The 56337-nt window shown below is 59.6% G+C and carries 49 protein-coding genes and 1 tRNA gene; 35 read left to right on the top strand and 15 right to left on the bottom strand.

The genetic code is table 11. The features are described 5' to 3' along the window. A partial coding sequence (locus AC1VNY_RS31370) for an autotransporter-associated beta strand repeat-containing protein (RefSeq protein WP_482408063.1) occupies window positions 1-1312 on the bottom strand: 1312 nt, incomplete at its 3' end. Window positions 1313-1667: 355 nt separating this feature from the next. On the opposite strand from AC1VNY_RS31370, the gene AC1VNY_RS31365 reads away from it, so the two are divergent. After that, window positions 1668-2858, top strand: coding sequence for an adenylate/guanylate cyclase domain-containing protein (locus AC1VNY_RS31365; protein ID WP_482408062.1), 1191 nt, complete (start codon window positions 1668-1670; stop codon window positions 2856-2858). 78 nt (window positions 2859-2936) lie between these two features. Here AC1VNY_RS31365 and AC1VNY_RS31360 read toward each other — a convergent pair whose 3' ends face one another. From AC1VNY_RS31360 to AC1VNY_RS31350, 3 genes are all read right to left on the bottom strand, one after another. Then, window positions 2937-3137, bottom strand: a complete 201-nt coding sequence (locus AC1VNY_RS31360) for a hypothetical protein (RefSeq protein WP_482408061.1) — start codon at window positions 3135-3137, stop codon at window positions 2937-2939. A 341-nt stretch (window positions 3138-3478) separates the two neighbouring features. Next, window positions 3479-4792, bottom strand: coding sequence for a chloride channel protein (locus AC1VNY_RS31355; RefSeq protein WP_482408060.1), 1314 nt, complete (start codon window positions 4790-4792; stop codon window positions 3479-3481). Window positions 4793-5643: 851 nt separating this feature from the next. Then, window positions 5644-6039, bottom strand: coding sequence for an NUDIX hydrolase (locus AC1VNY_RS31350; protein ID WP_028339396.1), 396 nt, complete (start codon window positions 6037-6039; stop codon window positions 5644-5646). A gap of 339 nt (window positions 6040-6378) precedes the next feature. Between AC1VNY_RS31350 and AC1VNY_RS31345 the strand changes: the two genes are divergently transcribed. Both AC1VNY_RS31345 and AC1VNY_RS31340 read left to right on the top strand, forming a co-directional pair. Next, window positions 6379-6675, top strand: a complete 297-nt coding sequence (locus tag AC1VNY_RS31345; protein WP_482408059.1) for a hypothetical protein — start codon at window positions 6379-6381, stop codon at window positions 6673-6675. A 62-nt stretch (window positions 6676-6737) separates the two neighbouring features. Beyond that, window positions 6738-6965 (top strand): hypothetical protein, encoded by a 228-nt coding sequence (locus AC1VNY_RS31340; protein ID WP_016843397.1) that lies wholly within the window; start codon window positions 6738-6740, stop codon window positions 6963-6965. A gap of 191 nt (window positions 6966-7156) precedes the next feature. On the opposite strand, the gene AC1VNY_RS31335 is transcribed toward AC1VNY_RS31340, so the two are convergent. Beyond that, complete coding sequence (locus tag AC1VNY_RS31335) at window positions 7157-7387, bottom strand: hypothetical protein (protein WP_225160192.1); 231 nt, start codon at window positions 7385-7387, stop codon at window positions 7157-7159. Between the two features lie 345 nt (window positions 7388-7732). Between AC1VNY_RS31335 and AC1VNY_RS31330 the strand changes: the two genes are divergently transcribed. Together AC1VNY_RS31330 and AC1VNY_RS31325 are read left to right on the top strand one after the other, a co-directional pair. Next, window positions 7733-8530 carry a lytic murein transglycosylase gene (locus tag AC1VNY_RS31330; protein WP_038383190.1) on the top strand — a complete coding sequence of 266 codons (798 nt, stop codon included), beginning with the start codon at window positions 7733-7735 and terminating at the stop codon, window positions 8528-8530. Window positions 8531-8602: 72 nt separating this feature from the next. After that, on the top strand, window positions 8603-9025 hold the full coding sequence (locus AC1VNY_RS31325; RefSeq protein ID WP_018272222.1) for a hypothetical protein: 423 nt from the start codon (window positions 8603-8605) through the stop codon (window positions 9023-9025). Window positions 9026-9099: 74 nt separating this feature from the next. Here the strand turns inward: AC1VNY_RS31325 and AC1VNY_RS31320 are convergent, their stop codons facing one another. Beyond that, the gene (locus AC1VNY_RS31320; RefSeq protein ID WP_028335390.1) at window positions 9100-9486 is read right to left on the bottom strand and encodes a YciI family protein; all 387 of its coding nucleotides are present in this window, start codon (window positions 9484-9486) and stop codon (window positions 9100-9102) included. 491 nt (window positions 9487-9977) lie between these two features. Here AC1VNY_RS31320 and AC1VNY_RS31315 point away from each other — a divergent pair. Beyond that, a tRNA-Gly gene (locus AC1VNY_RS31315) sits at window positions 9978-10051 on the top strand. A 72-nt stretch (window positions 10052-10123) separates the two neighbouring features. Here AC1VNY_RS31315 and AC1VNY_RS31310 read toward each other — a convergent pair. Beyond that, window positions 10124-11368, bottom strand: a complete 1245-nt coding sequence (locus AC1VNY_RS31310; RefSeq protein ID WP_482408058.1) for a site-specific integrase — start codon at window positions 11366-11368, stop codon at window positions 10124-10126. A gap of 969 nt (window positions 11369-12337) precedes the next feature. On the opposite strand from AC1VNY_RS31310, the gene AC1VNY_RS31305 reads away from it, so the two are divergent. Beyond that, window positions 12338-12661 (top strand): DUF736 domain-containing protein, encoded by a 324-nt coding sequence (locus AC1VNY_RS31305; protein ID WP_482408057.1) that lies wholly within the window; start codon window positions 12338-12340, stop codon window positions 12659-12661. An 810-nt stretch (window positions 12662-13471) separates the two neighbouring features. Here the strand turns inward: AC1VNY_RS31305 and AC1VNY_RS31300 are convergent. The 3 genes from AC1VNY_RS31300 to AC1VNY_RS31290 all read right to left on the bottom strand — a co-directional run bounded on the left by AC1VNY_RS31300 (window position 13472) and on the right by AC1VNY_RS31290 (window position 17148). Continuing rightward, the gene (locus AC1VNY_RS31300; protein ID WP_482408056.1) at window positions 13472-14497 is read right to left on the bottom strand and encodes a GlxA family transcriptional regulator; all 1026 of its coding nucleotides are present in this window, start codon (window positions 14495-14497) and stop codon (window positions 13472-13474) included. 299 nt (window positions 14498-14796) lie between these two features. Continuing rightward, window positions 14797-15306 carry a prolyl-tRNA synthetase associated domain-containing protein gene (locus tag AC1VNY_RS31295; RefSeq protein WP_482408055.1) on the bottom strand — a complete coding sequence of 170 codons (510 nt, stop codon included), beginning with the start codon at window positions 15304-15306 and terminating at the stop codon, window positions 14797-14799. Window positions 15307-15321: 15 nt separating this feature from the next. Further along, window positions 15322-17148, bottom strand: coding sequence for a CocE/NonD family hydrolase (locus AC1VNY_RS31290; RefSeq protein ID WP_482408054.1), 1827 nt, complete (start codon window positions 17146-17148; stop codon window positions 15322-15324). A gap of 225 nt (window positions 17149-17373) precedes the next feature. Between AC1VNY_RS31290 and AC1VNY_RS31285 the strand changes: the two genes are divergently transcribed. The 10 genes from AC1VNY_RS31285 to AC1VNY_RS31240 all read left to right on the top strand — a co-directional run bounded on the left by AC1VNY_RS31285 (window position 17374) and on the right by AC1VNY_RS31240 (window position 30445). Then, window positions 17374-19032, top strand: a complete 1659-nt coding sequence (locus AC1VNY_RS31285; protein WP_482408053.1) for an amidohydrolase — start codon at window positions 17374-17376, stop codon at window positions 19030-19032. Window positions 19033-19049: 17 nt separating this feature from the next. Continuing rightward, window positions 19050-20060, top strand: coding sequence for a CobW family GTP-binding protein (locus AC1VNY_RS31280; RefSeq protein WP_482408052.1), 1011 nt, complete (start codon window positions 19050-19052; stop codon window positions 20058-20060). Between the two features lie 184 nt (window positions 20061-20244). After that, the gene (locus tag AC1VNY_RS31275) at window positions 20245-21498 is read left to right on the top strand and encodes a sarcosine oxidase subunit beta family protein (RefSeq protein WP_482408051.1); all 1254 of its coding nucleotides are present in this window, start codon (window positions 20245-20247) and stop codon (window positions 21496-21498) included. Window positions 21499-21515: 17 nt separating this feature from the next. After that, a complete protein-coding gene (locus AC1VNY_RS31270; RefSeq protein ID WP_482408050.1) occupies window positions 21516-21833 on the top strand; it encodes a sarcosine oxidase subunit delta in 318 nt (105 codons plus the stop codon). Further along, window positions 21830-24814: a sarcosine oxidase subunit alpha gene (locus tag AC1VNY_RS31265; RefSeq protein WP_482408049.1), complete on the top strand. Its 2985-nt coding sequence runs from the start codon at window positions 21830-21832 to the stop codon at window positions 24812-24814. The genes AC1VNY_RS31270 and AC1VNY_RS31265 overlap by 4 nt, the downstream gene beginning before the upstream one ends. Continuing rightward, window positions 24807-25394, top strand: coding sequence for a sarcosine oxidase subunit gamma (locus AC1VNY_RS31260; RefSeq protein ID WP_482408048.1), 588 nt, complete (start codon window positions 24807-24809; stop codon window positions 25392-25394). The genes AC1VNY_RS31265 and AC1VNY_RS31260 overlap by 8 nt, the downstream gene beginning before the upstream one ends. 13 nt (window positions 25395-25407) lie before the next feature. Further along, the gene (locus AC1VNY_RS31255; protein WP_482408047.1) at window positions 25408-26781 is read left to right on the top strand and encodes an L-serine ammonia-lyase; all 1374 of its coding nucleotides are present in this window, start codon (window positions 25408-25410) and stop codon (window positions 26779-26781) included. Window positions 26782-26791: 10 nt separating this feature from the next. Next, window positions 26792-28084 carry a serine hydroxymethyltransferase gene (glyA, locus tag AC1VNY_RS31250; protein WP_482408046.1) on the top strand — a complete coding sequence of 431 codons (1293 nt, stop codon included), beginning with the start codon at window positions 26792-26794 and terminating at the stop codon, window positions 28082-28084. Window positions 28085-28096: 12 nt separating this feature from the next. Further along, window positions 28097-28531 (top strand): dihydroneopterin aldolase, encoded by a 435-nt coding sequence (locus tag AC1VNY_RS31245; RefSeq protein ID WP_482408066.1) that lies wholly within the window; start codon window positions 28097-28099, stop codon window positions 28529-28531. Between the two features lie 45 nt (window positions 28532-28576). Continuing rightward, complete coding sequence (locus tag AC1VNY_RS31240) at window positions 28577-30445, top strand: gamma-glutamyltransferase family protein (protein ID WP_482408045.1); 1869 nt, start codon at window positions 28577-28579, stop codon at window positions 30443-30445. A gap of 29 nt (window positions 30446-30474) precedes the next feature. Here the strand turns inward: AC1VNY_RS31240 and AC1VNY_RS31235 are convergent, their stop codons facing one another. Both AC1VNY_RS31235 and AC1VNY_RS31230 read right to left on the bottom strand, forming a co-directional pair. Beyond that, on the bottom strand, window positions 30475-31113 hold the full coding sequence (locus AC1VNY_RS31235) for a LysR family substrate-binding domain-containing protein (protein WP_482408044.1): 639 nt from the start codon (window positions 31111-31113) through the stop codon (window positions 30475-30477). 126 nt (window positions 31114-31239) lie between these two features. Next, window positions 31240-31377 carry a helix-turn-helix domain-containing protein gene (locus tag AC1VNY_RS31230; protein ID WP_482408043.1) on the bottom strand — a complete coding sequence of 46 codons (138 nt, stop codon included), beginning with the start codon at window positions 31375-31377 and terminating at the stop codon, window positions 31240-31242. 135 nt (window positions 31378-31512) lie between these two features. Here AC1VNY_RS31230 and AC1VNY_RS31225 point away from each other — a divergent pair, with 135 nt between their 5' ends. After that, window positions 31513-32253: an isochorismatase family protein gene (locus AC1VNY_RS31225; protein ID WP_482408065.1), complete on the top strand. Its 741-nt coding sequence runs from the start codon at window positions 31513-31515 to the stop codon at window positions 32251-32253. 7 nt (window positions 32254-32260) lie between these two features. Here AC1VNY_RS31225 and AC1VNY_RS31220 read toward each other — a convergent pair whose 3' ends face one another. Next, the gene (locus AC1VNY_RS31220) at window positions 32261-32743 is read right to left on the bottom strand and encodes a GNAT family N-acetyltransferase (protein WP_482408064.1); all 483 of its coding nucleotides are present in this window, start codon (window positions 32741-32743) and stop codon (window positions 32261-32263) included. A gap of 356 nt (window positions 32744-33099) precedes the next feature. Between AC1VNY_RS31220 and AC1VNY_RS31215 the strand changes: the two genes are divergently transcribed. From AC1VNY_RS31215 to AC1VNY_RS31195, 5 genes are read left to right on the top strand one after another with little or no spacing between them, the layout of a single operon-like run. After that, window positions 33100-34149 carry an ABC transporter substrate-binding protein gene (locus tag AC1VNY_RS31215; protein ID WP_482408042.1) on the top strand — a complete coding sequence of 350 codons (1050 nt, stop codon included), beginning with the start codon at window positions 33100-33102 and terminating at the stop codon, window positions 34147-34149. A gap of 9 nt (window positions 34150-34158) precedes the next feature. Beyond that, window positions 34159-35079 carry an ABC transporter permease gene (locus tag AC1VNY_RS31210; protein WP_482408041.1) on the top strand — a complete coding sequence of 307 codons (921 nt, stop codon included), beginning with the start codon at window positions 34159-34161 and terminating at the stop codon, window positions 35077-35079. Further along, entirely contained in the window at window positions 35076-35894 is an 819-nt protein-coding gene (locus AC1VNY_RS31205) for an ABC transporter permease (protein ID WP_482408040.1), read from the top strand. The genes AC1VNY_RS31210 and AC1VNY_RS31205 overlap by 4 nt, the downstream gene beginning before the upstream one ends. 45 nt (window positions 35895-35939) lie before the next feature. After that, window positions 35940-37013 (top strand): ABC transporter ATP-binding protein, encoded by a 1074-nt coding sequence (locus AC1VNY_RS31200; protein ID WP_482408039.1) that lies wholly within the window; start codon window positions 35940-35942, stop codon window positions 37011-37013. Between the two features lie 57 nt (window positions 37014-37070). Next, window positions 37071-38048, top strand: coding sequence for a dipeptidase (locus AC1VNY_RS31195; protein WP_482408038.1), 978 nt, complete (start codon window positions 37071-37073; stop codon window positions 38046-38048). Between the two features lie 849 nt (window positions 38049-38897). On the opposite strand, the gene AC1VNY_RS31190 is transcribed toward AC1VNY_RS31195, so the two are convergent. Next, entirely contained in the window at window positions 38898-39386 is a 489-nt protein-coding gene (locus AC1VNY_RS31190; protein ID WP_482408037.1) for a cupin domain-containing protein, read from the bottom strand. 294 nt (window positions 39387-39680) lie between these two features. Then, a complete protein-coding gene (locus AC1VNY_RS31185) occupies window positions 39681-40301 on the bottom strand; it encodes a helix-turn-helix domain-containing protein (RefSeq protein ID WP_482408036.1) in 621 nt (206 codons plus the stop codon). A 239-nt stretch (window positions 40302-40540) separates the two neighbouring features. Here AC1VNY_RS31185 and AC1VNY_RS31180 point away from each other — a divergent pair, with 239 nt between their 5' ends. The 12 genes from AC1VNY_RS31180 (at window position 40541) to AC1VNY_RS31125 (ending at window position 55328) form a co-directional block, all read left to right on the top strand. Next, entirely contained in the window at window positions 40541-43024 is a 2484-nt protein-coding gene (locus AC1VNY_RS31180) for a GcvT family protein (RefSeq protein ID WP_482408035.1), read from the top strand. Window positions 43025-43038: 14 nt separating this feature from the next. Next, entirely contained in the window at window positions 43039-43971 is a 933-nt protein-coding gene (gene purU / locus AC1VNY_RS31175; protein WP_482408034.1) for a formyltetrahydrofolate deformylase, read from the top strand. A gap of 5 nt (window positions 43972-43976) precedes the next feature. Further along, complete coding sequence (gene folD / locus AC1VNY_RS31170; protein ID WP_482408033.1) at window positions 43977-44876, top strand: bifunctional methylenetetrahydrofolate dehydrogenase/methenyltetrahydrofolate cyclohydrolase FolD; 900 nt, start codon at window positions 43977-43979, stop codon at window positions 44874-44876. Window positions 44877-45320: 444 nt separating this feature from the next. Continuing rightward, complete coding sequence (locus tag AC1VNY_RS31165; protein ID WP_482408032.1) at window positions 45321-46496, top strand: substrate-binding domain-containing protein; 1176 nt, start codon at window positions 45321-45323, stop codon at window positions 46494-46496. A 48-nt stretch (window positions 46497-46544) separates the two neighbouring features. After that, window positions 46545-47351: an ABC transporter ATP-binding protein gene (locus AC1VNY_RS31160; RefSeq protein WP_482408031.1), complete on the top strand. Its 807-nt coding sequence runs from the start codon at window positions 46545-46547 to the stop codon at window positions 47349-47351. Next, entirely contained in the window at window positions 47348-48073 is a 726-nt protein-coding gene (locus AC1VNY_RS31155) for an ABC transporter ATP-binding protein (protein ID WP_482408030.1), read from the top strand. Before AC1VNY_RS31160 ends, AC1VNY_RS31155 begins: the two co-directional genes overlap by 4 nt. Next, window positions 48070-49053, top strand: a complete 984-nt coding sequence (locus AC1VNY_RS31150) for a branched-chain amino acid ABC transporter permease (protein WP_482408029.1) — start codon at window positions 48070-48072, stop codon at window positions 49051-49053. Before AC1VNY_RS31155 ends, AC1VNY_RS31150 begins: the two co-directional genes overlap by 4 nt. Next, a complete protein-coding gene (locus AC1VNY_RS31145) occupies window positions 49050-50204 on the top strand; it encodes a branched-chain amino acid ABC transporter permease (protein ID WP_482408028.1) in 1155 nt (384 codons plus the stop codon). The genes AC1VNY_RS31150 and AC1VNY_RS31145 overlap by 4 nt, the downstream gene beginning before the upstream one ends. Beyond that, entirely contained in the window at window positions 50201-51196 is a 996-nt protein-coding gene (locus tag AC1VNY_RS31140) for a CobW family GTP-binding protein (RefSeq protein ID WP_482408027.1), read from the top strand. The genes AC1VNY_RS31145 and AC1VNY_RS31140 overlap by 4 nt, the downstream gene beginning before the upstream one ends. Window positions 51197-51210: 14 nt before the next feature. Then, window positions 51211-52860 carry an amidohydrolase gene (locus tag AC1VNY_RS31135; protein WP_482408026.1) on the top strand — a complete coding sequence of 550 codons (1650 nt, stop codon included), beginning with the start codon at window positions 51211-51213 and terminating at the stop codon, window positions 52858-52860. Between the two features lie 113 nt (window positions 52861-52973). After that, window positions 52974-53654, top strand: a complete 681-nt coding sequence (locus AC1VNY_RS31130; protein ID WP_482408025.1) for a cysteine hydrolase family protein — start codon at window positions 52974-52976, stop codon at window positions 53652-53654. Between the two features lie 63 nt (window positions 53655-53717). Continuing rightward, entirely contained in the window at window positions 53718-55328 is a 1611-nt protein-coding gene (locus tag AC1VNY_RS31125) for a gamma-glutamyltransferase family protein (protein ID WP_482408024.1), read from the top strand. Window positions 55329-56337: the final 1009 nt, after the last annotated feature.

The following is a 56337-nucleotide window of genomic DNA, read 5'->3' as shown; positions in this document are numbered from 1 at the left end:
TGCTGAACGTGCCGTTCGCAATCACCTGGCTGGAGGCCGCGATGTCGCCGGCGCCAGTCAGCGCTAGCGTGCCGTCCGCGATCGTGGTCGCGCCGGTGTAGGCCTGGACGCCGGACAGCGCCTGTGTGCCGCCGGTGAGCTGCAATCCGCCGGTGCCGCTGATCGTTCCGGCAAAGCTGTCGTGCGCGTTGGTGAGGATCAGGTCCTTTGTGCCCAGCGCGACGGTGCCGGCGCTGCTGCCGGCAAGACTCTGGATGTGCGCGTTGGCGTCCGACATGAGCGACAGATCGAGGATTGCGTCATCGACGACGCGGTTTGAGGTGGCGAGGGCATTGCCGGAGCCGGCGGTACCAGACAGCCGAAACGTGCCTTGTTGGATCACCGTGTCGCCGGTGTAGCTGTTGCCCACGCCAGTGAAGCTGAAGATCCCGGCGCCGGTCTTGGTCAATCCGCCGACGCCGCTGAAGCCGTTCGTTTGGAGGACCGTGAACCCGTTGTTATCGATGGTCAGTCCGCCGGCAGCGATGTTGTTCTGGGCGGCCGTTCCGCTGGAGACGGTGGGGGTGTTGATGGCCGCACGGAACGTGGCGTTGTCAAAATTGACCCGGCCGCCCGCGTTGCCAACGGTGATGCCGAAGCCGTGATTCTCCAGCGTGGCGTTGCTGATGTTGAGGGTGGCCGTGCCGGTGCCGGCCGGGCTGCCGACAATGACCCTGCTTGTGACGGAGACGGTCGCGCCGTCCGTAACGTTGAGCACGCTTGTGGCGCCAGCGAACAGGGAGATCGTGCTGCCGTTCAACCGGGAGCCGGCCCCTGTCACGGTGACTGTGGCGGTACCACCTACGACATCGCCGATAAAAACGCTGCTGCCTGTCAGCGTGGCGCCGTTTTGAATGGTGAGGTTGGTCGTTCCTCCCGCCAGGTCGCGAACATTGACCGTGAAGGCCGTACCGGTCGCCCCAGGGCTCACGCCGAGGACGACGTTTGAACCGGGCACGATGTTCACCGCGCCGCCCGCAACCGGCGCCGCTCCGCCGCTCCAGTTCGAGCCCACCGTCCAGTCGTTATTGGTGGCGCCGGTCCAGGTCTGCGCCGCGGCCGAGCCGGGCATCAGCGCCGAGAGCGCGGCCACCGAGGCGCTCATCAACAGCAGGCGATGGAGGTGCGCGCGCGCGCGGAATTGCGATGCAGTCCGGCGTGGATTGAGTGGATTGTCACCAACGTGTCGTGGTTTCGTCGCAGCCCCGATGCATTCGCGCATGGCGCTCAGTCCCTTGTTCTTGCCGCTGCCCGGCAGGTTGCATTCCGGCAAACCTTCGCCGGCAGCGGATGGGCGTCACGCTATGTGACTCAGTGTGAGCTGACAAATGAAGCTTGTTGCGCCCCGGCGAAACAAGGCGCAGTGTGCCCGCGATGCAACGTCCGCGCGATCCGATTAATCGATCGCTAACCAGTTGAGTTGTGCCGGGCGCGATATCGTGCGTCAGCGGATGTGAAGACCGCGGGACGGCGCGGCGCGTCGGCGGCATGGAAGGGCGCGGGCAGCCGGCATGGCACGCCCTGGCCGCACTGCGGGCCCGATCACGTTATCGCTGGCGGCGTTGACGTTGCCGGGCGGAGGCACGACATATCGCGTGCCGATCCCACCCGCCGCTCCGGAGCAAGCTATGAACGCCCCCAACATCGAGTCCGTTACGCCGCAGTCTGGCGGCGACGTGGTGGCCTGGCTGACCAACGAGACCCGCGACGAGCGCTTCATCGACAATATCTTCGCCGAGCTGTGCGTCCGGTTGCAGCAGACGGGTATTCCCCTCAAGCGGGCGACGATGAATCTCCTGATCCAGCATCCGCAATGGCTCGGCGCCCGGATCATCTGGGGCGACGGCAAGCGCGAGGCCGAGATCACGCGGGTCGACTACGAGGTCAGGGAGCGCTCGGAATATATCGGCAGCCCGGTCTACGAAATCCACCAGGGCGCCGGCGAAGTGCGCGAGCGGCTCGAACGGGCGCCTGGCCGCACGCACGCGCTTTTTGACGAGATGCGCGCGCAAGGCCTGACCGACTATGTGGCGTGGCCGCTGCTGCATACGCTCGGCAAGCGGCATGTCGTGACGTTCGCGACCGACCGGTCCGGCGGCTTCGATGACGCTGACATCGCCGAACTGCGCAAGGTGCTGCCGGTGCTGGCGCTGGTCAGCGAAATCCGGATGAAGAACCGTCTGGCGCGGACGCTGCTCGAGACCTATGTCGGCACCCATGCCGGCGAGATGATCCTCGCGGGTGCGACGCGGCGGGGCAGCGGGACCACGGTCCGCGCCGCGATCATGATCTGCGATCTCAGGGATTTCACCCGGATCTCCGACTCCTGGCCGCGCGACGACGTCATCGATCTCCTCAACGACTATTTCGACGCGATGTCGGAGCCGATCGCGCGGCACGGCGGTGAAATCCTGAAATTCATCGGCGACGGCCTGCTTGCGATTTTCCCGCTCAGCGATCCCAGGGCCTGCGCCAACCTGCTGCACGCGGTGTCCGAGGCGCGGCAGGCGATGGCGGCGCTGAGCGAAAAGAACAGCATGATGGGCCGGGCGCCGATGAATTACGGCATCGGCGTCCATGTCGGCGACGTCATGTACGGCAATATCGGATCGCGCAGCCGGCTCGACTTCACGGTGATCGGCCCCGCGGTGAACATGGCCTCGCGGCTCGAGGCTCTGACCAAGCAATTGGGACGAAACGTGCTGCTGTCGCGCGCCTTCGCCGATCTGGTCGAGCACGATTTCGCGCTCGAGCATGTTGGCGAGCATTCGGTGCGCGGTTTCAGCGAGCCGATCGAGCTGTTTGCGTATCGCGGCTGAGGCTCGATGGCCGAAAGCAGCGTGACGTGGGGCGCACGCACCGGCTGCGACGGCCCAATGTCGAAAAGGCTCCTGGCGTTAAGGAGATTGGCCGGACAGTTTCATCGCCGGCGCGCGCAACAATTGCTGCTCGGCATAGTTTGCCAGACGATCGTACTCTTCGGCGATCTTCAGAAGGTTCGCGCGGGAGTCTTGGTATCTGAACGAATCCGCCTTGGCGCGTGTCTTGGCGGCTCGATCCCGCCAATAGGCGGGGTTGGTCATGACGTTCTCGATCATAGCGCTTCCCCCTTTTCCCGGGGACTGCCCATAGACCAACGTCGCCGCGACAAGTCCGCTCCCTGAGGAACCCGGAACTCCGTTCACGCATGAAGAGTCACTGAAACATTCCGTTTGTTTCAGGCGAAGTTTATTTAAGCTGGATTCACACGCGTTATTTTCCCGCACGCCGGATCGCGCGAATGATTCGAGCACTGGGCAGGCTTTTTCATTAAGGAAAATTTTTGAAGGCCCAGAGGGGCGGCCTGATTATCGGAGCCGGCGGTTCGGCGTCAGCATGGGAATGGGGACGGCCTCGGCAACGCGAGACGCTGAGGCCGTTTTCCCTTGGTGCCGGGAACTCAGATCGAGGTGATCTTCTGCGCCGGCGCAGCCTGCTCGACGAAGCCCTTGGCGAGGGCGTGATAGACGCCTTCCTTGCAGATCAGGCGCGAGCTCGCGTGTGCAATCAGGGCCGCGGCCATCAAGGGCACGACCATCGCGTGATTGTCGGTCATCTCGGTGACGATCACGAAAGCGGTGATCGGTGCTTGAACCACGCCGGCGAAATAGGAGACCATGCCGAGCAGCATGATGGCCGGCAGCGGCGCGCCGTGAAAAAGCGGCGCGATGTTGGAGCCGAGCCCGGCACCGACCGCGAGCGAGGGCGCGAAGATGCCGCCCGGCATGCCGCTGATCGAGGCGAACGTGGTCGCCAGGAATTTCCAGACGCTGAAGCTCGCCGGCAATAGTGCTCCGGCTTCGAGCGCGGATTTGACCTGCTGATATCCCGTGCCATAGATCGCGCCGTCGGACGCAATCCCGCAAATCGCAGCCGCAAATCCGCAGATTGCGGCAAAGCCGATCGGATAACGCTTGATCGCGCGTCCGACCGGATTGGCGAATCCGCGTGCCATTGCGATCAGGATGCGACTGAACAGGCCGCCCGCAAGACCTCCGGCAACGCCGCAGAGCGGGACCGCGAGCCAGTCGGTGCCGTTGCGCAGGGCCGTCGCGCTGGTGCCGAAATACGTATAGTTGCCCATCAGCGCGAGCGAGGTCAGGCCGGCAGCGATCACCGCGCCGATGATCAGGCTGCTGGTTCTCGTCTCGAAGGCGCGGCTCATTTCCTCGATGCCGAACACGATCCCCGCCAACGGGGTGTTGAAGGCGGCCGCGACACCTGCGGCCGCGCCGGCAAGGATCAGGCCGGGTTGGCGCCGCGGCGAGAAGCGGCCGAGCGCAAACATGATCGAGGCGCCGATCTGCACGGTCGGTCCCTCGCGCCCGACCGACGCGCCACACAACAGGCCGAACAGGGTCAGCAGAATCTTGCCGGCCGCAACACGCAGCGAAACCAGGCTTTCGCGCGCGCTCTGGTCGGTCAGATGGCGTGCAGCAATCGCCTGCGGGATCCCGCTGCCTTGCGCGTTCTGAAAGAAGCGGTTGGTCAGAAACACCGACAGCGCGAACCCGGCCGGCGTCAGCACCAGCGAGGCATAATGGAAACGGGATACCACTGCGCCAAATGCGATCTGCGCCAGATCCGCGAGTTGTGCGAGTGCGACGGCCGCCGCACCGACCGCAATGCCGCCCAGCAAGAACAGGGCCCGGCGCTGCCAGCGCGCGGAGACCAGTCTGAACAGCCGCCTCTGGCGGTTGGAGGGGAAGGTCATTCTGACGAATTCTTAGCTCATGTCGTGGTCCGATACGAAGCGGATCACGTCATTCCTAGCACGCGTCGGCGGTATACGAAGCTCAAGAAATCAGCACGGTGTGCCGGCGCAGTCGCCAAACTCCAAGGCCGAAACGCGCGATACCGGCTGTGGGCCAGCTCTTAGGTGATGTTCAGGAGGTTCGCGCGTCAGTTTTGGTGTCTGAACGACTCCGCCCTGGCGCGTCCTTTCCCGCGGTGACCCATGATTGAGGGACGCGGAAAACTGGCACAAACTGCACTTTGCGCGGCTTTCGCCGCGGCGTATTTTGACCGCCCCATTGAAGGGCGCGTGTCATGTCCGAAGTGATTGTTCGAGCGGGCATCGTCGTGTTGGGACTTTGCCCAATCGCAATGGTTGCCGTTGCTCTGTTCATTTGATGGATGCTCACCTGGCCCGACCGCGCTACCCGGGCCGGTAGATGGCCCCAGCGCCTGCCCTCCCAGGCCCCCATAGGTTGCTGGGGCCGCTCAACAAGGAGGCCGCCGGTTGGCGGCCTCATTCTGCCTGATACTGAGTTGGGGAGGACAAATTCACCGGGATTGATGCCGCCCGAATGACACGGGCACTGAATCGAAAAGGGCCGTCGCATCGGCGGCCCTTTTCTGCCGGTTACAACAGGTCTGTAAAAACTCAGTCGTGAAAAAATGCTCTGCAAAGAACGGTAACGCCGGCAGATTGGTATTACGACCGTCCTATCTTTCCAGAAATCCGGATCAGTACGGTGTTCCTGCGGTGGAACTGGCGGCCTGCGCGCGAGCCGAAAGAAAGCCCTGCGTGCACTGCGATGCGAGGCGCGGTCGATCGTGCGCCTATCTCCGGCGCCGCTGCTTTCTCGGAAACAGCCGGTCGCGGATGTAGCGGGAGGTCGGCGTCAGGCGAAGGCCCCGCGGCTTCTGCCAGGCGGCGCGGTCGATCTCCTTCTTGTCGCCGATCGCCAGTCGACCCTTGGCGTTCTTGGCGATGAAGATCGCGTCGCTCATCCTGCGGCCGGAACGCTTGTTCCTGGCCGTCACTTCCTTCCACAGGCTGAGCCTGCCGAGCTTGAGCTTCGGCAGCTCCTCCTTGATTTCGCGCTTGATGCAATCCTTCCCCGTCTCGCGCGCGCGCCTGCGCCCGCCGGGGAACATCCACAGCCCGTCAGATCGGCGTCTAACCAGAAGAACCTTGCCGCGCTTCGCGGCTACCAGCTTGGAGGACTTGGGCATTGGAGTACTTGGGCATTTGCTGCGCAATGATCGAAATAGAATCGACCCATTTTAACTTGTCTATTTGTGTAGACAAGTTCGATGCCACATTGTTCCACAGTCGTGTGTCGGCTGTTTGTCTCTGACGGCTGCGCTCCTCGTTGCGTGCGGTCGCCCGTGGCTTCCTTGATCTCGCTTGATGTCCGGTACCTCACGTTGAATTCGTGAAAGCTGTTACGGCCGGTGACCGGAACTCACCCGGTTGCGTCGTGATAACGATACCCATGACGGACGACTCCACCGCTTGACTCAATGTTCTTGTTTTGTTCTAATTGCCTCCACCGGGAATTGGAGGACGCCATGGACAACCGCATCAGCGAAATTCGCAGACAGATCAGGGCGCTGCGCGTCAGCATGCTCGAGGCCGAAGCCATCATGCGCCAGCAGATCAACCGCGATGAGGACTGCGCCTTCGTCGCCGGGGACCTCTTGAAGATGCGGCTGGTCATGAGCCGCCTGGTCGAGGAGCGGGAGGTCCTGGACGACCGCGATCCGATCATCGTGCATGCGAGCGTTGCACCGCGCCGTCGCGCCGCGACGCCAGCCTTCATTCGCCCGGCGAAGCGAGAGCTGGCCGCCGGCGAAGCGCGTGCATGACGTCGCGCTCGGAATGCGGCGGCTGCGCGCCGAACTGCAAGACGTGATGTGCCGGAGGAAAGATGAGAGAGCCGCTTCGGTATTTCCACGACAGCGATGATCACGCGCCCTGGATCAAGGCGCTGGCCGAGGTCCGGCACATGGCGACGCGGGAAGGCTGGTGCTTTCACCACGTGCAGGCGATCATCGTGGCGATCGACCAGTATGCCGAGGCCGCGCTCGGCAATCGCGAGTTCTTCCTCAACCGGCCGCAGACCGTCGGCCCGGTGAGGCGAGGCGACGTGCCTTAGAGCGTTTTCCAGCGAAGTGGATACCGGTTCGCGTCAAGAAAACGCGTCAAAACAAAAATCTAGAGCCCCGTTCCGATTCAATCGGAACGGAAAAGGCTCTAACACGCTGATCAGCAGGCATACGCGTTCGGCGTCGCGGCAGCTCAACGCGCTGTCCGCGGCGGCGAAAGGCCTTGCTCAGGAAATGCCGGCTATTTCGTGTAGCCTTGACTGCTGCAGTACCACCAGGATTCGGCCGGCGATGCGCCATGCTCGATCACGTATTTCCGGCAGGCTTCGTAGCTGACCGCATAGCGCTTTCCACACGGTACCGCAGAGATGCCGAAATTGCTGGTGGAGCATGTGGATGCGGCATGGCCCGTCGACATCGACAGGACGCCGATAAAGGGTAGGACCGCTAGAAGTGACAGGGTCTTCATCATAGCCATCGCCTCCCAAGTTGGAGGACAGCGGGGCCGCCGTCCCCGCGGAGAACTTACTACATCAAACGCTGTTCACCACCGGATTTCGCTGATCTCACGCGCGATCTGCATCGTCACGCACGCCGTGTTCGTCGTCGTGTCCGGCGCATGACGCCTTCCGGGCGCAGGGGCCAAATGTCCCGGCCTGCCTGAGGCGGCCGGGATGGCCAATCCGCTGCCGGCGACATATCGTGACGGTCCGCGGCCGAATCTGAGGCGGATCGTTCATCGCCGGGTCATGTCCATCCGGCCATCGTCAGCGCCGCGCCCGCGAGGGGCGGCGGCACATTTGCGAAGGAGTTTCGGATGATCAGGGGCTGGCAGGTTGCGACGTCGGCGCTCGCCATCGTCGTGATGGTTGCAACGCTGGGGGCTGAGGCGAACGCGGCGCAGTGCGGCAACGGGCCCGGCGGGTTCGAAGCCTGGAAGCAGCAGTTCTCGGGCGAGGCGAGCGCCAAGGGCATCGGCGCCACCGCGATCGCCGCGCTGATGCAGACCCATTATGCCAGTGCGACGATTGCTGCAGATCGCGGCCAGCGCAGCTTCGGCCTGTCGCTCGAGCAATTCATGGCCAAGCGCGGATCGGCGACCATCGTGGCGCGCGGCCGATCGCTGAAGCAGTCGCAGGCGGCGCTGTTCGCCTCGATCCAGCAGCGCTATGGCGTGCCGCCGGGACCGTTGATCGCGATTTGGGGCATGGAGAGCGGCTTTGGCAGCCAGCGCGGCAACCAGAACATGCTGTCCTCGATCGCAACGCTTGCCTATGACTGCCGCCGTCCGGAGTTCTTCACCGACCAGCTCTATGCGGCGCTGAAGCTCGTCGACCGCGGCACTTTGTCCGGGAGCACGCGCGGCTCGATGCATGGCGAGATCGGCCAGACCCAGTTCATGCCGAAGAACGTCCTCGCCTACGGCACCGGCAATCTCGACGTCGCGGCCAACGCGCTGAGCTCGACGGCGAACTTCCTGCGCGCCCATGGCTGGCGCGCCGGCGCCGGCTATCAGCCCGGGGAACCCAACTTCGCTGCGATCGAGGCGTGGAACGCGGCAGGCGTCTACCAGAAGGCGATCGCCATCATGGGACGGCAGATCGACGGCCAATGAGCGCAGGCGCGAGTTCCTTCATCGCCTGTTAACGCAACGATGCCCAGATCGTGCGCTGTGAAACGGGAGCAGATGGAAACCGGCTCCATGCTCAAGAACGGCACCTACGCGGCGTGGTTTCGAACGTCGCTTGCGGACGGCACCGGCATCGTGCACGTCGCCGATGGCAGGCTGTGGGGCAGCGACGCGGTCATGCTCTACAGCGGCACCTATGAGGTCGACGGCGAGCGCTTCTCCGCCGTGCTCACCACGCAGCGGCACTCCAGGGACGGCACGACCGTGTTCGGCACCGACGATCTCGTGGTGCGGCTCGAGGGCATCTGGACCGGTGCGATCGCGACCTGCACGGGCAGGGCGGACGCCGTGCCCGATCTTGCCTTCGAGGTGACGCTGATTCCGAGCCAGGAGGTGGCGCCCGAGCCGCCGCCGGATCTGCCGCTGCCGAAGTTCGACCCGAGCAAGCTTCCGAAGCTGCCGAAACGCTCCAGCCGCTAAGGCATGATCCGGAAAAGTGCGAAGCGGTTTTCCCGCGCGACAAACGCCAAAGGCGTTTGCGCGGGGATCATGCGCTACGCGTCGCGCGGGCCCGCGGTCTCCGGAAAGGGCGCGCCGGGGATGTAGAGCTTCAGCGCGCGGATCTCGTAGACCGCCGACGGGTTGACGCTGCGCAGGTCGCGCGCCGCGGCGATCGCCTCCGCTTCATCGGCGCAATCGATCACGTAGAAGCCGAGCAATTGCTCCTTGGTCTCGGAGAACGGCCCGTCGATCACCATGCCGTGGCCGGGCCCACGCAGCGTGCTGGCGTTGCGGGTATCGCCGAGCCGCGCAGCCGGGCCGAGCTTGCCCTTCAGTCGTTGATGGACCTCGCGCAGACCCGTCATCACGGCAGCGTCCTCCTCGGCGTTCCACGACTTGACCTCGGCTTCGACGTGATAGGCCAGGATGGCATAAAGCATCTGATGTGCTCCTATTTCTGATGCGACAGGCCCAAGGACGTCTCGCGGCGATCCGAGCCGACATTTCATCTGTAGCGGATCGGACGGTTTCTGTGCTGCGACAAGGTATCCCGGCGGCCGGCATGGCGGCGGCGAATCGCGCAGGCCAAAACAGTAAAAAGGCGCGGCGGATGAGCTTCCGCCGCGCCCCCGATTTTGATGTCTCGCTGGTCCAGGGCTGAGAGCGCCCCGATGCCAGGCTGATTGCTCAGGTCCTAGCGGGCGATCCCAGCGAGGTGACAGCGCTTGAGACAAGACACTAGATCACCTCCTTTCTTTGTTGATGGGACTTCCAATATAGGTGCCGAATCCGCCGCTGTTAAGGCCGCCTCCGGCCCGTCCGCGCCAGGAAACCGACCGGATTGCGGCGAAATGGTTTCTTTTACGGAGAATCAGAACGCACGCCGAGGCAGTTGAGGCCACCGCCCGGCCGTGTTAGATGAACGCGAGATGCGGGTGTAGCTCAATGGTAGAGCAGCAGCCTTCCAAGCTGAATACGAGGGTTCGATTCCCTTCACCCGCTCCAGTATTCTCAAGCACTTATCAGATTACTTGATTCCCATTCCGACACGACTGGGAAATCCATTCCGACAAATGTTCACTTTCTGGCCGCCTGCTTGCGCCACTTGATGCGCTTGATCTGTGCATCCTGCTTGGCCTCGTCGTCGTGATGGAGGTAATGCGCCATCGCCTTGGTCGATGACCATTGGCCCTTCTTCATCAGCTGCGTTTCTGTGAGGCCGGACGTGCTCGCTTCGGTGGTCCCGCCATGCCGGCCAAACGACGTGAAGGTCAGCTCGGGACGCAAACCAGCGGCTAGAATGATCTTCTTCGAAATGCGCTCGACTTGAGTCAGCATCTCGCCCTTGCCGCTCCAGGGCAGACTGCTGCCATCTCGCCGCAGCATCAGGCCGCCCGTCGGTCGCAATGCTTTCATCGCGTCGAGCTCGGCCATCAGAAGGGGATAGAGCGGCTTACCCTTCTTATCGAAGAGCGGCTCCCACGAGCCCGTGCTCGTCTTGTAGTTGATGACATAGACGTGGTTCGGGCGGCTTTCCGGCCGATAGTGCTCCGCCATGAACCGGATGAAGATATGGGCCTTGCGCTGCAGCCATTCCCAACCGATCAGGACACCGGTTGCCAATGACGGATAGCCCAGCTCGATCGCTTTCGCACGAAACGCCGCCAGCTCGTCAAAATTGGCATGCGGCGTTTCGCGCGAGGTCGATTGCAGGCCCATCTTCTCAAATGGATTCTTCGGCGGAAACAGGTGAGGGTGTGCCCGTGAGATCGTGTTCCATGCGCCGCGAGCAGTCTTCATCGCGTGGTTCACGGTCGTGCGGCGTTCGATCTTCTCGCCGTCGACATCCTTGTAGAGCAGCTTCTCGAACAGGTCGTCCGCAAATGCCGTATCGATGCTCGAAACGCGCCGCGTGCCCAGGCGCCTTCCATCCTTCAACAGGTATTCGCAGATCATCTTGATACCGGTTTCATGCACACGGCATTGACCAGGACTCAAAGGCTGCAACCGCTTCGCGGTCTTCTGTTTCCAGGTTCGACGATACTCGTGAAACATCCAATCGAGCGTTCCGATTACGACGCCGACGCCCGCGGGGTTCGCATCGTCGCCGCCCGTCACCCAGCTGTCGAACGCAGGCAGCAAGATCTTCTCGGCGCGCTGCACGGCCAGCTCATAATCGGCACCCAGCGGCTCGTTCTTGACCGGACAACCTTTTTTGCGTGCCCACGTTGGCACGTCAAAGAAATATGCAATTCTTCCAGTCCGAAGGCGCTTGCGCCTTATGTAGCGAGGCAACGGCAGCGCCGAGCGTCCCACTCTCATCACAGTAAGCTCCTGGACACCTCCGGGTCGTCCTCAGGATCTATTGGAATCGATCTTTCTCCCCGCATCAACACGGAAATTCTTCCGTCAGGCCAAATCTCGACCCGCGCGACTTTTCCACCGCTGTCGAGGACGCCTCTGACAGCGCGCTTAACGTCTGCTTCGGTAAATCGGACTCTCGACATCCGGGCTGGCGGGTGCGGAAATGAAAGAGCAGTTGATGGCTTATTCAAGCATAACCCTCGCGGATCGCGCTACTGAGTGTAGAAGAAGCTTGGTGCATGGTGGGGCACCTAGAGGGCTCTAGATTTGGAATAGGGCAGAGCGATCACAGAAGAGGCTAGCGATCATATTTCGTTGAGATCGTAAGAACGGCGGACCAAGGTGGGATTTTTGCCGCTGCTGTGTGGCAGAAGCTGGCTCAAACTTCCCAGCGATGGATTAGAGCCGGACGTGCCGTCGCCGAACCGGCAAGCATCATGGGCGAGCCTAACCGGTTGTCCAAGACCGCGCACATCGGAGCAACTGCCAGGCACGCCGATTTGCTTTGCTTGTATCCTCCTTGCGATGGCTTCCGATCCAGGGGACCAAGGCGATGGCGGGGATAATATTGGGACATCGCGCTCCTTGCGGATGTTTCGACGACCGTCATAGTTGATCTGCTAGACGTGCCCAGCGCGCCTATTGTCGGGAAACGCCTCCGCAGCTGGCTCTGCACTTCATCTCCGCCGAGGACGATTCCTGCTTCAGGCTTGACGACCTATGGCAGCCGTCCCGCCGTCCGAAACCCTCGCACGCTTCTTTTTTCCCCGCCGGCAAGCCGGCTCCTCGCGGCCGCTTCGCTGCAAAAAAAGAGCTCTCTCGGGTGCGCCGCTGCGCTTCGCCCCAAAAGGTTCGGCAGCGTTCCGGCCGCCATGACGGTCTCGCCATCGCAGGGGATCGGCCCAGCGACAACGAAGGAGACAGACCATGACTGCAATCGGATTCGTCACCCGCACGGACAACGGCGGCTTCAGGGGCGAGCTCAAGACCTTGTCCATCCGTGCCCACATCGACATCGTCCCCAACAGCGGTAAGTCGACTGAGGCTCAGCCAGATTTCCGCATCATCGCCCAGGGAATTGAGATCGGTGCCGGCTGGATCCGGCGCGGCGAGAGCAGCGGCAAGGACTACGTCAGCCTGTCGCTCGCGGCGCCTGAACTTGGGTCTCGCAAGCTCTACGCCAACCTTGGCCGAGCCGTCGGCTTGGGCGATGACAACGGCTTCTTCCTGATCTGGAATCCTGGCGACTAGCTAGCTCCGAGATTTTGAGCTCCCGCGCTTCACGCGGGAGCCTTTTCCTGTCTCCGGGCGGCCGGCTATCGACTGTCGTTGCCCGTAGCCTGGACGAGCTTTTCTGTTCGATGGCGCGTTCCGCGCGCGGGCAATCGGACGCGGAACAGCACTCGATCCGTGTGCTTTGGAGCGGTCGGCGGCCGCGAAAGCGAGTGCAAACTCGAGAATTTTCTCTGGCATTTTGCCTAAGGACGGGGTTTGAGGGGCGCCGCCCCTCACCCCTGCAAGAGCTTCTTTCGTCGTCCGGCGCAGCAAGTCGGTCGCACGTCGCAGCCCTGCTGCTCGGTGCAACCGCTTTGCGCGCCATCGGATTCGCGCCGCTCTGCCGGCGCCGAAACAAGCGCTTGCCCCCGAAACCCCGGCTTCGCCGACGGGCAGGCGGCATGGCGAAAGCGATGCGCTGCGCCGATTTTCAAGCGGCCCTTCGGAGTCCCAAGAGTGAGATTCTACGATGGCAAAATTGACGAAGGTCGAGGCCAAGGCACATGCAAAGGCTGTCGAACTGCTCACGAAGACACAGGGATGCGATCGCCTGGGATGCCGTTCAATGAGAATTTCGGTCGCGCAGGCCTTCTGTTGCGCTAGGCCGGGTCCCTCGCTGAAGCTTCTTCGTCAGGCTGATAGCTTCACGCATGTCGTCTGCGGCTGACGCGCGCATGGCGTGCTCAAATCAAGAGATCGACGGCCTACGCTTATGTGGCTCGCCAAAACCTTGGGCCGCGACGCTGCGTTAGGCTCCATTTCCTGGATCATATTCCCAGCCGTTCCTCACGCGTGATCGTAGACCCGGCGACCTTCCGCATTCGGCGCGATTTCGAGAATATGTCCAGGCGTCCTTCTTCGGTCTTCGGATGGGTTTGTTCCGAACGCTGCTTTGAAGGCCTTGCTCAAATGAGATCCGTCCACAAAGCCGGTTTCGGCCGCGATCGAAGCCAGGGTCATCTCGGTCTTCATCATCCAGCGCGCGTGCTTCAATCGAAGGCGCAAGTACGCGTTTTGCGGTGATTGACCGGTTTCATCCTTAAAGAGACGTTCCAGTTGCCGGGTGCTGAGGCGCACCTTGGCGGCCAGCTTCGCGATTGAAAGAGGTGACGAGAGGTTCTGCTCCATGATGAGGAGCGCTCGAGAGATACGTCCGTCGTTTCCCACGAACTCCGTGGGCGGAGCGGATTGCGCAGTTGATCCAGGCAGCATTTGATCGATCTGCATGATGTGGAGGGCCTTCTGCGCATTGGAGTGTCCCAGCCGCAACTCGACAATATAAGCGGCGAGATAAGCTGCGCCGATTCCACCGGAGCACGTGATACGTCTACCGTCCACCACATAGAGCTGGTCGGCGATAGGCAACGTGTCGCCGAACTCCTCAAGGAAATCCCGATAATGGTACCAGCTGATGCAGCACTTCTTCTGGCGTAGCAGTCCAAGCCGCCAGAGAATGAAGCTGCCTGTACAGACGCCGACGATCGAGGCGTTCGAATCGGCCGCGGCGATGAGATACCGGCCTGTGCGATCGTCGATCTGAGGCCCCTCGTGAAGGAGGCCGCCGACGACGACGATGTAATCCAGTTCGCGCGGTTCGATGAACTTGGACGTGGGGGTCACCAAGACCCCACTGCTGGATCGCACCGCCCCGCCGCTGGCTGACATGATGTGCCAGTGGCAACGGATCTGGCGGCTGTTGTCGCCATCGTCGGCCGCCAGGCGCAGCACATCCAGGAAATTCGAAAATGCAGTCAGCGTGAAGTTGTTGGATAAGATAAATCCAACGCGAAGTGGCCGAACCGCCTTTTCCATCACATCCTCCCGAGTAGCACGCCAAGGTTCGACCTCGACTTTTCTGTCGTCAAACCATAATGGAGCCAACGGCCAAGCAAAAACAAGGCCAGACTGCTGGGCGGCACTGTGGAACAACGTCGCGAGGGAGCGTTTTCAGGAAGTTAAGGGGTTGTCGTCCGAGGAATGATGCGGGTGTGCGGGGGGTCTACCGGAAGTTCAGGAATGATGATCGACAATGGCACCGCGGAAAGAGCGGAGAAGTGCCGCTAAAAAAATGGCGTGAATGTCCGTTGTGTCGCAGCTCAAGGGCGTGGCCCTCAAGCGCCCAGGTCGTCATCGTTCGTGTCCACATAGACTGCTTCGCGACCCGACAGGGCCAGGAATTTGGCGAATGCCTCCTGAGAGAGCGACGTTGTGCGTTGATTGTTAAGGGGATGGCAATTGATTGCAGTCGCGCTCGCCAATTTGTTGTCGAGAAGAAGCTTCACCCGTCCAGACTTATCGTTGACTATCGCCAGCATGGATACGGCGCCAGGGCGTATGCCCAGCATCTCCATCAGCGCGTCGGGAGAGCCGAAAGAAAGACCGCCTTTGGCGCCGATCTTCTTTGCGAGCTGCTTCAGATTGATCGCGGCATTCTCGTCGGTCACGAAGAGGAAATAGTTCTTCTTTCCGTCGCGAAGAAACAGATTCTTCGTGTGGAGGCCCGGAATATCGCCGCGGAGAGCTTTCGATTCCTCGACGGTGTGAACCGCGGGATGTTCAAACGTCTTGGCGGCGATTCCGCTCTTTTCGAGATGCGCGAGCAATTCATCACTTTCGGTCATGGCAGGGCTTCCTCGTCAGATCGGGCGCAACGGTAGAATCATGTGCGACCCATTGCCACCGCCACGCAGGACTTCGATCTGCAACGGACCCGCAGCGGGTATGCGTTGGAAATGATCGGCGTCCGCGCCCTCCAGCGAAAGCCGGATCCGGCTCTTCGCCGAAAAGGTCCATGAGATCGGCAACAGGGAAAAGCGAAAGAGGTGGGGCTGGCCGGGTGTGACGGGTCTCGCGTGACCGCGCGTGCAGGGATGGAATACCGCCGGCGTTCGGTGATGGCGTGGCGGTTCAATCTCACTCCGATGGATGGCGCGCAGGCTGCCTTCGGTCACGTACAGCGAATGGCCGTCAGGCCGTATCTCGGACAGGTATGCGTGGATCGCGAAATCCGTTGCCGGCGATGTGATCCAGAGGCTGATGAGGCCGTGCCCTGTCAATTCCGCATCTTCGGTGAGCTCTGCACTCGTGTAGTTGAGCATGCGGCTGTCGCGGCCGTGCCAATCGGTGTAGTACTCGCGGCTGTCGATTGCCGCGATCCGCTCGTACCGAGTGAACTGCCCCGTTCCGGACTCAAAATTCACGTTGTGCCGGTCCGATCCCGTTGCGCCGGCTGCATCGCCAAGGGTTCCGTCCCGCGTGAGAAACAAGGTCTTGCTGGCTTCAAAAGGAGGCCATGTGTCGGCAGCCTGCCACCCTTCGGCGTGGACGGAAAAGTAATGGACTGGCCTCTCCGACTCGATGCCGGTATCGCGCCCGTCCAGGTACTGGTCGAAGAAGCGAAGGATCTCGGCCATGATATCGAACTCGGGCGCTTCGCTGGATCGCCAGAGTGAGCAGTTGATGCGGGCACCATGATCCCACGGGCCGAGGAGGAGGAATTTTCGTGAATTGGGCAGCGTAAGAAAGCGGCTGATGGCACCATTGGCGTAGCCGGCGCCGTCCATCCATCCCGAAACCGAATAGATTGCGACGTCGTCGCGCACGCCTTCGAAATAGTGCGACGGACTTATCGAGTCGGACGAATAGTTGCTGCCTGCCGCCAGTGGTTCGCTTCTAAATTCGAGCTTGCGCATCAAATCGGGCATGCGGAAATTGCCTGCGTGCTCCTTCACGGCTGCCGCGCATTCAACCCCATCGGGATCGTCGTCCACCGGATGGGGGCCTCTGTAGGCTGGATTGGAGTAGTAGACGAAGTCCTTCAGATATTCGCGCTTGTCTTGGTCGAGGCCGGCCATCATACGGTCGTAGACGTCCGCGAGGTTGGTCAGGAGTATTCCTCCCGGAAAATAGTTATCCAGATAAGTGTCCCAGACCGAGAACAGGGGGGCAATTGCCTTGACCGCCGGATGCGCGGTCGATGCGAGAAAGTCGCTGGCCGCGCCGAGATAGGAAATACCTGTGGCACCGATGGCGCTGTTCGACCAGCTCTGAGCGACGATCCACTCAGCAATCTGGTAGGCGTCGTCTCGTTCCCTGGGGGACCGAAAGATATCTCGCGTGCCGAAGCTGGCTCCGGTGCCGCGCACGTCCACCACGACGAGCGCATAGCCGCGAGGCAGGAAGACATCACGGTATTTCGCAACGTTGGGTGAGGCTTCGACTTGCCCGGCTGCCAGGTCGACGTCAAACCGTCGATAATACGGCGTCTGCACGAGAATCGTCGACCACGGTCCATCCCTCTCTGACCAACTTGGGAGATAAAGATCGATTGCTAGCCGACAGCCGTCTTTCATCGTCAGGTAGAACGATTTCGGAGCGGACATTGCGTAAGTGGGCGGCCTCCTGCGGAGATATTCACTGGGCGCGAGAAGCCAGGCACTTCCGCTACGATCATTGTCTGCCATCGTTCCAGTCCCGTATCCTTCGGAGCGTCCGCCGCGAATTGGTGTATGGAGAGCCATGATCACGTCTCGGTGCTCGGAGACAAGGCAGGTGACTGTCGGTGTCGCCAATTTACGGAAACGATGTCGCACCATTCCAACTCGAAATGAGTCTGAAAGTGCACATTGGTACAGGGAGCGGAGCCGCTGGTCGACTTCGAACGTCCGGAATAGCCAAGAGGAGTGAAAATGGCGGATATCACGGTCTATCGGGCACGAAAGGTCATCACCATGGACCCGGGGCGCCCGTTCGCCGAGTGCGTGGCCGTGAGGGACGGCCGCATCGTTTCGACCGGAACGATAGAGACCATGCAGCCCTGGCTGAAGCGATACTCCCACGAGATCGACGACACCTTCGCCGACAAATTCATCATGCCTGGCTTCATCGATCCGCATACGCATTTTGCGTTCTCATCGAGCTACCTTACGATGCACTATGTCGGGCCGATCGACTCGCCCAGTCCGCAAGGCATCAACAAGGGCCTCAAGACACGCCAGGAGGTTCTCGCCAAATTGCAGGAGGCCGCCGACTCTGACAGCGATCCGGACGCTCCGGTTATCGTTTGGGGATTGGATCCCGCGTCCCAGGGCGGCAACCTCCATCGCGATGAGCTGGACACCATCAAGACCACGCGGCCGATGTGGGTGATCTCCTACGCGCCGCATTTCATCTATCTGAACAGTTCTGCGCTGGAGCGCGCGAAGATTCCGACGAACACGAACGTCCACGGCGTGATGCGATATCCGGACGGGCGGTTGAACGGGCAGTTTGTCGAGCTCGAGGCCGGACGCCTGGCGCTGGGCGCAATGCGCGAAGCGATCGCCGTGCGCGGCGGAGCCGATGGCATCAGACGGATGGCCGACATCGCCAAGAAGGCTGGTGTGACCACGACGGCCGAAATGATCTTCGGCAAGGGAAACTTCGAGAATGAGTGGAAGCTATATTCGGAGGTCGTTCCGGACGGAGGCTTCCCAATGCGGATGGGTCTCGTCTCACTCGAGCTGGCATTGCATGCCGACCATGGCGCGGGCGGTGCCGAATTTCTGTTGAAGTCCATGAATCGAAGCAGCGACAAGCTGTTCTTCCATGGCGTGAAGTTCCTGTCTGACGGGTCGTTTCCAGCCATGTCCCTGAGGCTCAATTTCCCGGGATATCTCGATGGCAGCAATGGCGTCCGTAACGACATCCCGTGGGAGGAGCTGCACGAGCGCATGCTTCCCTACTGGAAGGCCGGCATTCAGATTCATTGTCATGCCAACGGCGACGAGGCGGTGGACGCGTCGCTGAATGCCCTCGCCAAATTGCAGAAGCTGCAGCCCCAGTTCGACCACAGGTTTACGCTGGAGCACTATTGTATCAGCACCCCGGACCAGGCGCGCCGGCTCAAGGCGTTGGGCGGATGCGCAAGCGTCAACAACTACTTCGTCCACTATCGTAGCCAGCTTCACAGCGACCAGGGTTTCGGTCCCGATCGTTCCGAGGCGATCGCGAGACTTGGGTCACTCGAGCGGGAAGGCGTGGTCTTCGCGCTACACTCCGACTACTCCCTCGTGCTCGTTCCCCTTCACCCTCTGACCGCCGCGTGGGCGGCCGTGAACCGCGTCGCGCTCGACGGAAAGACGGTGATGGCGCCGGGAGAGCGGATCAGCGTGGAACGGGCGATGCGAGCGATCACGATCGACGCGGCCTATGTTCTTGGCGCCGAGCAGCGGCTCGGCAGTCTGGAGCCGGGCAAGTTCGCGGACTTCACGATCCTCGACGCCAATCCATTCGAAGTCGACCCCATGGCTCTCAAGGACATCGGGATCTGGGGTACCGTTCTCGGCGGAAAGCCGCAGCCGGCATGACTTCAGGCTGGAAGCGCATGGATGAGGCCGCTTCGGTGGACCCGGCTTCTGCGAAGCAGACGCTGTCGATGCTGATGGGCATCTTCGAAACAGCCCGCATCGTGCCGCGAACGTCTCCCCCGCGCGTGCTGCCGCTGACAATCATTAGCGGCTTTCTCGGTGCGGGAAAGACGACCCTGGTAAACCGCCTTCTGTCGGAGCCTGGGGGCCGACGGATCGCCGTCCTTGTCAACGACTTCGCCGCAGTCAACCTCGACGAGGAGCTGATCCGTTTTCAAAGCGGCGATACCATCGGTCTGACCAATGGCTGCGCCTGTTGCTCGATCAACGGCGATCTGGTCAATGCCATTCAACGATTGGTGGAGCGGAGCGACCCGCCGGATGCCGTCGTGCTGGAGGCCAGCGGGATCGCGGATCCGCGCGGGATAGCTCAAATCGCGCTGGCGAATCCGGCCATGAGGCTCGATGCAATCATCACCCTCCTCGATGCCGAAACCTTCGCGGAGCGGCTTCGAGACGAGCGAACGCGGTCTACCTTTATGTCGCAGCTAACGGCCGCCGATATCATCGCGATCAACAAGATCGACCTGGTTCGCGTACCAGGGACCGAAATCAGACGCACGATCGAATCGATTGCTCCCAGGCGGATTTTGCTCGAAACGAGTCACGGTAACATTCCGACGGACGTCGTTCTTGGCACGGTTCCTCGCGTGGCGTCGATGATGTCCTGCTCTCCGGCTGATCATGTTGCGGGCTTCTCGTCGACCGCTAGGGAATGGAAGGACCCGGTCGACAGGGACGCAGTCCTGGGCTGGTTGCGCGATCTTCCTGCGTACATCATCAGGGCCAAAGGCTCGTTCTCGTTCAAGGGCGAGGAGCGCGCGAGGTATGTCTACCAGCGCGTGGGCCGGCGCGAGGTTCTCGAATTGTCGCCGGATACGGCGGCCGCTTCGTCGGAATCCCGCGTGGTGCTGATTGGCTTTTCCGACAGCTGGAAAGACGCCGATATGTTGGGGCCAGCGCCGTAGCGCCCAAGCCGAACCGTGAGATGTGAGCCCCGTGTTCCGGATCCCGCGATCGCGCGGGTCCGATCGATGGCGGATTTGTACCGAGCCGCCATGTCGCTTCCATCCAACGTCGGCGGCGCTCCAATGCTGGCACGACCACAGCCGAGACGGCTATGAAATGGCTGGTATTCCTCGGTGGGCTCTTATGAAGCGATTTTCGGCTTTATCCCTAGTATGCGAAGCTCTTGGAGGGCATTCGTCCTGGTCGCGCCAGTGGCGCTCACCCGATCCGAAGCCGTCCTACGACGTCGTCATCGTAGGCGGCGGCGGGCACGGCTTGGCCACGGCATTTTACCTCGCCGATCGGTACGGCATCAGAAACGTGGCCGTCGTGGAGAAGGGCTGGATCGGTGGAGGCAACACCGGCCGCAATACGACGATCATCCGATCGAACTATCTCTTCGACGAGAGCGCGAGGCTATATGAGCACGCGTTGAAGCTCTGGGAAGGGTTGTCGCAGGAGTTGAACTACAACGTCATGTATTCGGCGCGCGGCGTCTTGATGCTCGCGCACAACATCCATGACGTGCAGAGTTTCAAGCGTCACGTTCATGCGAACAGGCTCAATGGCATCGACAACGAGTGGCTCTCTCCACAGGAGTGCAAGGAATACTGTCCCCCGCTGAATATCGACGGCGAAATGCGCTATCCAATTCTGGGAGGCGCGCTGCAGCGCCGCGGGGGAACCGCCAGGCATGATGCCGTTGCGTGGGGATACGCACGAGCCGCGGACGCGCGCGGTGTCGACATCATCGAGAATTGTGAGGTTACAGGCATCCGACGGGCGGCATCTGGCGGCGTCGAGGGCGTGGAAACGAGCAGGGGGTTCATCCGCGCGGGCAAGGTCGGCGTGGTGGCGGCAGGTAACACCAGCGTCGTCATGAACATGGCCGGCGTTCGCCTGCCGCTGGAAAGCTTCCCATTACAGGCGCTCGTATCCGAACCGGTGAAGCCCGCGTTTCCCTGCGTCGTAATGTCGAACACCATTCACGCCTACATCTCGCAGTCGGACAAGGGTGAGCTGGTTATCGGCGCGGGCACAGACGCATATACGTCATATTCGCAGCGCGGCGCCCTTCACATCGCGAACCATACGCTGGACGCGATATGCGAGCTGGCGCCGATGTTCCGCCGGCTTCGCATGCTGCGGAATTGGGGCGGCATCGTCGATGTTACGCCTGATCGTTCGCCGATCCTCGCCAAGACGCCAGTCCCGGGTCTTTACGTGAATTGCGGTTGGGGAACCGGCGGCTTCAAGGCGACGCCCGGCTCCGGCGACGTGTTCGCGCGGACCATCGCCAGGGACGAGCCCGATGCCATCAACGCGCCGTTCACCATCGAGCGCTTTCGTGAAGGTGTCATGATCGACGAGGCCGCCGCAGCGGCTGTTGCCCACTGACTCACTGGGAAGATCGCATGTTGCTCATCAAGTGTCCCTACTGCGGACCTCGTCCCGAGATCGAATTCTCATATGGGGGGCAGGCCCACATAGACCGTCCCAAGGATCCGATGGCGCTCGACGACGAGTCGTGGGCCGAATATCTCTACATCCGAAGCAACGCGAAGGGGCTGCATTCCGAGCGTTGGCGGCACACCCACGGCTGCGCGCAGTTCTTCAACGTCAAGCGTAATACGATCTCCGATGAAATCCTGACGACCTACAAGGTTGGCGAGGTGCCTGACGATGTGCCGGAAGCGGTGGATCGGTCGACCAAGGGAGGGGCCGTTCTGTGACATACAGGCTCTCCTCCGGGGGTCACGTCGACCGCAGCAAGCCGCTCAGGTTTTCCTTCGACGGAAAGCAGTATTCGGGCCTCGCCGGAGACACGCTGGCATCGGCGCTCATTGCGAACGGCATCCACCTGATTGGGCGATCGTTTAAGTATCATCGGCCGCGCGGGTTTATGTCGGCCGGATCGGACGAACCCAACGCTCTCGTCGGTATTGGCGACAGCGAGGCGCGCTACACGCCGAATCTGCGCGCGACCCAGGTCGAGCTGTACGACGGCCTCGTGGCGGAAAGCCAGAATCGCTGGCCTTCGCTAGCGATGGATCTCGGAAGCCTCAATGATCTGTTCTCCCGCTTCATCACCGCCGGATTCTATTACAAGACGTTCATGTGGCCCGCGGGCGCGTGGACCGCTCTTTATGAGCCGATCATCCGCAAGGCGGCGGGTCTCGGCAGGGCGCCGAAGGCCGCGGACGCGGATCGGTACACCCAGGTGTATCGCCATTGCGACGTCCTGATCGTGGGTGCAGGACCGGCCGGCCTAGCGGCAGCGCTTGCCGCTGGTCGCTCGGGGGCAAGCACCATCATCTGCGACGAGCAGGACCGGATGGGAGGTTCTCTGCTCTCCGAGCGCGAGGCGATCATTGACGGGATGCCGGCCGCCGATTGGCTGACGCGCGCGTTGAAGGAACTCAGCTCCCTTCCGAACGTGACCCTGCTGTCGAGAACGACCGCATTCGGATGGTATCCGCACAACTTTCTGGGTCTCTGTCAGCGTGTGACGGACCATCTGGGTAAGATCGACGCCAAATGCCCGAGAGAGCGCATGTGGCAGCTCCGGGCCAAGGAAGTCGTCCTGGCAACAGGCGCCATCGAGAGGCCCTTGGTATTTCCGGACAACGATCGTCCGGGCATCATGATGGCGGAGGCGGCCCGCACATATCTCAATCGCTATGGGGCGATTCCGGGGAAGAGGGTAGCTGTCTTCACCGCATGTGACAGCGCGTATCGCGCGGCGCTGGAATTGAAGGCGGCCGGCGTGGATATCGGGGTCATCGCCGACCTGCGGCCCTCTGCCGAGGGGCCCTGGATCGACCGCTCGCGTGCGGCCGGGATCGATGTCCGTCCCTCGACCACGGTCACGGCCACTTATGGTCGTTTGCGTGTTTGCCGCGTCGATCTCAGGAATGAAATCAGCGGCGCGACGGACTCCGTATCCTGTGATCTGTTGCTGACGTCGGGGGGCTTTACGCCCAGCGTCCATCTGTTCTCGCAGTCTCGCGGCAAGCTCGCCTACGATGAAGCTCTGAAGGCTTATGTACCAGGCGTGTCGGTCGAGCGCGAGCGGTCGGTCGGTGGCTGTCGCGGGCTATTCGATCTTGGCGCATCCATTGCAGATGGCTTCAGTGGCGGACTCGAGGCCGTGAAGCGCGCCGGCCGGAAGCCGGCTCCCGAGCAGAAATTCCCGGTGTTTGCCCAGTCGCTCGGTCAGGACGGCGTTATCGGAGTTCCGAGCAAGGCCGGCAAGTCGCGACGCAGAGCCTGGGTCGACTTCCAAAACGATGTCACCGCAAAAGACATCGAGCTCGCAACGCGAGAGGGATTCCGCTCCATCGAGCATGTGAAGCGCTACACGACGACAGGCATGGCGACGGACCAGGGTAAGACGTCGAACATGAACGCGCTCGGCATTGTCTCGCAGGCCACGGGTCTGCCCGTCTCGAAAGTGGGCCTGACGACGTTCCGGCCTCCGTTCACGCCCGTCACCTTCGGTGCGTTTGCCGGACAGTCCAAGGGCAAGCTGTTCGACCCGATCCGGCGGACGTCGATCCACGATTGGGCGGCGGAGAACGGAGCAGCGTTCGAGGATGTGAGCCTTTGGAAACGCGCTCATTATTTTCCACGCAATGGTGAGGACATGCATGCGGCCGTGCGGCGGGAATGCGCCGCGGTGAGGACGTCCGTCGGCATCTTCGACGCCACGACGCTCGGCAAGATCGAAGTCGTGGGCAAGGATGCCGCCGAATTCATGAACCGCATGTACACGAATGCCTGGACTAAGCTCGAATCAGGCCGGCTTCGATATGGTGTCATGCTTCGCGAGGACGGCTTCGTCATGGATGACGGCGTCGTCGGGAGAATGGCGCAGGATCGCTTTCATGTCACGACGACGACAGGCGGTGCCGCGCGCGTTCTTGCGCTCATGGAAGACTACCTTCAGACCGAGTGGTCCGATCTCGACGTCTGGCTGACATCGACGACCGAGCAGTGGGCCGTTATCGCGGTTCAAGGTCCAAATGCGAGAAAGGTGCTGGAGCCGCTTGTGCAGGGCGTCGATCTCTCGCCGGAAGCCATGCCGCATATGAGTGTCCGCGAGGGATGGATCTGCGGAGTACCCACCCGTCTCTTCAGGGTTTCGTTTACAGGCGAGCTTGGGTTCGAAGTGAACGTTCCGATGGGATATGGGCGCAGTGTCTGGGAGGCCATCTACGCCGCCGGACAGGCCTACGGTATCACGCCATATGGCACGGAGACGATGCATGTGCTCCGCGCGGAGAAGGGTTACATCATCGTGGGTCAGGAGACGGACGGTACCGTCACGCCGGACGATGTCGGCCTCGGTTGGGCCGTCGGCAAGGCAAAGAAGGACTTCGTCGGCAAGCGCTCGCTCGCTCGCCCCGCGATGACCAGCGCCGATCGCAAGCAACTGGTTGGCCTGTTGACCGTCGATCCAAAAGTCGTGCTGGAGGAGGGTGCGCAGATCGTTGCCGACCCGAGCGAGCCTATCCCCATGACGATGATCGGTCATGTGACCTCGTCCTACTGGAGCGCAGCCCTGGATCGCTCGATAGCGCTTGCGCTCGTGCGCGGTGGGCGCGCGCGTATCGGTACGCGCCTGCACGTGCCAATGCCAGGTGGTGACATCGAGGTGGAGGTCGTGTCGTCGGTCTTCTACGATTCAGAAGGGAAGCGTCTCGATGGCTGAGGCAGCGATCACTAGAATCAACTCGTTGGCCGGGATCGATCGCGATGATGCGACGGTGTCGGATGCGTCGCTCGCGGTTCTTCCCGATACCGCCAAGTTCGTCTTTCGCGGAAGGCTTTCGTCGTGGAGCGCGGTCGGCGACGCGTTCCGCGTGGAACTGCCCCGGACGGTCAATCGTTTCAATGGAAGCGGCGGTCGCAAGGCATACTGCCTCGGTCCGAACGAATGGTTGCTCGAAGCGGTTGGCGAGGAGCCGGCCCGATTGTATTCCGAACTGGCATCGAAGCTCGGCGGTCAGGCATGCTCGCTTGTTGACGTGAGCCATCGGTCGGACGGTCTCGCAATCTCCGGTTCGATGAGTGACTACGTGCTCAACCACGGATGTCCTCTCGACCTTTCGGAGCAACAGTTCCCCGTGGGCATGTGCACGCGCACGCTTCTTGGAAAATCACCCATAGTCTTGTCGCGAACAGCCCCCGAGACGTTTCAGATTGATGTGTGGCGATCGTTCTCGATGTATGTTTGGGCGTTCCTGGATGACGCTCGCCAGGAGTTCCTGTGCCAGCAGGCACTGACGTGACAGCCGTAGGGCCATGATCGGCATTTTTGAACTCTTCAAGGTCGGTATAGGTCCGTCATCGTCGCATACGGTCGGGCCGATGAAGGCCGCGTCGGCGTTCGTCGCGCACCTGAAGCGGGCTGGCGCGCTCGCGCAAGTCAGCACGGTGCGTGTCGATCTGTATGGATCGCTGGCCTGGACCGGCAAAGGGCATGGAACGGACAAGGCGGTCATTCTCGGTCTTGTGGGAGAAACGCCCGACACCATCGATCCCGATCATGCGGATCAGATCGTCAATCTCGCGCATGCGGACCGCAGGATCCGCCTCGGCGGGGTCCGTTCGATCTCGTTCGATCCAAGGACGGACGTGGTGTTCGACGGCGTGACCGAGACCAGGCGGCATCCCAATACTCTGGCCTTTGCGGCGTTCGATGCCGCCGGCAAGTGTCTTGTCGAGCAACGGTGGTGTTCTGTCGGCGGCGGTTTCGTGGTGTTGGAGGAGGATGTCGGACAGTCTGCGCCGGCTTCGGATGGAAACGTGCCGTTTGCCTTCAAGTCCGGACAGCAACTGCTCCAAATGGGAGACTCTTCACGCTTGTCGATCGCCGACATCGTCATGGCGAACGAACTGTCCCGACTCTCTCGCGAAGAGATCGAAGCAAAGCTCGATCATATCATCGCGGTCATGATGGCCTGCATCGATCGCGGGATGGTGATCGAGGGTGATCTGCCGGGTGGCCTCAAGGTCCGGCGGCGCGCCCCGTCGCTCTTTCGTCGCTTGCAGAAAGCGGCTGGCTCGAACGACCGGCCGCAGCACATGGTAATGGATTGGGTCAGCCTCTACGCCATCTCTGTCAACGAGGAGAACGCGTCGGGCAGCCGTGTTGTCACCGCGCCGACCAACGGCGCCGCCGGAATCATTCCTGCCACACTTCGCTACTTCCGTGATCATTGCGGTCAGGCTGATCAGGCGGGACTTCGGCGGTTCCTTCTCACGGCGTCCGCGATCGGCGCGCTCTTCAAAATGAACGCCTCGATTTCGGGTGCGGAGGTCGGATGCCAGGGTGAGGTCGGTGTCGCCTGTTCCATGGCTGCCGCAGGCTTGGCGGCAGTTCTGGGCGGCACGAACGAGCAGATCGAGAATGCTGCTGAGATCGGCATGGAGCATCATCTCGGCATGACCTGCGATCCCATCGGCGGCCTGGTTCAGGTCCCCTGCATCGAGCGGAACGCCTTCGGAGCGATCAAGGCGATCAGCGCTGCCTCGCTGGCGTTGCAGGGAGACGGTCAACACGTGGTCTCGCTCGACAAGGTGATCGCGACGATGCGAGAGACCGGCAAAGATATGCAGTCGAAATACAAGGAGACCTCGCTGGGAGGGCTCGCGGTCAATCTGGCCGAATGTTGAGGATAGGACGATGGGTCAACAGGCTTCGAACAAGTTCTTCACCACCGACATTTCGGTCCTCGATCCCCAGGTCGCGTCCGCGATCGCGGACGAACTGAGCCGGCAGCAAGAGGAAATCGAGCTCATCGCCTCCGAGAACATCGTCTCGCGCGCGGTCCTTCAGGCCCAAGGGTCGGTTTTGACCAACAAATATGCCGAGGGGTATCCGGGGCGCCGATACTATGGCGGATGCGCCTATGTCGACGTGGTGGAAGACGTGGCGAGGGAGCGCGCCAAGTCGCTGTTCGGCTGCGCGTTCGCGAATGTGCAGCCGAATTCCGGCAGCCAGGCTAACCAGGGCGTCTTCATGGCTCTGATGAAGCCGGGCGATACGTTCCTGGGCCTGGATCTTGCCGCCGGTGGCCATCTGACCCATGGCGCCAGGCCAAATATGTCTGGCAAATGGTTCAATGCCGTCAGCTATGGCGTTCGCCCCGAAGACCAACGGATCGACATCGAGGGCCTTGAGCGGCTCGCGCTTCAACATAGGCCGAAAGTCATCGTGGCTGGCGGCTCGGCCTATTCGCGCTTCTGGGATTTCGCGGAGTTTCGTCGAATCGCAGACGCAGTCGGCGCTTTCCTCATGGTCGACATGGCGCACTTCGCAGGCCTCGTCGCGGGTGGCGTGCATCCGTCACCCTTCCCGCACGCGCACGTCGTAACGTCGACCACCCACAAGACACTGCGCGGTCCGCGTGGCGGCCTGATCCTCACCAACGACGCCGAGATCGCGAAGAAGATCGATTCCTCGATTTTTCCGGGCCTCCAGGGTGGGCCATTGATGCACGTGATCGCCGCGAAGGCGGTCGCGTTCGGCGAGGCGCTGACGGCCGACTTCCAGCGATACGCGAAGGATGTCGTCGACAATTCCAGGGCCTTGGCGAGCGCGCTGATGGACCGCGGCTATTCCGTCGTTTCGGGCGGAACGGACAACCACTTGTTGCTCGTCGACCTACGGGGCAAGAATCTGAAGGGGAAGGTCGCCGAAGCGACGCTCGGACGCGCCAACATCACCTGCAACAAGAACGGAATTCCCTTCGATCCTGAAAAGCCGACGGTGACGTCGGGGATCAGGCTCGGAACTGCGGCAACCACATCGAGAGGTTTCGGCCAGGGCGAGTTCCGAACGGTAGGCAAGCTGATCGCGGATGTGCTCGACGCGGTTTCTGTTGCAAACACGGATACCGCTCCGGAGGTGGAGGGGCACGTACGGGCACAGGTGGCCGAGCTCACCAGGGCATTCCCGATCTACCCCGATCTGTAATCGGTTGCCGCGCTGAAGGAGGGCCCCTCGCTGTCGTCCGACAAGATATTTCTGCGCGGTTTGGCTGTTCTGGCTCTCGTCGGGGCAGCCGAGCACGGGCCGACGGCGCTCAAAATAGATCTCGACGTGTTCATTGATCTGGGAGCGGCTGCCATGAGCGACAGTCTTGCCGAGACCGCAAATTACGCGGACCTGACGCGCGAAATTTCGCGCGCTCTGGAGCGTGTGCGATACGATGATCTGGTCCTGGCGGCCGACGCCATTGCTAGCGCGTTGCTTACGGCAGAGCCTAAAATTGAAGAGGTGGCGCTGACGTTGCGCGATTCTCGGACGGTCTTCGACAGCGCAACCGGCAAAATCGGCGTTTCGGTCACGCGGAAGCGCGGACAGGAAAAGTGCGAGATAACGATGCGTGCGCGTCGGGATCAGATCCTCGGCTCAATCTGAACTAAAACAGCGATCCTACTCATCAAAAACAGCCTCGAGGCGGACATGTCCAGAAACCTGGCGCTTGGAAACTTTCGTTTGAGCTACGGCCCTGATGCGGGCGAGGGCCAATTCACGACGAGGCCCGAAATCGCGGGTGCATTCGGCGTCGTAGCCTCGACGCATTGGCTCGGCACCGCCGCGGGGATGAGAATCCTGGAGAAGGGCGGAAATGCCTTCGACGCGGCCGTGGCGGTCGGTTTCGCGTTGCAGGTCGTTGAGCCTCATCTGAATGGCTTCGGTGGCGAAGTGCCCGTCATCTTCCACGATGCGAAGTCCGGGCAGAGCCGCGTGCTCTGCGGTCAAGGCGTTGCGCCTGCCAATGCGACGATCGAGACCTTCGAGAAACTCGGTCTCAACATCATTCCAGGTAGCGGATTTCTTGCAGCTTGCGTACCCGGATCGTTTGGCGCCTGGATGAGGCTCTTGAGCGATTACGGCACGATGGGTCTCGATGACGTCCTAGAGGCCGCCATTTCATACGCCCGGAACGGATACATGATGCTCCCGCGTATCGCGGCGGCAATCCGCACCGTGGCACCGCTGTTCGAGAACGAATGGCCGACATCGGCAAGTGTCTATCTGAAGGAAGGCGTCCCCGAGGCCGGCACGCTCTTCGCGAACCAGGAGCTGGCAACAACCTACGAGCGCATGGTTCGCGTCTTTGAAGACGCCAGGGGCTCTCGCGAACAGAAGATCGAGGCCGCCCGGAAAGCATTCTACGAGGGCTTCGTCGCCGAGGCGATCGACAAGTTCGTTCGATTACCGGTGATGGACACGTCCGGAGAGCGTCATGCCGGCCTCATCTCTGCCCAGGATCTCGCCAACTGGAAGGAATCATACGAGGATCCCCTGTCCCTGAACTACGGCGATTTTCGAGTCCTGAAGCCGGGCCCCTGGACGCAGGGACCCGTCTTTCTGCAGCAATTGGCGCTCCTCAAGGGCTTCGATCTGGGAGCGATGAACCCGTGTGGCGCCGAATTCATTCATACCGTGACAGAGTGCTCTAAGCTGGCGTTCGCGGATCGCGAGAAATACTATGGCGATCCGAACTTCGTGAATGTGCCGATGGCGCATCTTCTGAGCGAGCAATATGCCGCTTCCAGACGAGCTCTGATCGACAGTTCAGCTTCAATCGAGTTTCGCCCGGGCTCGATTGCGGGGTTCGACCACGCCGTGCCGTATCTGGTTGGCGGCGACGATGAGGCGGGCGCGATGCTTGGAGCCGGCGAGCCAACGGTCGCGCGTGTGGTTTCGACGGGCGAGCCGACGATCGATCGGCGCGGATCGGTCCGTGGCGACACGGTCCATCTCGACGTGATCGACAGGTTTGGCAACATCGTCTCGGCGACCCCGAGCGGCGGCTGGCTTCAGAGTTCGCCGGTGATCCCGGAGCTTGGCTTTGCGCTCGGCACGCGCGCGCAAATGTTCTGGCTGCAGCGCGGTCTTCCCTCCTCGCTTGCTCCGGGCAAGCGCCCGAGAACCACGCTTTCGGTATCGCTCGTTTACTGCGGCGACCAGCCATATGGCAGCTTCGGTACCCCCGGTGGCGATCAGCAGGACCAGTGGAGCTCGGTTTTTTTTCTGCGGCATGTGCATCACGGTCTCAATCTGCAGGCTGCGATCGATGCGCCGATGTTCCACAACGACCACATGCCGAGCTCGTTCTTCCCGCGGCGCGCCAAGCCGGGGTCGTTGACGATGGAAAGCCGGTTCGCTCCCGACGTGCAGAAAGAGTTGGAGCGCAGGGGGCACCGCATCGAGACCGTCGACGGTTGGTCGCTCGGCAGATTGTCAGCGGTCTCCAAACAGGGGAAGATCCTGCGAGCAGCGGCGAATCCGCGATACATGCAGGGCTACGCATTTGGCAGGTAGTTCTTCGAGCCCTCGCGGGCCAGGCTCGCTTATGGTTTCGTCTTGTTCTCTTTTCGAACGAGATCGACAAATGTGCGAGCCGCTTCGGACAGGTTGCCGCGCTTCCAGGCAAGGATGGTTTCGAGTCGAAAGCGTGGATCGTCGATTCGGGTGAACGAGAGCTTTTCTCCGGCGAAGCCGGCGAGACTTTCGGGGTAGATCGTGACGCCGAGACCCGCGGCGACCAATCCGAGCAGCGCCATCGGATTCGATGCCTCCAGCGTCACTTTCATGGTCAGTCCTTCCGACGAGAAAAGGTCGGTCAGGCGCCATCGATAGGCTTGCCACTCGGTCATGTCGCCGACCACGAACTCGTGCTCCGCCAGTTCTCGCGGGCTTATACTGCGGGCCTGCGCGATCGGGTGATCGCGCGATGCAATCAGGCAGAGCGGCTCGTCGGCAACCTTCAACGTCTCGAAATCAGGATGCTCGAATGGCCCGATCATCAATCCCAGATCGATCTCGCCATTGGCCAGCGCCAGTTTCTGTCCTTGTGTTCGGATGTAGCTCAGCTTGAGAGCGACGTGCGGACAAAGCGCGCGATATCTGGAAACGAGGGACGGCATCTGGAGAGTAGCCGCGAACGACATATAGGCGAGACGCAACTCTCCGGTCTTGCCTTCAGCCACGAAGCGGGCGCTCTCGACGGCGCGGCCATATTCCCGAATTAGTCCGAGATTTGCTTCGTAAAACGACCGGCCGGCCGGCGTGAGTGCGACCTCTCTCGTCGTTCGCTCCAGCAGCTTGAATCCCAGCTAATGTTCCAGCTTCTGGATACGGCGCGTCAGGGCCGATTGATCCAGATTGAGGCGCTCAGCACCGCGCCGAAAGCTGAGTTCTTCAGCAACGACAACGAAAGATTGTGCGAGCTCGATGCTCCCGTCCCATCGCATGTGGCGGTTCCTGTCGGGAGGATAACCATTGATGCACGGGACGCAACAACAATTGGTGAACCATCACTTCCGTACAGGCGGGTCTGTGAGATTGTGCGGCAGGATCGCCTTTCCAAGGCGATCCTTACCGCAGAGATGGAGAAGCACATGCAAGACGGTGACATGGATACGCGTGAACTCGACAAGATGCTTCAGCGGGCATTCGACGCCTCCACGAAGATCTATCAGCAGCGTGGCTTCCAAAGGCGCATCGGATTCGGGAAGCGTCCGGCACTCGTCAGCGTGGATCTGGCGAACGCCTGGACCCGTCCTGGCAACCCGTTCACCTGCGATCAGGAGGCCATGGACGACGAGATCATCCCGGGGATGCAACGCTTGCTGAAAGCCTGCCGCGCCCACGGCTACCCGGTCATCCATGTGACGACCGCCTACGAGATCACGGATCTCAACGCGCCCTTCACGGACATGGGCCTCTGGCAATACAAGATCCCGATCGAAGTCGTCGATCTCCAGCGCAAAGAGTTGTGGGCAATCGACTCCCGCATTGCGCCGGTGAAGGGCGAATATACGCTGCTGAAGAAGAGAGCGAGCGCGTTTCACGGCACGGGTCTCGGCGGCATCTTGCGGGCCGCCGGCGTGGACACGATCCTGGTGACGGGCGTAACGGCGACGGCCTGCGTGCGAACCACCATCTGCGACGGTCTGGCAGACGGATTCCGGACGATTGCGGTGAAGGAGTGCATTGGCGACCGCGTTCCGGGTGCAGTGGCGTGGAACCTCTACGACATCGACGCGAAGTTTGCCGACGTTGAAAGCGTCGACGCGTGCGTGAAGTATCTCGAAGGCGCCGGGCAAACTGCTCAAGCCGCGGAATAGAGCGCGCTCACAGGGCTCTGTGCATGACGAGAGCATCGACAAGTTCGCCAGTCGGTCGCCGGAACGCCAAGGGTAGGCGGCCGACCTGTTCGAAGCCCATCGCAAGCCACAAGCGAACGGCACGTTCGTTTGTGCTGACGACGAAATTGAACTGCATCGCCAGGAAGCCGAGCTTCCTGGCTTCGGCCAGGGAATGCTCGCACATCGTTCGAGCAACGCCCTTCTGCCGCGCGTCAGCACGTGTCATGTAGCCGCAGTTCGCCACATGAGCTCCTCCGCCGAGCTGATTTGCACGCAGATAATAAGTTCCTACTGCTTGGCCTCCGTCTTCGGCAATGTAACTGTGACGGTCCGGTCCCGTCCAGTATCGTAATGCGTCGGATTCGGTCATGTCTTGCGGCAGCGTGTAGGTTTCGCCCGCCCGGATCACGGGGCCGATGATCGACCAAATCGGTCCCCTGTCCCCAATCGTGCAAGGTCTAATCGCGATCATAGCCTGATACCTCATTCACCGTCGTAGTTTGGACTTTCGTATCATTCAAGCTCGTTGCCCGACACGTTGCGATGCGGCATCGTGATGTTGACTTTCGCTCGGACAGGGCGATTAATCGCCACATGCCTAGCCGATGGGCTCGTGTTGCCCATGTGATGTACAGCGCTCATACCGCACGGCGCTGCGTCACGATCCGCTTCCAACCCCTACAATTTGTATGTCGCATTCCTACAAGCCCCGGGCGCTCGGGCACGTATACATTTTTGTCAAGTTTGAAGACGCCAAACTTTGGTGAAGCGCGGGATGTCTTCCGGCGGATATCCAGAGGGGTGTGCGATAGGGCGGAGAAAGTAATGAGCTATCTGGTCAATAGGCGCACCTTTCTTGCGGGGGCCAGTGGGGCCGTTGCACTCCTGTCTGGCGCAGGCGCTGCAAGCGCCGATGGAGGTCAGGTCATCGTCGCAAATTGGGGCGGCGATTGGAACGACCGAACGGTCCAGTTCTTCGAAGCTCCCATTGTGGAGAAGGCCGGCTATACGGTCGTGCGCGACCTTGATGCCTTTGACCAGAGGCGAACGAAGATCATCGCAAGTCGGCGGTTGCCGAAGGCCCCGATGGACGTCGCGCATATGGACGACGCCACGGCATTCGAGCTCGCGTCTCTCGATCTGCTCGACCCCCTCGACGAGGCGTCCGTTCCGCGGCTGAAGGATGTCGTGCCTGGCTTACGCACGCCCACCTTCGCGCCCTGGCAGTACAGCGCCTGGATCATCGGCTACAATCCGAAGAAGCTAAAGGAAGCGCCGAAGAGCTTCGGCGACCTGTGGGACCCCAAATACAAAGGGATCGTCGGGCTCAGCGACGCACACTGGTTTCATCATATCGAATGTGCCGCTTTGAAGATCGGCAAATCTCTCGACACGATCGATGTGCCCGCCGTGAAGTCGAGCATGATGGAGTGGAAGAAGGCCGCCAACCCTCGCATCTATCCCAACCATCTTCAGATCGAGCAAGCTCTCAAGAACGAGGAGATCCTGGTCGCTCCGGAGTACAAGGCTCGCATTCTGCAATTCGCCTCCGAGGGCGTAGACGTCGTATCTGCCTATCCGGCAGAAGGCGGCATTTCAATCATCTTCGGCTTGTGTCTGCCGAAGAAGCGTCCCAATCCGAAGCCTGCCAATTTCTATTGCAATGCATTGCTGGATCCGGAAGGTCTGACGGGCCTGGTTCAGAAATCATTCTACTCGCCGGCGAATACGAAGTCGGTGCTGCCGGAAGCGGCCGCCAAGCAGATCGAGTTCTCAGAGGCCGAGAAGAAATCGATCCACAATCGCAATCACGCGTTCTGGCTGAAGAACCGCGACGACCTGCTCGACTGGTGGAACAAAGAGTTCAAGAGCTGATCAATCTCGATGACCGCTATCGAGGCCATCCAAGTCCAGAGCGCGAGTCAGGCCGTGAAAAAGAAGCATGGCCGCCGGCTAGCTCCATACGCTTTGTCCGGACCGGCGTTGGCTTTCGTCACGCTGTTCCTGATGTTGCCGCTCTTCCTGATGTTGCGCTTGAGCTTCTATCAGTACAACGCGGCGCAGATGTATGCCGAAGCGTTGACTCTCGAGAACTACTTGCGGTTCTTCAGGGACGATTTCTACCGCCAAGTCCTCTGGACCACGCTCTGGATTTCCACGGCGACGACTATCCTCTGTCTGATCGGCGGCTTGGCAGTCGCATATTTCATGGCAAGGACGACTTCAGATTTGCTGAAGCGCTATCTGATCATTGCCATTGTTCTTCCGCTCTTCATGGGTAACGTTGCACGGACGGCAGGCTGGATCATCATCCTCGACAATAAGGGCCTGCTGAACTTCCTGTTGCAGTACTTCCGCCTTACGGAAAGTTCCGTCCAGCTTCTTTATACGTCAGGTGCAGTTATAACCGGCCTCACTTCGGTGTTGCTGCCTTTCATGATCGTGACGCTCAACAGCGTCATGCACAACATCGACATTTCCCTGGAGGAGGCATCCCTAAATCTCGGTGCCTCGTCACTGATGACCTTCCGCCGCGTCGTGCTTCCGCTGCTCATGCCCGGCATATTCGCCGGCTCGATCCTGTGCTTCATACTTTCAATGAACGCCTATGCCACGCCCGTGCTGATCGGCGGTCCGAAGTTCTACATGATGGCGCCGACCATCTATAAGCAGATATCGGTCACGATGAACTGGCCCTTCGGTTCTGCGCTCGCCTTCATGCTCATTGGCCTGACGGTACTTCTTACGGTCATCTCCGCGGTGATCTTCGATCGCGCGGCAAAACGCACGGGCATAGTACGATGAGCATCGCTGCGAGGCTTCATCCATCGAGATGGTTCTACCTGAGCTTCGTATGGGCGAACATCCTCTTCGTGCTCGTTCCGCTGACGACGACGATATGGGTCGCGTTCTTCAGCAACAAGATCCTGACGTTCCCGGCGGAAGGATACACGGCGTCGTGGTTCGGGCAGGCCCTGAATCTGGAAGCGTTCCGGAGCGGATTCCTGCTGAGTTTCCAGGTGGCGATCGGCGCTTCGATACTGGCCGTATGCCTCGGCGTTCCGGCGGCAATCGCGATTGCTCGACACGAGTTCAGAGGCAGGGAATTCATAAACACCGTCTTGATGTCCCCCCTGATGATTCCGGCGATCGTCGCGGGCACTGCGATATATCTCTTCTATATCGAGGTTCAAATCCGGAGCGACGTACAACTCGTCGCGACGGTCCAGGGCCTGACCCTCGCTCACACGCTCATCGCCATTCCCTGGGTCCTGCGCCTGCTTGTAGCGTCCCTGGCTGGGCTGGACCCGGCGATCGAGGAGGCATCGCTGAGTCTGGGCGCGTCACGGATCACGACGTTCTTTCGTGTGACCCTGCCGTCAATCCGCCCGGGCATCACGGCTGGCGTGCTGTTCGGGTTCATCGCCTCGTTCGGCGACCTCGAGAAATCGCTGCTTCTGGTCGGACCCGGTCGGATCACATTGCCGATCGCGATGATCAACTATCTGGAATACCGGACCGATCCGACCATCATGGCCGTCGCGACGATCCAAGTCCTGATTATCGCGGTAGCGCTGATCGTTTCGGATCGTTTCGTTCGGCTTGGCAGAACATTCTAAATAGCGAAAGGCAGTAGCTTGTCCAAGGTTACGCTCAGGAACGTCATGAAGCAGTACGACTCGTTCGTCGCTGTGAGAGAAATGTCGCTTGAGATCGGGGACGGCGAGTTCCTTGCCCTGCTCGGTCCCAGCGGTTGCGGGAAGACGACGACACTGCGGATGATCGCCGGATTCGTGGAGGCGAGTGCGGGCAGGATCTTCTTCGGCAATGAGGACGTGACCGATCTTCCGCCGAACAAGCGAAACACCGGCATGGTCTTTCAGGGCTTCGCGCTGTTTCCGCACATGACGGTCGCGCAAAACGTCGCCTACGGCCTCGAGATGCGCCGAATCCCCAAGCCGGAGATCAAGACGAGGGTTGCGAAGGTCCTTGACCTCGTTCAACTCGGCTGGTTTTCGGAACGGCTTCCGCGACAACTCTCGGGCGGTCAGCAGCAGCGCGTAGCGCTTGCGCGGGCGCTGGTTATCAGCCCCCACGTCCTGCTTCTAGACGAGCCGCTGTCGGCGCTCGATGCGAAGCTGAGACACGACGTCCGTACCCAGATACGACAACTTCAGCAATCGCTTGGCCTGACGACGGTGTTCGTGACGCACGACCAGGAGGAGGCCTTGAGCCTGGCGGACCGTCTGGTGGTGATGAACGGAGGCGCCATTGAGCAGATCGGAACGCCAGCCGACCTGTATGAGCGTCCGGCGACGCCTTTCGTTGCGGACTTCATCGGCAAGACCAACTTCTTCAACGGCGAGCTGAGCGGCGATCGCTTTGTGTTTGGCGGCGGCGAAGCGTCGCTGAAGGTCCCGCCGCGGATTCCAGGTGCGAATTTGCTGGGCATAAGACCGGAGAAAGTGAGGCTTTTGCCGGCAGGCTCGGAAGCACCAGACCCGGCCGCGGAAAACGAGATGAGCGGAACGGTCGAGCTGGTGAGCTATCTCGGACCGACCACCGAATATCGCGTCAAGGTCGCCGGGGAGAAGCATATCCTCGTCCAGCGTCCTAATGGCGAAGCGGCCCAGCCGGTCAATATCGGGCAGAACGTGACCCTCCGAATACCCATGGAATGCTGTTTCCTTTTCGAGGCGGACAAGCGTGCGCAGGAGTTCTCGGGAGCAAAGACATAAAGACTTCGAGACACAACGCTCAACCCAGCGTCCGTTGCAAAAAGAGGGAGAACGATCTTGTCGTCAGGACTGCACGAGCGATCAATCGTAATTGATGGTCTTATCGTCTCAAATTTCGAGCGCGACATTTTTGAGGATATGAGGAGGGCGGGACTTACGGCCGCAAACTGCACGTGCTGCATTTGGGAAGGCTTCGAAGCGACGATGCAGAACGTCGGGCGCTGGAAGCGCTGGTTTCGCGAGAACGATGATCTCATCACCCAGGTCTACACGGCAAGGGACATCGTCGAAGCCAAGGAGCGCGGCAAGACGGGCATCATACTCGGCTGGCAAAACATTTCCGGGATCGAAGACCAGATCGGATATCTCGAGCTGTTCAAGGAGCTCGGCGTTGGCATCATTCAGATGGCCTACAACACCCAAAATCTCGTGGGAACGGGGTGTTACGAGAGCAAAGATGGCGGGCTCTCCGATTTCGGTCGCGATGTCGTCGCCGAGATGAACCGCCTCGGCATCATGTGCGACCTGTCGCATGTCGGACCGGAGACGAGCCGGGACGTCATTCTAGCCTCGAGCAAGCCGGTTACCTATTCGCACTGTCTGCCCGCAGGACTGAAGACGCATCCTCGCAACAAGACCGACGAGCAGCTCAGGTTCATTGCCGATCGTGGAGGTTTCGTCGGTGTCACCATGTTCCCTCCCTTCTTGAAGCGAGGGACGGCGGCGACGGTCGACGATTATGTCGAAGCCATTGAATACGTCATCAATATTTGCGGCGAGCAAAGCGTCGGCATCGGGACCGACTTCACGCAAGGATATGGGAAGCCGTTCTTCGATTGGATCACGCACGACAAGGGCTACGGTCGGAAGTTGACCGACTTTGGTGACGTCATAAATCCGGAAGGAATGCGCAAGATCGGAGATTGGCCGAACCTAACAGCCGCGATGGAGCGGCGCCACTGGAGCGTTAAGCGGATCGAGGGCGTTATCGGTACGAATTGGCTGTCGGTGCTGCGCGAAGTGTGGGGTGCTTAAGGCGAAGAGCTAATCAAGGCGAAGCAGGCTGCGACTGTTCCGACTAAGAATAAGCAGAACTGAATTAACGTATGAATCCCAGAAGGAGTTAAATTCCTGCGATCGAGGGACGAAGGCCCATTCGCAACGGCAATTAGTCCGAGCAATGAGACCGTCATCCAACAGACAATTGCAATCCCAGCAATCAGGAGCCGTCGCGGCTCTCCAACTCCCATTAGAGGAGCTAGCGCAATCGGAAGGGCCACAAAGCTCATCGCGCAGAGTGAAGCTGGTAGCACTTGTCGGATTCGCAGACCGAAAATGAGCATTAGCGGCGAACTCGGCTTAGGCATGTCGGTCACTGCGGTACGCAATGTTGGAATGGTACCAAATGCGCCATCGGCCTCCAAGCGGTTTGGCTCCACGCTGGCGCCCAGGACGGAAAGAATACAGATTACTCATGTTAGGAGCAGGATTTGAGCAAGGGCAAGGAGGAAGGTAAGAGCTGGCAGGAATCGAGCCTGGTATCGTCCGCTGCCGGCTTTCCTGTTGATCCCTCGCTTGATGGGGGCTGCCAGCCTCCCGTTTGCGAAGTTACAGCGCCCTTTGAAGCAGGGAAGAATATGTGGCAGCCATCGCCCAGGAGACCGTTGCATCGAGCGCCCCTGGTACAGTTGCTCAAGCGGCTGGGTCACCATCTCAGCGCATGGAAAAAGGCGGGCTCGTAGGGCGCGTGGGCGCACCCCAGGCGGCAGGAGGTGCCGTTGTGTGTGAAAGGCCTCAGCTCTCGTTTCTTCTAGGAACAATGGCCTTCTCGATTTGCAAGCATTGTCAGCTCTGACGATCATTCTCCCTTTTGGCAGGGAGAGGTCAAATCTGGAGTTCGCGGATCTCTTCTTCGCTTGGCGCGCGCCCCTGATACAGCGGAGGCGTCAGCATCCAGATCAACTTCGTTGGGACGCCGCCTGGATTGCCGAATCGATGTGGGCGTCCGCTTTCGAATTCGAACGAGTCACCAGGGCCGAGCACGTAGTGACGTTCGTCGACCCACAATTCGAACTTGCCCTTCAGAATATAGCCGCCTTCTTCGCCCTCGTGCGTATACGACTGCGCCCCGGACGATCCATGCGGAGCAATCGTGACGAGCAATATTTCGAGGGCGCCTCCCAGATCGGAATTGAGTGGGCACTTCTCAATTCCGTTCGCCCGCATGAACTGCCGCCCGGCTCCATGCCGCAAGACGACTTCGCCGGGATGAGCTTCATGCTCCAGATCGTAGAACCAGCCGGGCGGGACAGCGAATGCGCGGGCCAGGGTGGTAAGTGAGCGTAGCGTCGGTGCAACCGTGCCTCGCTCCAAGCCACTCAAAAGACCAAGACATGAGTACCAAGTGATGATTTGCGGGCTCTCGTGGTGCTTTCGACCCGCCAGGCTGGCGATGTATTCGACGGAAGCGATGATATCCCTAGTCGGGCGCGATGGCTTCAGCCTGAAGACACCTGGAAGAGGCTGTGCTGGCCGAGGCTGATCGCCGGGTGGTAAGGGATTGATCTGCCGAGGATGGCCGCGATTGGTGCAGACTGCGACTTGAACAGCCGCGGCGCGTTCTAACCCGTGACGGCATACACCGATGAGCGTGATTGAACGTCGTTGTCAGTAGTGTGGAGGAGTAATTACCCAGACAACTTTGGCCGGGACTTTTCCAGGGTTTGCGCAGCGATGCTGCGAGCTGCTCTTGAATGAAAAGCTGTCGCCTTCCTCAAGCTGGAAATGCTTTCCGTCTACCCAAAGGTCCAATCGACCCGCAATCAGAATCCCAGCCTCATTGCCATCGTGGCTATATTCGCCGCTGTCGGCGCCGGGCTCGATCGTGCTCAACAGGAGCTCAAGAGGGCCTGCGAGATTAGGCGACAAAAGCTCTTCGGCAATCCCAAGACCCGTGAAAGTCAGTCGTCGCCGGTTTCCCTTTCGAACGACCACGTCGCGTTCGTCTGGGTTGGCGTTCATGTTGCCGTTAAAAAACCAGTTCATGTGCACGCCAAGCACATCACTTAGCTTCTTCAAGACGCCGATTGGTAGATTTGATTGGTTTCTCTCGATCTGACTGAGATATCCGACGGAAATTCCCGCACTCTGAGCCAGTTGAGTCAACGTGAGCTTCTTGATCTTACGGAGTTCACGGATTTGCCCGCCGACGGCCGCTTCTGCATCCGCTTCCGATGCCGATCCTGAGTTTACCCACTCATCAGCCGTGCGTATCGATCTAACAGCCATCGAACTATTCGACCTTCCAATCAAAGAGATAGCCCGCCAAGCCCCTCGAATCCGAGACGAGCATCGGCGGTTCCATAACTTATGACTTTAAGGAGCGGTACTTCGTCGGTCACGCAAAAAAGCCCTCACTTCTCCAATGGGCGCAGTTTTCAAAAAATATCAGCTGATCGCAAAAAAGAAATTCACAATGATGAAAAAATATGAAAATATTTCACGGAAGGATGCTCGGAGGTTAGAGCGTGACGAAAATTCCAATGTCAGCCCAAGTCGTCATCATTGGCGGCGGAATCATGGGGTGCAGCCTCGCTTATCATCTAACACTTCGCGGTTTCAGAGACGTCGTGCTGTTCGAGCGAAAGCAGCTTACATCGGGGACGACTTGGCATGCCGCAGGTCTTGTTGGCCAACTCGGTGCCACGCACAATCTTACGCGGTTAGCTCAATATACGACCGAGCTTTACGCCGAGCTCGAACGCGAGACCGGACAGAATACGGGATATCGAAGGATTGGCTCGCTCGCCATTGCGAACAATCAGCCGCGATTCGAGGAGTTGCGGCGAGGCGCCTCCATGGCTCGTTGCTTTGGATTGCAAGTCGATGTTCTGACCGCGAAAGAAGCCGGCGACTTGTGGCCGCTGATGGATATCGACGATCTCGTCGGTGCAGTCCATCTGCCGAAGGATGGGCAAACCAACCCCGTAGATACCACTCAAGCCCTGGCGAAGGGCGCGAGGGCGCGCGGCGCGAAACTATTCGAAAATACGGCCGTGACCGAAATCATCGTCGAGGGTGGGCGCGCCGTCGGCGTTCGAACGAAGGACGCGGAGATCAAATCCGAGTTCGTTGTCAACTGCGCTGGAATGTGGGCGCGCGATCTCGGTGCGGCTGCCGGCACAGTTGTGCCCCTGCATGCCGCTGAACACTTCTACATCGTCACGGAGCCGTTACCGGAAATCAAAAAGCACCTTCCGGTGCTCCGTGATGGTGACGCCTACACTTATTTCAAGGAGGACGCAGGAAAGCTTTTGGTCGGCTGGTTCGAGCCAGTTGCAAAGCCGTGGGGAATGGCCGGAATCTCCGAAAGCTTCGAGTTCGATACGCTTCCGAACGATCTCGAGCACATCGAGCCCTTGCTTGAGGCTGCAATCCGCCGAGTGCCGATTCTTGGCAAGGCGGGAATCCAGCTGTTTTTTAATGGCCCCGAGAGCTTTACGCCCGATGATCGGTACATGCTGGGGGAGACCCCCGAGGTCCGGAATCTGTTCGTCGCCGCGGGTTTCAATTCCATCGGCATCAGATCGGCTGGAGGCGCCGGTAAGGTGCTGGCGGATTGGATCGTGGACGGGCACCCTCCCATGGACTTGTGGGACGTGGACATTCGTCGTGTGATGCCGTTCCAATCGAACAAGCGGTATTTGAAGGATCGCACAGTCGAGTCACTGGGGCTTCTTTACGCGATGCATTGGCCGTTTCGGCAACCGGAAACGGCCAGGGGAGTTCGGCGTTCCGCGCTTCACGATCGATTGCTCGCCCGCGGCGCGTGCTTTGGAGAGGTTGCCGGCTGGGAGCGGCCGAATTGGTACGCGCCGGAAGGTAAAGCGGCGAAATACGACTACAGCTACGGCCGACAAAATTGGTTCGACTATTCCGCTGAAGAGCATCGCGCCGTTAGAGAGAGCGTCGGCCTATTTGACCAGTCTTCTTTCGCGAAATTTATCCTGGAGGGGGAGGATGCCGAGACAATTCTCAATCGAATCTCCGCGAACAACGTTTCGGTGCCGATCGGGCGAATTGTTTATACTCAATGGCTGAATGAAAGAGGGGGGATCGAGGCGGATCTGACGATCACCAAGGAGAGCCGTACTCGCTTTCTTATCGTGACCGCAGCCGCAACCCAGGTACGGGATTTTGCTTGGTTAACTCGGCATATTCCGGAGGGGGCTCGCGCGATTGCGGTCGATGTGACATCCGCCTATGGCGTGCTAGGCGTAATGGGGCCGAACTCCCGAAAGCTGCTTGGCAAGCTGACGAGCTCTGATCTGTCCAATAAAGCGTTCCCCTTCGCCACGTCGCAGATCGTTGACCTCGGCTATGCGAAGGTGCGTGCGAGCCGCATCACCTACGTAGGCGAATTGGGCTGGGAGCTTTACGTTCCGACGGAGTTCATCCAAGGCGTATTCGATTCGCTTGTGGACGAGGGCAAATCCTTGGGCATGACGCTCGCCGGTTACCATGCGATGAACTCGCTCAGAATGGAGAAGGGCTATCGCCACTGGGGCCACGACATCACTGATGAAGACACGCCGCTCGAGGCCGGTCTAGGCTTCGCGGTTTCCTGGTCAAAGCCGGACGGCTTCATCGGTCAAGAAGCATTGTTGCGTCAAAAGAATGCCGGGTTGAAGCGTCGAATGATTCAAGTCGCCCTTCATGACCCGGATCCGCTGCTCTACCACAACGAGCCGATCTGGGTTGACGGTCGGCTTGCCGGGCGCGTGACATCGGCCATGTACGGGCACACTATCGGAACATGCCTCGGTCTGGGTTACGTGGAAAGCGATGGAGGCGCCATCGATGCAGCGTATCTAGAATCTGCAAAGATCGAGATTGAGATAGCCGGAGAGCGGGTGCCGGCCCGAGCAGCATTGCGTCCCTTCTACGATCCCGCGAACAAGCGAGTCAGAGACGTCTTGGAGACTGATCCGGTCGCAACGGCTGCCTCGTGAAAGAAGCTTCAACAATGAGCGAGACGGCCGTTAAAGAGGCGCAAGCTGGTCACGCTGCCAAAGGGATACCATCGCTCGCGGATGTCGCTCGGCCAATTAAGTGCCCCGATTTCATCTTGACGTTTTCCTGCCCTGACCGAACCGGCATAGTTCATGCGGTTTCGGGAATACTTGCCAATTTCGGCTGCAACATCTTGGATAGCGCCCAATTCTCGGACCAGAGCGTCGGATGGCTATTCATGCGCCTGTCGTTCGACGCTCCAGGCGTAGCGTTCGCGACGCTGCATCGAGAATTCTCGGGTGTGGGCGAACCATTCGCAATGAGCTGGAACTTGTATGACTGCAAGACAAAGCCTCGATTGCTGATCATGGTCTCGAAAGCCGGTCACTGCCTGAACGACCTTCTGTTTCGGTACGGTACGGGCGCACTTAACGCCGAGATCCCCCTCATCGTGTCGAACCACCGCGACCATTATCGACTAGCGGCATCTTACGATATTCCCTTCCACTACTTGCCAATTTCGCCCGAGACAAAAATGGCTCAGGAGACGAAGCTGCTTGAACTCGTGGATCAAGAGCGCATCGATCTTGTCGTTCTCGCCCGTTACATGCAGGTACTGTCTGACGGTCTTTGTCGGAAAATGGCCGGCCGCATCATCAACATCCACCACTCATTTCTTCCGAGTTTCAAGGGCGCTCGTCCATATCATCAAGCCCACTCGCGCGGCGTCAAACTGATTGGAGCCACTGCTCACTACGTAACGGCGGACCTGGATGAGGGTCCAATCATCGAGCAAGACGTGATGCGCGTCGACCACTCGTTGACGCCAGAAGATCTTTCCGCGACAGGGAGAGATGTGGAAGCGGCCGTGCTCGCAAGAGCTGTCAAGTTCCACACGGAACATCGCGTTTTGAGGAATGGCGACAGAACGGTAGTATTCAGGTGAATGAGATGAATGCATTCACGACGAGGTCGCGCGATGCCCGGCTCATAGACGGAGCGGCAGAAGCCAAGAAAATTCATGCCGAACTGCGCAATGTGGTGGCCAATCTCACTGAGCGCGGCGTAACACCGGGACTTGCCGTCGTTTTCGTCGGCACTGATCCCGCAAGCGCGGTTTACGTCCGCAACAAGGTGCGGCAGTCAGTCGAAATCGGACTTCGTTCGTTTCATCACGAACTCCCGGCGAGCACGAGTGAAAGCGATCTGCTTGCACTTATCGGACGCCTGAATGCGGCCGATGACGTCGACGGTATCCTAGTTCAACTACCCCTGCCGCCGCACATCAATGCGGAAAAGATCACCGGTGCGATAGATCCGGTCAAAGATGTGGATGGATTCCATCCGGTCAATGCCGGGAAGCTATCGCTTGGTCAACCGGCGCCAGTACCGTGTACTCCCTTGGGCTGCATGCTCCTCATCAAAAGCATTCGAAGCAACTTGAAGGGCCTCTCAGCTGTGATCGTTGGGCGTTCGAACATTGTTGGCAAGCCGCTTGCGCAGCTGCTGTTGCGCGACGACGTCACGGTGACGATGGCCCACTCCAAAACACAACGCCTAGACCAAGTTTGTCGAAACGCCGATATCTTGGTGGCAGCGGTCGGAAGAGCCAGGCTGATTCAAGCCGATTGGATTAAGCCCGGTGCGGTAGTCATCGACGTCGGCATCAACCGCGAAGAGATCGACGGAAAAAACACGTTGATAGGAGACGTCGATTTCGATGGCGCGTGCAAGGTCGCGGCCGCGTTAACCCCGGTGCCGGGAGGCGTCGGTCCCATGACTATCGCCTGCCTGTTGAGAAACACCGTTGAGGCGGCTTGCCGCAGGCGCCGCGTCACCGCGCCGTTATAAGCGAGGGCGGCCCTATCGTTACGCGTGCGCAATCTATCCTCCAGTCAGCGCCGGTTGGTCGGGATCGCGGGAGCCCCCGGGCAATGGGATATTTCGGAAGGATTTAGGTCGTGGAGCTCGGCTCTCCGATCGCAAACGATCCGAGCGTTGTTGCCGCTAATCTAAAGGAACGCCGGTGAGCGGCAGCAGTGTCGCGGATGTCGGGTCAACCTCTCCTGGACGGCGGGGAGACGGTCTAAGCCCGCATGCCTAACGCCACAGTCTCGAGGGCTGGCGATGCGCCGTTGTTCGATGTGCGCGACAAAATAGCAGTCACCGTGAAAAAACTGTCCATATTTTCATGTTGACAAAATTTTGACCCGCCGCTTAGCTCGTGGAGAGGCAAATGGGGAGGGATCGATGAATTGGGTCAGTCAAGGTCGGTGTTTCAGGGGATTGCGGTCGGTGGCCTTTGTGTTCGCTGCTGCAGCGTCCTTCTCGTCCGCAGCATCTTCGCCGGGACATGCGGACGACTTCAAACTTGCTCTGATAACCAGCACAACAGGTGCGTTCGAGGTCTACGCGAAGCAAGCGCAGATCGGGCTGCAACTCGGTCTTGAGTACGCGACCAAAGGGACGATGCAGGTCAATGGGCGCAAGATTATCGTCATTCAAAAGGATGACCAATTAAAGCCGGATCGCGCACGCGCGCTTATCGAAGAAGCAATCCAGGACGATAAGGCGGACATCGTTATGGGAAGCACATCATCGGCGACAACGCTTGCCATGATGCCTGTCGCGGAAGAACTGAAAAGACCGTTGGTGGTGGATGTCGCCGGAGCGGACAGCATCACTGGAGATAAGTGGAACAGATACGTCGTCCGTACCGGCCGTACCGTCGGTCAGGAGGCGGTCGCCTCAGCCTTGCTTATTGCCGACAAAGACACCTCGATCGCTGTCCTCGCTCAAGACTATGCGTTTGGCCGCGAGAGCGTCCAGGTCTTCAAGGCTACCGCGCAGAAGGCCGGCGCAAAGATAGTCGGTGAAGAATACCTTCCCATCAACACCACCGATTTCACCGGTGTTGCCCAACGCTTGTTCAACGCACTCAAGGATCGGCCAGGCAAAAAGAAGCTATGGGTGAACTGGATCGGGACGACGCCGATCGGGAAGCTCAATGCAATGGATCCGGCCCGCTACGGAATTGAGCTTTCTACTCCAGGAACTCCTCTTCCTGGAATGGGAGCATTCAAGGGGGTTCCGAACCTGACGAGCGCGCTGATGTACTACTACGACATTGTCAAGAATCCTGAAAACGAATGGTTGGTTGCCGAGCACAAGAAGCGGTACGGCGCACCTCCCGACAGCGGCCAAGCGTTGGCATTTGACGCCGGCCTCGCCATCGTGAACGCTTTGACGAAAGCCGGGAGCCCAGACCCGGAAAAAATGATCGCAGCATTCGAGGGGATGTCATTCGGCGGTTCGACAGGTCGGCTGACAATAAGGAAAGAGAACCATCAGGCGCTGCATGACTTCTATGGCGTGACGTACGACACCGAACCGAACGTCGAGTGGGCCGTGCCAAAGTTGATCAAAACGTTCCATGGCGAAGAGCTCAACTCACGGCTGCCGAGCAAGTAGTTCGTCACAATTACGGCTTTCCATTCCGTCGACAAGCTAGATGCAGAAATGGACCATTCAGAACCGCAGAGGCCATCAATCCTGAGAACCGTCGATTTGGGCGTTTCTTTCGGGGGGCACCGCGCCGTGAACGCGGTGAGCTCTTCCTTCGACGGAGGAGTGCTCACCGCGATCGTTGGGCCGAACGGCGCTGGCAAGACAACGTACTTCAATCTCATCTCGGGTCAGATTCCGGCGTCAGAAGGGCGCGTATGGCTTGGTTCCGAGGACATAACAAGGGCGTCAGCTGCCCAGCGCGCCAAACTGGGGTTAGGGCGAGCTTTTCAGCTTACCAATCTGTTCCCTCGGTTAAGCGTGCTTGAGAATGTCAGGCTCGTTCTCCAGTCGTTGCAGTCCGGACGCCATCGTCGGGGGCTCAATTTCTGGAGTATCTGGAGCGATGCAAGATACCTGATCGAGAGCGCCGAGAGAATCTTGGCGTCCGTATCGATGCTGGCGCACCTCCATGATCCCGTCGCCAGTCTTTCGCACGGCGATCAACGAAAATTGGAGGTTGCCATGCTCATCGCGATGGACCCGCAGGTTTACATGTTCGATGAGCCGACAGCCGGGATGAGCGCCGACGAGGTACCGGTAGTACTCGATCTCATTCGGAAGCTAAAAAGCCATACACACAAGACCATCCTGCTGGTCGAGCATAAGATGGACGTCGTCCGTGATTTGGCCGATCGCATCATTGTGCTTCACAATGGCGAACTCGTCGCTGACGGCAGGCCAGCCGAGGTCGTCGAGTCTGCAATCGTCCAAGAGGCCTATTTGGGGACTTCGACCCGTTCGGCGCGAGGCGTAGCGTGACCGAGGCTTTGCTAAGGTTGGACGATGTCCATACACAAATTGGCCTATATCACATTCTGCAAGGAGTGACGTTCCAGGCGCAACGCAACAAGATAACTCTGCTTCTCGGACGCAACGGCGCCGGTAAGACGACAACATTGCGTACAATTATGGGCTTGTGGCCCGCGTCTGCAGGACGAATCGCGTTCGGCGAAAAGGATCTCGTTGGCTCCTCCACGTCAGAAATTTCGCGACAGGGGATCGCCTATGTCCCCGAGAATATGGGCATTTTTCCAGACCTGAGCGTCAAGCAGAATATGCTTCTGGCCGCACGTAAAGCGAGGCGGGTCGCGGATATCGATCAAGCTCGGCTCGATTGGATCTTCAGGCTTTTCCCTGCGGTTCACAAATTTTGGGATAGACCCGCAGGAAAGCTGTCAGGAGGCCAGAAACAGATGGTCGCAATGGCTCGGGCGATCGTTGAGCCTCGCGAACTTCTCCTGATCGATGAGCCGAGCAAAGGCCTGGCGCCGGCAATCATCAACAACATGGCCGACGCCATGATCCAGCTGAAGAAGAGCGGAGCCACGATCCTGCTCGTCGAACAAAATCTGCATTTGGCGCGGGAGGTCGGAGACGACGCAGTCATCATAGACGATGGAAAGGTCGTCCACACAAGCCCGGCAGGCGATTGCTTTGCGCGCGGCGACATTCTCAAGGCCCACCTCGGACTAACGATATGATGCCTAGTCGTTACGACCTCTCCGCTCTGCTATTGCTTCCGGCCCTTATGGGAATGGCCTTCTTTGCCGTCGGTGATTCAACCACGTGGTTCACTCTCACAATCGCAGGGCTGGCGATGGGGATGATTATCTTCACGATTGCTTCCGGAATGACCGTGGTCTTCGGCTTGATGGATGTACTCAACTTCGGTCAAGGCGTTTTCATCACTTTGGGAGCCTACCTTTCCGCGAGCATATTTGCCGCCATGAGTGGTTACGTTGTTTCGCCGGATATAGCCGACAATGTGCTGGTTCTAGTACTTGCGATAGCGGCCGCGATTGTAGGCGCAGGGGCCGCCGGGATCGTTTTCGAGCGTCTCTTGGTTAAGCCCGCCTATGGTGACCATCTGATGCAGATCCTGGTCACCACAGGTGGACTGATCGTCGGAGAGGAGCTTATCAAGGTCGTCTGGGGCGTCGAGCAAGTTAGTGTGACCCTGCCTCCGTTTCTGACCGGCTCGTTCGTGATCGCTGACGTTGCGATTGAGCGATACCGAGCCTTTGCGTTTCTCGTCGGGATGGCCGTCTTTGCATTGCAGTATTTTCTATTCTCCTACACCAAGACTGGTTTGCTCATCCGCGCCGGCGTTCATGATCGCGAGATGGTGGAGGCGCTTGGATATGGGGTGAGGCGTCTTTTCGTGGCCACGTTTGTAACCGGGTGCACTCTTGCCGGCCTCGGTGGCGTCATGTGGGGGCTCTACCAGCAAACACTCGTTCCCCAAATCGGAAGCCAGATGAACGTTCTTGTTTTCATTGTCATCATTATTGGCGGTCTGGGATCGACAGGAGGAGCGCTCCTCGGTGCTATGCTCGTAGGCATTACCGCCAACTACGCGAGCTTTATCGAACCAAAGGTGGCATTGTTTTCCAACATCCTGATCATGACAGCTATTCTACTTTGGCGTCCTAATGGGCTCTTTCCGGCGAGCGCCCGATGATGTCGTCTTCAGGGAATTGGACGCGGGTCATATCGCGCGATCGTCCCGGCAGCTGGCTTCTCGCCGCAGTGCTGATCGCAATCGTACTCGTTCTCCTATTTGCACCGTTTGTTTTGACAGGCGCGAAGGCAATCAGCATCTGCGTCAAGATCCTGATTTTTGCGGTGCTTGCCGCGAGCTTCGACCTCCTGCTCGGATATACGGGTATCGTCAGCTTTGCTCATACGCTGTTCTTTGGAATAGGAGCATACGGCGTCGGTATCGCTATTGTTAGGATGGGCCCAAACTGGAGCGCTGTCGGTCTTGGAACGGCCGCGGCGCTCGTCATATCCATCGTTCTCGCGCTGGTAATTGGTCTCTTCTCATTGAGGGTGCGCGCGATATTCTTCTCTATGATCACGCTCGCTCTTTCGGCGGCGGCCCAGACGCTGGCGACGCAGCTCTCGAACCTCACTGGGGGAGAGGACGGCATCATATTCCGCCTGCCTCCGGTCTTGATGCCGAGTTTTCGGCTCTCGGATACCAGCTTGCTCGGCCTCATGTTGGACGGCAAGATCATCTGTTATTACCTGATATTCGCCGCAAGCGCTCTACTCATCCTTGCGCTCCTGCGCATTGTAAACTCGCCCTTCGGTCGAGTTCTCCTCGCGATCAGGGATAATGAATTTCGAGCGGAGGCGATCGGCTATCACGTCGTTGTGTTCCGCACGATGTCGAGCGTGATTGCAGCTGTATTTGCTTGTTTGGCGGGTGTTCTCCTTTCTCTCTGGCTCCGCTATGCGGGACCCGACGCCGCGCTGTCATTTGAAATTATGCTCGACATCCTGATGATCGTGATCATTGGTGGCGTCGGCACGATCTACGGAAGCATCGTTGGAGCTGCCGTTTTCCTGGTGGCGCAAGGGTATCTTCGCGACCTCCTCAAGGTCACCGCGCAGGCTGTTGAAGGAATCCCGGGCTTAAGCCAAATCCTGTCACCAGATCGATGGATGCTTTGGCTCGGCTTGCTGTTTATCCTGGCGGTTTACTACTTTCCGACCGGCATCGTTGGCGTCCTCCGCGAAAAATCCCGACGGCGGAGCCAAGTCCGAAGGCCGGAACGGTCAGATCAACGAAGCGCAATCGGACGCCTGATGGAGCGCGTCCGATGACGCTTCCAGCAACCGTTTTGTCGGGATTTCTCGGCGCAGGTAAAACGACGCTTCTCAATCATCTGCTGCGCAACCCGGGATCGGAACGGCTCGCTGTTCTCGTGAATGATTTCGGTGCGATAAATATCGATCAGGAATTGGTCAGCGTACAGACCAGAAACCAGATCGAGCTCACAAACGGTTGTGTATGTTGTTCGATCCAGGACGATCTGGCCTCGGGGCTCGTCGCAGTCAGCAGGACATCAGAACGCTTCACTCGCGTCGTCCTCGAGTGTAGCGGCATCGCTCATCCTGCAGGTGTCCTGAAAGTATTCGGCAGCCCACCGGTCTCCGACCTCTTTGAAATCGACGGCATCTTTTGTCTGATTGACGCATCCAGTTTTATGGATCTTGATTTTCGGAGTACCGAGTTAGCTATCGATCAAGCCGCGACTGCCGATCTTGTACTGCTCAACAAGGGCGATCTCGTGTCACTCGATGCCCTCAATGAAGTGAGACAGGTTCTGCAGGACGCGCAGCAAAGCATGAAGATCATCGATGTTGTGAAGGCACAAATATCTCCGGCGGTTCTTTTTGGGACCCACCGGGCGCGGACGGAGACGTTCGGTAGTGACGAACTGACGCGAGTCGAACATCACGAAATGTACGAGAGCGTCGCTTACACGTGGCAAAGAACTATCGAACTGGCCGACTTCGAAAAATTGGTCAAGGCGCTACCTCCAAAAGTACTGCGCGGTAAGGGCATCTTGAACGTACGGACGAAAGAGGGAGAGCCTTCAAGGAAGGCGGTCTTCCAACTCGTCGGCAAGCGTTCGTCCATAGAAATCGTGTCCGACCGTGGCAATCGGGATAGCCAGATCGTTTTTATCGCCCGTCGGGGCGAGTTGGACCGTGAAGCTCTGTGTGCGGCGCTGGAGAATTGTGCCGGATCCGCCAATGTTTCGCTCATGGGGCGCCGGCGGCGTCCCCGGCGAGCGCCGGTTTGCGAATGAAAGGGAGGTTGATGATGAGGATGGCCGATAGGATGTTCTTTGGAGGGACTATTCGGACGATGAATCCGGAGAAACCGCTCGTCGAAGCCGTCGCGGTCCGAGAAGGAAGAATCGTGGCTTTTGGGGCGAAGAAGGAGGTCGAGTCTCTCGTTGGCTCGTCTACCGAGCATGTCGATCTCAGAGGTAAGGCGATGCTTCCGGGGTTTGTGGAAGCGCACAGCCATCCGCTTATGAGCGCCATGGCCTGGGGAGATCCAGTTGTTGATATCAGGACGGTTCATGAACCGACCTTCGCGGCGGTACTGGCAAAGATGCGCCGTCGGGTAGCTAAGGCCAAGCCGGACGAGATCTTGTGGTTCCTAGGTCTCGATCCTCAGTTGCACGAAGGGATGGAGGAGCCCTCGCGCGAACTTCTTGACGAGATCGCCCCCAACAACGCGGTCATCGTGCAAACCATCAATTTCCACGGGGTATTCGTCAACACCAAGGCTCTGGCGGTCTTTGGAATTACGAAAGGCTATGAACCGCCTCTCGGCGGAAAGTATGTGTTGGGAAAGGACGGACTCCCGTGGAAATTCGCCGAAACGGCTGCTTGGCAGCTTTGCAACAAATTCTACGAGCTCTGTGGTGAGGAGAGAACCAGGCGTAGTTTCGAGGAGTGGGTCCAGAAGTTCGTAAAGGCCGGTTACACCACTACCTCGGAAATCATGGTCGAGCCCGGCAGCGCTCGCATGCTGCAAGCGGCGATTAAATCGCGGCAAAATCCGCTGCGTATCGTCGGGTACGAATCGAAGCACCTCGGGGGTGAAGTAACGGTGCCGCTTCAGTTCGGAGATGATGATTTTCGAATGATCGGCACTAAGCTTCATCTAGACGGATCGGTGCTTCTGGGAAACGTATGGACTACGACCCCCTACCTCAATAACCAGATGACTCTCAAGGGAATGGGACTGCCCGAGAATAGCACCGGTCACCCCAACCTTTCGGAGGAGAAGGCGTACAATCTCGTCCGGAAGTATGTAGGTGAGGGATGGCAAATGTCGGTCCACGCCCACGGCGATAAATCCATCGATATGGCTCTCAATGTGTACGAGAAAGCCCTAGATGAGATCGGGGCGGATAAGGTGTCGGGCCCACTCCGTATCGAGCATTGTGGCATCATGCGGGAGGATCAGATCGACCGGGCAATTCGCCTTGGTGTCGTGTGCTCCTTCTTTCTTCCCTACATCCACTATTGGGGCGAAGCGCTGCGGGACTTCTTGCTCGGCGAAGAGCGGGCTAACCGGTTCGTGCCGTCCGGTTCGGCCACTCGGAAAGGGATGCGTGTCTCCTACCATTGCGACTCACCAATGACCTGGCCGGATGCGCTGATTTGCCTCGACGTTGCGGTCAATCGCCGCACACGAAAAGGCGCGGTGCTCGGTGCAGATCAACGCGTCTCGATGGACGAGGCATTGAAGGCGATCACCATTGATGCAGCGCACCAGTTGCAGATGGAAGACCGCATCGGCAGCATCGCGGTCGGGAAGTATGCCGATTTCGTCGTTCTCGACCAGGATCCCGTCACTTGCGATCCTGGCCATATCTTGAACATCGGCATCTTGAAGACGATCGTCGCAGGCCACGACACGGACGAATACGTCAGGCGAATGGAGACCGTTTGATCGACCGTACGCGTCAAGCCCGCCTGGTACGACGGTTCAGGCGGGCGGCGCCTCATTGAGCTCTCGAGCAACCCGATCATGACCTTACCATCCATATGAGAGGTATCTGACATATGTCGAATAGCCAGCTAGCGGCCTATAACGGAGTTCAGCCTTTTGAGCCCCTCCACACTGATCTGATCGTTGGTCGAACGGTGATCGTTCACATCGATCCACAGAATGACTTTCTCCACGAGGATGGGCACTACGCGAAGTCCGGTATCGATATCAGTCATATGCGTCGGTCGATCCAGCCAATCCAGAAGCTCACGGCGGAATGCAGGCGTCGTGGCGTTCCGATTATTTGGACGCGCCACGGCACAAAGGGGGTAACCGACGGGGGGCCCTTCATGCAGCATCGCCCTTTCCTGCGTGACGGCGGTCTACGCCAGAACACCTGGGGGTACGAGGTCTACGAACCGCTAGGGGCCCTTCAATCGGACTGGTTCATCGAGAAGACGCGGCTCAGCGCTTTCTATAACACGAACCTCGAAGTCGTCCTCCGAGGGCTCAACGCGCATACGGTCATCATTACCGGGGTCCTCACCAATCAGTGCGTCGCCGCCACCGGAAAAGACGCGATGTTTCGCGACTTTCTTCCTATCGTCGTGGAGGAAGCTACGGGAACGACGTTGCCAAATCTGCACGAACCTGCGATCGAGATGATGCGGGTAGGTTGGGCAGAGGTGACGTCGTTGAAGGACGTCTTGGCTCAACTGGAGAAGTTTCCGTTGATCAACGATTTGCCTGCATAACGGCAGAAGTCGAACGCGCCGGCGGCGCCAGGTAGGCCACGAAAAGCTACAAGGGAGAATTCTGTGAAGCGTCAGGGTATGGTGGTTACGCCTCAACCTGAGGCAACCGAAGCAGGACGAGACATCCTCGCGGCAGGAGGAAACGCAATTGACGCTGCGATCGCAGTCGCCCTGGTGCAGACCGTCGTCGATCCAATGATGTGCGGCATAGCTGGTTTCGGTAGCCTCGCCGCGTTTTTCCCGACGAAGGGTGTTCACACCTACTACGACTTCCATTCTCCAGCACCAGCGGCGGTTCGGCCGAACATGTGGGAGTCCCTGATCGAGGGCGAAGCCCGCGATGGTTACGGCTTTGTTCTGAAGGGAAATGTCAACGACATCGGCTACCAATCGATCTGCGTGCCGGCTTCGCTAAAAGCGTATGCCGCCGCGCATCGCGATCTCGGAAAGCTACCGTGGAAGGAGCTGTTTGCTCCTGCGATTGCCTACGCAGAAGGGGGATGGGACGTCAGGCCGCACGTCTACTCGTGGTGGTCGCAGGAAGGCGCCATGGGACGGGTAGGAAACGACAAGCGGATCGCCTACACGCCTAATGCCAAGGCCCTCTACTGTAGGGCGGACGGATCGCCGAAACGCATCGGGGATCGCGTCGTAAATGGCGATTATGCCAACGTGCTTAGGACAATCGCAAAGCAAGGTGCGGACGTCTTCTACAAGGGAGAAATCGCGGACGCGATCGATGCTGATATGCGCGCTCATGACGGCATCCTACGTCGGAGCGATCTGGAAGGTTTCGAAATCAAGCTAAACCAGCCATTGTCGGGCACCTACCGCGGTTTCAAGGTAACCACTAACCAAGCGCCGGGCGGCGGCATCATGCTACTGGAAATGCTCGGTGCGCTCGAGAATTTCGATCTGCGATCACTTGGGCATAACAGCGTAGAATACATTCGCGTTGTCGCTGAGGCGATGAAGGCCGCGACGCGAGACAAGGACTCGTTCATCGGCGACCCTGCTTTCGTCGAAGTACCCACCGAGCGATTGACATCTAGACAGCATTGCGGAGACATCGCCAGATCGATCAAGGAAGGTAAGAAGATTCAAGTCGCCCGCTTGAATGCGGGCTTGCCAAGCAGGGACACCACTCAAGTCTCGATCTGTGACGGGGACGGAAACTGCATTTCGATGACGCATTCCCTGGGGATGCCGTCTGGTGTGATCACGCCCGGCTTAGGGTTCATGTACAACGGCTGTATGGGAGTATTCGATCCGAGGCCTGGCCGCGCAGGATCGTTGGCGCCTGGCAAGGCGAGGTTTTCTTCGATTTGCCCTTCCATCATCTTTAAAGACGATATGCCCTTTTTGGTCATCGGAGCTCCTGGCGCAACTCAAATTGCAATGGGGGTGTTGCAGGTGACGTTGAACGTCCTCGACTTCGAAATGTCGATGCTCGAGGCAGTTTCGTCACCGCGCTTTTCGGGAACGAGTGACGTCATCGATCTCTCGAATCGAATTACGCGTTCGACGGAAACGAAACTCATCGAGCTTGGATATCAAACGGAACGCTCGCCGCTGAGCCACACATTTGCTTGGGTACACGGCATCAAATTCGCCGCAGATGGACTACAAGGTGGCGCTGACCCCGCGACCGACGGTATGGCTCTTACCGCCTGATCACATGGGGCTTGGAGCAGGAACGGTTCAAGCAGTTGGCTTCCAACGTCCGGTAATTGTCGGCCCTGGAAGATCGCCTCGTCATCAGCATCGAAATGGCTCCTATCACATGGCTGGGATTCACGACGGCAGGAGCTCGAGGTCTGGAGTCCAATACGCGGCCGCGAACTGTGGAGGTTGCGCGCTTGCAGTGGACAACGGATTGATGGTCAAAATTTGCGACTCGGAACGGCACAAGGACGGATGGAGAAGAACTAAAAAGCGCTTCCCAGTGCTGTGAATCAACGTCGCGAAGTCAACGGCTCACGATGAGGTCCAGATTCCTCCAATTTGGTCGTCGTGCTTTTTTGCTTGGGCGCGTGCGGCGGTGGCCGCACCGGGCTCTTGCGAACCGAGCCGCATAGCGTCTCGGCCGTCCGGCTGCGATCCCTCGCGCAAGATATCAAGATATAATGTGTTGCTCGCCGGAGGCACTCGCCCGCGGGCCCCGCCGTCATTTCATGCCGGCGTCGCTGTCACTGTCCCGCGCTCGGGTGCCTTGTTGACCGGTCTCGCAACTGCAGTCGCCTCGGTGCCCGCGGGCATTGCATGCCCGCGTCGCTATCACCGCCCTGTCGTCGGCTGCGTTCTCAATTTGCTCACGCTTGCCTTGCGCCTTTTCTCCGCCGAGCTGCTCACCATTTTCATGGTTGAGATCTAAGGGGCAGCTGCCCCTCGCGCGCACCAGGGTGAAGCGCCGGCTGGCGCCGGCGCCGACCCGAGCGGTCTCCCCGGTCTTCCGCGCTGTTTTTAACTTTGCCGACTTCAGACGTCATGGCTCACGCTTGTGCAGACCCGCTTCTTGCGAAGCGGCCCTCATCGGGCGGGCGATACCCCTCCACTCGGGTCGCCCTGGCACTTGCTACCCCCGGTCTCGCCGACGGGCAGGGGCGCAGGCGCGGAGTGCGCCATGCACCCATGGAAGCAAAAGGAAGAATGATCATGTCGGCCAAATCAGTTGAAATCATTC

The sequence above is a fragment of the Bradyrhizobium ferriligni genome (genome assembly GCF_056837965.1).
This window is presented reverse-complemented; position numbering and strand designations above follow the sequence as displayed.

Coding starts and splice junctions, on each gene's coding strand:
- AC1VNY_RS31365 (WP_482408062.1), top strand. CDS start 1,668: ATGAACGCCCCCAACATCGAGTCCGTTACGCCGCAGTCTGGCGGCGAC.
- AC1VNY_RS31360 (WP_482408061.1), bottom strand. CDS start 3,137: ATGATCGAGAACGTCATGACCAACCCCGCCTATTGGCGGGATCGAGCC.
- AC1VNY_RS31355 (WP_482408060.1), bottom strand. CDS start 4,792: ATGACCTTCCCCTCCAACCGCCAGAGGCGGCTGTTCAGACTGGTCTCC.
- AC1VNY_RS31350 (WP_028339396.1), bottom strand. CDS start 6,039: ATGCCCAAGTCCTCCAAGCTGGTAGCCGCGAAGCGCGGCAAGGTTCTT.
- AC1VNY_RS31345 (WP_482408059.1), top strand. CDS start 6,379: ATGGACAACCGCATCAGCGAAATTCGCAGACAGATCAGGGCGCTGCGC.
- AC1VNY_RS31340 (WP_016843397.1), top strand. CDS start 6,738: ATGAGAGAGCCGCTTCGGTATTTCCACGACAGCGATGATCACGCGCCC.
- AC1VNY_RS31335 (WP_225160192.1), bottom strand. CDS start 7,387: ATGATGAAGACCCTGTCACTTCTAGCGGTCCTACCCTTTATCGGCGTC.
- AC1VNY_RS31330 (WP_038383190.1), top strand. CDS start 7,733: ATGATCAGGGGCTGGCAGGTTGCGACGTCGGCGCTCGCCATCGTCGTG.
- AC1VNY_RS31325 (WP_018272222.1), top strand. CDS start 8,603: ATGGAAACCGGCTCCATGCTCAAGAACGGCACCTACGCGGCGTGGTTT.
- AC1VNY_RS31320 (WP_028335390.1), bottom strand. CDS start 9,486: ATGCTTTATGCCATCCTGGCCTATCACGTCGAAGCCGAGGTCAAGTCG.
- AC1VNY_RS31310 (WP_482408058.1), bottom strand. CDS start 11,368: ATGAGAGTGGGACGCTCGGCGCTGCCGTTGCCTCGCTACATAAGGCGC.
- AC1VNY_RS31305 (WP_482408057.1), top strand. CDS start 12,338: ATGACTGCAATCGGATTCGTCACCCGCACGGACAACGGCGGCTTCAGG.
- AC1VNY_RS31300 (WP_482408056.1), bottom strand. CDS start 14,497: ATGGAAAAGGCGGTTCGGCCACTTCGCGTTGGATTTATCTTATCCAAC.
- AC1VNY_RS31295 (WP_482408055.1), bottom strand. CDS start 15,306: ATGACCGAAAGTGATGAATTGCTCGCGCATCTCGAAAAGAGCGGAATC.
- AC1VNY_RS31290 (WP_482408054.1), bottom strand. CDS start 17,148: ATGGCAGACAATGATCGTAGCGGAAGTGCCTGGCTTCTCGCGCCCAGT.
- AC1VNY_RS31285 (WP_482408053.1), top strand. CDS start 17,374: ATGGCGGATATCACGGTCTATCGGGCACGAAAGGTCATCACCATGGAC.
- AC1VNY_RS31280 (WP_482408052.1), top strand. CDS start 19,050: ATGGATGAGGCCGCTTCGGTGGACCCGGCTTCTGCGAAGCAGACGCTG.
- AC1VNY_RS31275 (WP_482408051.1), top strand. CDS start 20,245: ATGAAGCGATTTTCGGCTTTATCCCTAGTATGCGAAGCTCTTGGAGGG.
- AC1VNY_RS31270 (WP_482408050.1), top strand. CDS start 21,516: ATGTTGCTCATCAAGTGTCCCTACTGCGGACCTCGTCCCGAGATCGAA.
- AC1VNY_RS31260 (WP_482408048.1), top strand. CDS start 24,807: ATGGCTGAGGCAGCGATCACTAGAATCAACTCGTTGGCCGGGATCGAT.
- AC1VNY_RS31255 (WP_482408047.1), top strand. CDS start 25,408: ATGATCGGCATTTTTGAACTCTTCAAGGTCGGTATAGGTCCGTCATCG.
- glyA (WP_482408046.1), top strand. CDS start 26,792: ATGGGTCAACAGGCTTCGAACAAGTTCTTCACCACCGACATTTCGGTC.
- AC1VNY_RS31240 (WP_482408045.1), top strand. CDS start 28,577: ATGTCCAGAAACCTGGCGCTTGGAAACTTTCGTTTGAGCTACGGCCCT.
- AC1VNY_RS31230 (WP_482408043.1), bottom strand. CDS start 31,377: ATGCGATGGGACGGGAGCATCGAGCTCGCACAATCTTTCGTTGTCGTT.
- AC1VNY_RS31225 (WP_482408065.1), top strand. CDS start 31,513: ATGGAGAAGCACATGCAAGACGGTGACATGGATACGCGTGAACTCGAC.
- AC1VNY_RS31215 (WP_482408042.1), top strand. CDS start 33,100: ATGAGCTATCTGGTCAATAGGCGCACCTTTCTTGCGGGGGCCAGTGGG.
- AC1VNY_RS31210 (WP_482408041.1), top strand. CDS start 34,159: ATGACCGCTATCGAGGCCATCCAAGTCCAGAGCGCGAGTCAGGCCGTG.
- AC1VNY_RS31205 (WP_482408040.1), top strand. CDS start 35,076: ATGAGCATCGCTGCGAGGCTTCATCCATCGAGATGGTTCTACCTGAGC.
- AC1VNY_RS31200 (WP_482408039.1), top strand. CDS start 35,940: ATGAAGCAGTACGACTCGTTCGTCGCTGTGAGAGAAATGTCGCTTGAG.
- AC1VNY_RS31185 (WP_482408036.1), bottom strand. CDS start 40,301: ATGGCTGTTAGATCGATACGCACGGCTGATGAGTGGGTAAACTCAGGA.
- purU (WP_482408034.1), top strand. CDS start 43,039: ATGAGCGAGACGGCCGTTAAAGAGGCGCAAGCTGGTCACGCTGCCAAA.
- folD (WP_482408033.1), top strand. CDS start 43,977: ATGAATGCATTCACGACGAGGTCGCGCGATGCCCGGCTCATAGACGGA.
- AC1VNY_RS31160 (WP_482408031.1), top strand. CDS start 46,545: ATGGACCATTCAGAACCGCAGAGGCCATCAATCCTGAGAACCGTCGAT.
- AC1VNY_RS31150 (WP_482408029.1), top strand. CDS start 48,070: ATGATGCCTAGTCGTTACGACCTCTCCGCTCTGCTATTGCTTCCGGCC.
- AC1VNY_RS31145 (WP_482408028.1), top strand. CDS start 49,050: ATGATGTCGTCTTCAGGGAATTGGACGCGGGTCATATCGCGCGATCGT.
- AC1VNY_RS31140 (WP_482408027.1), top strand. CDS start 50,201: ATGACGCTTCCAGCAACCGTTTTGTCGGGATTTCTCGGCGCAGGTAAA.
- AC1VNY_RS31135 (WP_482408026.1), top strand. CDS start 51,211: ATGAGGATGGCCGATAGGATGTTCTTTGGAGGGACTATTCGGACGATG.
- AC1VNY_RS31130 (WP_482408025.1), top strand. CDS start 52,974: ATGTCGAATAGCCAGCTAGCGGCCTATAACGGAGTTCAGCCTTTTGAG.